The sequence below is a fragment of the Castellaniella sp. genome (genome assembly GCF_041675725.1).
Taxonomy (GTDB): domain Bacteria; phylum Pseudomonadota; class Gammaproteobacteria; order Burkholderiales; family Burkholderiaceae_B; genus Castellaniella.
This window is the reverse complement of the sequence record NZ_JBAYTI010000009.1, coordinates 1-57,671: the sequence shown is the minus strand read 5'-3', so window position 1 is coordinate 57,671 and position 57,671 is coordinate 1. Positions and strand designations below refer to the sequence as shown.

Annotated in this window: 48 protein-coding genes (1 of these 48 running past the window's edge); 21 read left to right on the top strand and 27 right to left on the bottom strand. The window is 65.7% G+C overall.

The features are described 5' to 3' along the window. The 5 genes from leuA to WCZ84_RS03110 form a co-directional block, all read right to left on the bottom strand. On the bottom strand, positions 1-1,628 hold the 5' portion of the coding sequence (gene leuA, locus WCZ84_RS03130) for a 2-isopropylmalate synthase (protein WP_372684801.1). The gene continues 76 nt to the left of window position 1, outside the view; only the first 1,628 of its 1,704 coding nucleotides appear in the window; the start codon lies at positions 1,626-1,628; its stop codon lies off the left edge, out of view. A 326-nt stretch (positions 1,629-1,954) separates the two neighbouring features. Further along, entirely contained in the window at positions 1,955-2,536 is a 582-nt protein-coding gene (locus WCZ84_RS03125) for a hypothetical protein (protein ID WP_372684800.1), read from the bottom strand. A 30-nt stretch (positions 2,537-2,566) separates the two neighbouring features. Further along, on the bottom strand, positions 2,567-3,202 hold the full coding sequence (locus WCZ84_RS03120) for a hypothetical protein (RefSeq protein ID WP_372684799.1): 636 nt from the start codon (positions 3,200-3,202) through the stop codon (positions 2,567-2,569). Positions 3,203-3,275: 73 nt separating this feature from the next. Next, entirely contained in the window at positions 3,276-4,877 is a 1,602-nt protein-coding gene (locus WCZ84_RS03115; protein ID WP_372684798.1) for a peptide chain release factor 3, read from the bottom strand. Continuing rightward, positions 4,874-6,187: a DEAD/DEAH box helicase gene (locus WCZ84_RS03110; RefSeq protein ID WP_372684797.1), complete on the bottom strand. Its 1,314-nt coding sequence runs from the start codon at positions 6,185-6,187 to the stop codon at positions 4,874-4,876. Before WCZ84_RS03110 ends, WCZ84_RS03115 begins: the two co-directional genes overlap by 4 nt. 296 nt (positions 6,188-6,483) lie before the next feature. Between WCZ84_RS03110 and WCZ84_RS03105 the strand changes: the two genes are divergently transcribed. Together WCZ84_RS03105 and WCZ84_RS03100 are read left to right on the top strand one after the other, a co-directional pair. Next, a complete protein-coding gene (locus WCZ84_RS03105) occupies positions 6,484-7,092 on the top strand; it encodes a LemA family protein (protein ID WP_372684796.1) in 609 nt (202 codons plus the stop codon). Then, complete coding sequence (locus tag WCZ84_RS03100) at positions 7,089-7,994, top strand: YgcG family protein (protein ID WP_372684795.1); 906 nt, start codon at positions 7,089-7,091, stop codon at positions 7,992-7,994. Before WCZ84_RS03105 ends, WCZ84_RS03100 begins: the two co-directional genes overlap by 4 nt. Positions 7,995-8,083: 89 nt before the next feature. On the opposite strand, the gene WCZ84_RS03095 is transcribed toward WCZ84_RS03100, so the two are convergent. Next, positions 8,084-9,289, bottom strand: coding sequence for a PLP-dependent aspartate aminotransferase family protein (locus WCZ84_RS03095; protein WP_372684794.1), 1,206 nt, complete (start codon positions 9,287-9,289; stop codon positions 8,084-8,086). A gap of 6 nt (positions 9,290-9,295) precedes the next feature. Next, the gene (locus WCZ84_RS03090) at positions 9,296-10,378 is read right to left on the bottom strand and encodes an MBL fold metallo-hydrolase (protein ID WP_372684793.1); all 1,083 of its coding nucleotides are present in this window, start codon (positions 10,376-10,378) and stop codon (positions 9,296-9,298) included. 89 nt (positions 10,379-10,467) lie between these two features. Between WCZ84_RS03090 and WCZ84_RS03085 the strand changes: the two genes are divergently transcribed. Genes WCZ84_RS03085 through gluQRS form a run of 8 tightly spaced genes read left to right on the top strand, consistent with a single transcriptional unit; the run spans position 10,468 to position 20,192 of the window. Further along, on the top strand, positions 10,468-10,884 hold the full coding sequence (locus WCZ84_RS03085) for a MerR family DNA-binding transcriptional regulator (RefSeq protein ID WP_372684792.1): 417 nt from the start codon (positions 10,468-10,470) through the stop codon (positions 10,882-10,884). Then, entirely contained in the window at positions 10,881-12,059 is a 1,179-nt protein-coding gene (locus WCZ84_RS03080; RefSeq protein WP_372684791.1) for an isovaleryl-CoA dehydrogenase, read from the top strand. Before WCZ84_RS03085 ends, WCZ84_RS03080 begins: the two co-directional genes overlap by 4 nt. A 7-nt stretch (positions 12,060-12,066) precedes the next feature. Beyond that, a complete protein-coding gene (aceK, locus tag WCZ84_RS03075) occupies positions 12,067-13,941 on the top strand; it encodes a bifunctional isocitrate dehydrogenase kinase/phosphatase (protein ID WP_372684790.1) in 1,875 nt (624 codons plus the stop codon). Continuing rightward, on the top strand, positions 13,938-15,119 hold the full coding sequence (locus WCZ84_RS03070) for an acetyl-CoA C-acyltransferase (protein WP_372684789.1): 1,182 nt from the start codon (positions 13,938-13,940) through the stop codon (positions 15,117-15,119). Before aceK ends, WCZ84_RS03070 begins: the two co-directional genes overlap by 4 nt. Positions 15,120-15,134: 15 nt before the next feature. After that, positions 15,135-16,736 carry a carboxyl transferase domain-containing protein gene (locus tag WCZ84_RS03065; RefSeq protein WP_372684788.1) on the top strand — a complete coding sequence of 534 codons (1,602 nt, stop codon included), beginning with the start codon at positions 15,135-15,137 and terminating at the stop codon, positions 16,734-16,736. Positions 16,737-16,748: 12 nt separating this feature from the next. After that, positions 16,749-18,776: a biotin carboxylase N-terminal domain-containing protein gene (locus WCZ84_RS03060; RefSeq protein ID WP_372684787.1), complete on the top strand. Its 2,028-nt coding sequence runs from the start codon at positions 16,749-16,751 to the stop codon at positions 18,774-18,776. Positions 18,777-18,798: 22 nt separating this feature from the next. Then, a complete protein-coding gene (locus tag WCZ84_RS03055; RefSeq protein ID WP_372684786.1) occupies positions 18,799-19,266 on the top strand; it encodes a DUF494 family protein in 468 nt (155 codons plus the stop codon). 41 nt (positions 19,267-19,307) lie between these two features. After that, a complete protein-coding gene (gene gluQRS / locus WCZ84_RS03050) occupies positions 19,308-20,192 on the top strand; it encodes a tRNA glutamyl-Q(34) synthetase GluQRS (RefSeq protein ID WP_372684785.1) in 885 nt (294 codons plus the stop codon). Here gluQRS and WCZ84_RS03045 read toward each other — a convergent pair. Further along, positions 20,167-22,782, bottom strand: coding sequence for a DNA topoisomerase III (locus tag WCZ84_RS03045; RefSeq protein WP_372684784.1), 2,616 nt, complete (start codon positions 22,780-22,782; stop codon positions 20,167-20,169). The genes gluQRS and WCZ84_RS03045 overlap by 26 nt on opposite strands. Before the next feature lie 145 nt (positions 22,783-22,927). Here WCZ84_RS03045 and WCZ84_RS03040 point away from each other — a divergent pair, with 145 nt between their 5' ends. After that, positions 22,928-23,992: a tartrate dehydrogenase gene (locus tag WCZ84_RS03040; protein ID WP_372684783.1), complete on the top strand. Its 1,065-nt coding sequence runs from the start codon at positions 22,928-22,930 to the stop codon at positions 23,990-23,992. Positions 23,993-24,017: 25 nt separating this feature from the next. Here the strand turns inward: WCZ84_RS03040 and WCZ84_RS03035 are convergent, their stop codons facing one another. The 8 genes from WCZ84_RS03035 to WCZ84_RS03000 form a co-directional block, all read right to left on the bottom strand. Then, complete coding sequence (locus tag WCZ84_RS03035; protein ID WP_372684782.1) at positions 24,018-25,244, bottom strand: MFS transporter; 1,227 nt, start codon at positions 25,242-25,244, stop codon at positions 24,018-24,020. 12 nt (positions 25,245-25,256) lie between these two features. Then, a complete protein-coding gene (ilvB, locus tag WCZ84_RS03030; protein WP_372684781.1) occupies positions 25,257-27,005 on the bottom strand; it encodes a biosynthetic-type acetolactate synthase large subunit in 1,749 nt (582 codons plus the stop codon). A gap of 177 nt (positions 27,006-27,182) precedes the next feature. After that, positions 27,183-27,962 carry an SDR family NAD(P)-dependent oxidoreductase gene (locus WCZ84_RS03025; RefSeq protein WP_372684780.1) on the bottom strand — a complete coding sequence of 260 codons (780 nt, stop codon included), beginning with the start codon at positions 27,960-27,962 and terminating at the stop codon, positions 27,183-27,185. Continuing rightward, positions 27,955-28,362, bottom strand: coding sequence for a PPC domain-containing DNA-binding protein (locus WCZ84_RS03020; protein WP_372684779.1), 408 nt, complete (start codon positions 28,360-28,362; stop codon positions 27,955-27,957). Before WCZ84_RS03020 ends, WCZ84_RS03025 begins: the two co-directional genes overlap by 8 nt. After that, the gene (locus WCZ84_RS03015; protein ID WP_372684778.1) at positions 28,349-28,942 is read right to left on the bottom strand and encodes a hypothetical protein; all 594 of its coding nucleotides are present in this window, start codon (positions 28,940-28,942) and stop codon (positions 28,349-28,351) included. Before WCZ84_RS03015 ends, WCZ84_RS03020 begins: the two co-directional genes overlap by 14 nt. 27 nt (positions 28,943-28,969) lie before the next feature. Then, entirely contained in the window at positions 28,970-30,592 is a 1,623-nt protein-coding gene (locus tag WCZ84_RS03010; protein WP_372684777.1) for an acyl-CoA synthetase, read from the bottom strand. Further along, positions 30,592-31,761, bottom strand: a complete 1,170-nt coding sequence (locus WCZ84_RS03005; protein ID WP_372684776.1) for an acetyl-CoA acetyltransferase — start codon at positions 31,759-31,761, stop codon at positions 30,592-30,594. Before WCZ84_RS03005 ends, WCZ84_RS03010 begins: the two co-directional genes overlap by 1 nt. After that, positions 31,706-32,629 carry an IclR family transcriptional regulator gene (locus WCZ84_RS03000; RefSeq protein WP_372684775.1) on the bottom strand — a complete coding sequence of 308 codons (924 nt, stop codon included), beginning with the start codon at positions 32,627-32,629 and terminating at the stop codon, positions 31,706-31,708. Before WCZ84_RS03000 ends, WCZ84_RS03005 begins: the two co-directional genes overlap by 56 nt. Before the next feature lie 197 nt (positions 32,630-32,826). On the opposite strand from WCZ84_RS03000, the gene WCZ84_RS02995 reads away from it, so the two are divergent. From WCZ84_RS02995 to WCZ84_RS02985, 3 genes are all read left to right on the top strand, one after another. After that, complete coding sequence (locus tag WCZ84_RS02995) at positions 32,827-33,837, top strand: DctP family TRAP transporter solute-binding subunit (RefSeq protein WP_372684774.1); 1,011 nt, start codon at positions 32,827-32,829, stop codon at positions 33,835-33,837. Between the two features lie 107 nt (positions 33,838-33,944). Then, positions 33,945-34,427, top strand: a complete 483-nt coding sequence (locus WCZ84_RS02990; RefSeq protein ID WP_372684773.1) for a TRAP transporter small permease — start codon at positions 33,945-33,947, stop codon at positions 34,425-34,427. Beyond that, positions 34,420-35,742, top strand: a complete 1,323-nt coding sequence (locus WCZ84_RS02985; protein ID WP_372684772.1) for a TRAP transporter large permease — start codon at positions 34,420-34,422, stop codon at positions 35,740-35,742. The genes WCZ84_RS02990 and WCZ84_RS02985 overlap by 8 nt, the downstream gene beginning before the upstream one ends. Before the next feature lie 69 nt (positions 35,743-35,811). Here WCZ84_RS02985 and WCZ84_RS02980 read toward each other — a convergent pair whose 3' ends face one another. The 5 genes from WCZ84_RS02980 to xdhA all read right to left on the bottom strand — a co-directional run bounded on the left by WCZ84_RS02980 (position 35,812) and on the right by xdhA (position 43,726). Next, positions 35,812-37,308 carry an AMP nucleosidase gene (locus WCZ84_RS02980; protein WP_372684771.1) on the bottom strand — a complete coding sequence of 499 codons (1,497 nt, stop codon included), beginning with the start codon at positions 37,306-37,308 and terminating at the stop codon, positions 35,812-35,814. Between the two features lie 54 nt (positions 37,309-37,362). After that, on the bottom strand, positions 37,363-38,682 hold the full coding sequence (gene guaD, locus WCZ84_RS02975) for a guanine deaminase (RefSeq protein WP_372684770.1): 1,320 nt from the start codon (positions 38,680-38,682) through the stop codon (positions 37,363-37,365). Positions 38,683-38,767: 85 nt separating this feature from the next. Then, entirely contained in the window at positions 38,768-39,808 is a 1,041-nt protein-coding gene (gene xdhC / locus WCZ84_RS02970) for a xanthine dehydrogenase accessory protein XdhC (protein WP_372684769.1), read from the bottom strand. After that, entirely contained in the window at positions 39,808-42,186 is a 2,379-nt protein-coding gene (gene xdhB, locus WCZ84_RS02965; RefSeq protein WP_372684768.1) for a xanthine dehydrogenase molybdopterin binding subunit, read from the bottom strand. Before xdhB ends, xdhC begins: the two co-directional genes overlap by 1 nt. Before the next feature lie 55 nt (positions 42,187-42,241). Continuing rightward, on the bottom strand, positions 42,242-43,726 hold the full coding sequence (gene xdhA, locus WCZ84_RS02960) for a xanthine dehydrogenase small subunit (protein WP_372684767.1): 1,485 nt from the start codon (positions 43,724-43,726) through the stop codon (positions 42,242-42,244). A gap of 174 nt (positions 43,727-43,900) precedes the next feature. On the opposite strand from xdhA, the gene WCZ84_RS02955 reads away from it, so the two are divergent. Beyond that, positions 43,901-44,911, top strand: coding sequence for a LysR family transcriptional regulator (locus WCZ84_RS02955; protein WP_372684766.1), 1,011 nt, complete (start codon positions 43,901-43,903; stop codon positions 44,909-44,911). On the opposite strand, the gene WCZ84_RS02950 is transcribed toward WCZ84_RS02955, so the two are convergent. Further along, complete coding sequence (locus WCZ84_RS02950) at positions 44,854-45,801, bottom strand: LysR family transcriptional regulator (RefSeq protein WP_372684765.1); 948 nt, start codon at positions 45,799-45,801, stop codon at positions 44,854-44,856. The genes WCZ84_RS02955 and WCZ84_RS02950 overlap by 58 nt on opposite strands. Positions 45,802-45,953: 152 nt before the next feature. Between WCZ84_RS02950 and uraD the strand changes: the two genes are divergently transcribed. Both uraD and WCZ84_RS02940 read left to right on the top strand, forming a co-directional pair. Beyond that, entirely contained in the window at positions 45,954-46,460 is a 507-nt protein-coding gene (gene uraD / locus WCZ84_RS02945) for a 2-oxo-4-hydroxy-4-carboxy-5-ureidoimidazoline decarboxylase (RefSeq protein ID WP_372684764.1), read from the top strand. A 20-nt stretch (positions 46,461-46,480) separates the two neighbouring features. After that, positions 46,481-47,011, top strand: coding sequence for an ureidoglycolate lyase (locus WCZ84_RS02940; protein ID WP_372684763.1), 531 nt, complete (start codon positions 46,481-46,483; stop codon positions 47,009-47,011). Here WCZ84_RS02940 and WCZ84_RS02935 read toward each other — a convergent pair. Next, entirely contained in the window at positions 46,986-47,894 is a 909-nt protein-coding gene (locus WCZ84_RS02935; RefSeq protein WP_372684762.1) for a DMT family transporter, read from the bottom strand. The two genes, WCZ84_RS02940 and WCZ84_RS02935, sit on opposite strands and share 26 nt — an antisense overlap. Positions 47,895-48,158: 264 nt before the next feature. Here WCZ84_RS02935 and hyi point away from each other — a divergent pair, with 264 nt between their 5' ends. The 3 genes from hyi to WCZ84_RS02920 all read left to right on the top strand — a co-directional run bounded on the left by hyi (position 48,159) and on the right by WCZ84_RS02920 (position 52,522). After that, entirely contained in the window at positions 48,159-48,950 is a 792-nt protein-coding gene (hyi, locus tag WCZ84_RS02930) for a hydroxypyruvate isomerase (protein ID WP_372684761.1), read from the top strand. A gap of 5 nt (positions 48,951-48,955) precedes the next feature. Then, positions 48,956-50,218: a glycerate kinase gene (locus WCZ84_RS02925; protein WP_372684760.1), complete on the top strand. Its 1,263-nt coding sequence runs from the start codon at positions 48,956-48,958 to the stop codon at positions 50,216-50,218. A gap of 120 nt (positions 50,219-50,338) precedes the next feature. Continuing rightward, positions 50,339-52,522, top strand: coding sequence for a malate synthase G (locus WCZ84_RS02920; protein ID WP_372684759.1), 2,184 nt, complete (start codon positions 50,339-50,341; stop codon positions 52,520-52,522). 42 nt (positions 52,523-52,564) lie between these two features. On the opposite strand, the gene WCZ84_RS02915 is transcribed toward WCZ84_RS02920, so the two are convergent. The 4 genes from WCZ84_RS02915 to WCZ84_RS02900 all read right to left on the bottom strand — a co-directional run bounded on the left by WCZ84_RS02915 (position 52,565) and on the right by WCZ84_RS02900 (position 56,546). After that, positions 52,565-53,758 (bottom strand): acetylornithine transaminase, encoded by a 1,194-nt coding sequence (locus WCZ84_RS02915; protein WP_372684758.1) that lies wholly within the window; start codon positions 53,756-53,758, stop codon positions 52,565-52,567. 12 nt (positions 53,759-53,770) lie between these two features. Continuing rightward, positions 53,771-54,661, bottom strand: coding sequence for an EamA family transporter (locus WCZ84_RS02910; protein ID WP_372684757.1), 891 nt, complete (start codon positions 54,659-54,661; stop codon positions 53,771-53,773). 81 nt (positions 54,662-54,742) lie between these two features. Then, positions 54,743-56,014: a nitrate/nitrite transporter gene (locus tag WCZ84_RS02905; RefSeq protein WP_372684756.1), complete on the bottom strand. Its 1,272-nt coding sequence runs from the start codon at positions 56,012-56,014 to the stop codon at positions 54,743-54,745. Positions 56,015-56,120: 106 nt separating this feature from the next. Continuing rightward, complete coding sequence (locus WCZ84_RS02900) at positions 56,121-56,546, bottom strand: organic hydroperoxide resistance protein (RefSeq protein WP_372684805.1); 426 nt, start codon at positions 56,544-56,546, stop codon at positions 56,121-56,123. 159 nt (positions 56,547-56,705) lie between these two features. On the opposite strand from WCZ84_RS02900, the gene WCZ84_RS02895 reads away from it, so the two are divergent. After that, positions 56,706-57,647 carry a TRAP transporter permease gene (locus WCZ84_RS02895; protein ID WP_372684755.1) on the top strand — a complete coding sequence of 314 codons (942 nt, stop codon included), beginning with the start codon at positions 56,706-56,708 and terminating at the stop codon, positions 57,645-57,647. Positions 57,648-57,671: the final 24 nt, after the last annotated feature.

The window sequence follows — 57,671 nt, the reverse complement described above, 5'->3', positions numbered from 1 at the left end:
AGGAACGAAGAGGTCACGATGTCTTCGTGCACCCCCACCCCGAAGCCGCTGGGCCCGCCCTGTATACGCATCTCGACATACGACGCAGCGCGTGTGTCGGTGCCTGTGCCTATCGCGTGCTCTTGGTAGTCCATCACCCGCGCATCGATCCCGAGCGCCTGGATGAAGGCGGAGATGGCCCCGTCGCCCTGGCCTGACACATTGCGCACCTGACCATCGACCGCGACTTCGAGTTCGATCATGAACTGCTTTTGCCCAGTGGTCTTGGGGCTGCCCGTAATCCGGTGACGAATCAGCCGGACGGGTTCGTCGATGTCGAGATATTCTCTGGAGAAAATGTCGTAGACATCCTGGGACGTGACCTCGCAACCGGTTTCGTCGGTGACCCGCTGAATGGCGCGGCTGAACTCGATCTGCAGGCGACGCGGCAGGACCAGGCCGTGCTCCTGCTCGAGCAGATAGGACACCCCGCCCTTGCCCGACTGGCTGTTGACGCGTATGACCGCATCGTAGCTGCGGCCCAGATCGGCTGGGTCGATGGGCAGGTAGGGGACTTCCCAGACACCGTCGGTTTGCTGGACGGCAAAACCCTTTTTGATCGCATCCTGGTGCGAGCCGGAAAAGGCCGTGAACACCAGATCGCCGGCATACGGATGGCGGGGGTGCACAGGCAGCTGATTGCAATGCTCTACGCAGCGGCGGACTTCGTCGATGTCGGAGAAATCGAGCCCCGGATGCACCCCCTGGGTATACAGATTCAGCGCCAGTGTGACCAGGTCCACGTTGCCGGTGCGTTCGCCATTGCCGAACAGGCAGCCCTCGATCCGGTCGGCGCCGGCCATGACCGCGAATTCAGCGGCGGCGACCGCTGTGCCGCGGTCGTTGTGCGGATGGACACTGAGCACGATCTTGTCGCGCTCGTTCAGGTGGGTGTGCATCCATTCGATCTGATCGGCGTACAGATTCGGCGTGGTGGCTTCGATGGTGGCCGGGAGGTTGAGGATGATCTTGTCTTCTACCGTGGGTTGCCAGGCCTGGACGACGGCATTGCAGACTTCGAGGGCGAAATCGGGCTCGGTGGTGCTGAACACCTCGGGCGAATATTCGTAGCGCCAGTGCGTTTCGGGATGCTTGGCCATTTCGGCCTTGACGATCTGCGTGCCCTCGACCGCGATGGCGCGCACTTCGTCGCGGCTCATGCGAAAGACGATCTTGCGAAAGGCCGGCGCGCAGGCATTGTACAGGTGGATGATGGCGTGGCGGGCACCCGCGCAGGACTCGACGGTTCGGGCGATCAGGTCGTCGCGGGCCTGGGTGAGCGCGATGATGGTGACGTCATCCGGGATATGGTGCTCGTCGACCAGTTTGCGCACGAAATCGAAATCCGTTTGCGAAGCCGAGGGGAAACCGACCTCGATCTCTTTGAAACCAATCTTGACGAGCTGGCGAAAAAACCGCAGCTTGCGCTCGACGCTCATGGGCTCGATCAGGGCCTGGTTGCCGTCGCGCAAGTCGGTGCTCATCCAGATGGGGGGCGTCGTGATGCGGCGGCTGGGCCAGGTGCGTTCCGAGAAATCGCGCGTGAACGGCGCAAACGGAACATATTTTTTAGCGGGATTCTTGATCATGGCTGTACCTGTCGTTGTCTGCCCGGATCACGGGCGAAAGAAAGAAATGTGGCGAATCAGGTTGCCGAACTGCCACGTGGCGCTAGGCCCGGCAACCGATCGTTAGCAGCAGTAGGCCCGACAGGGGCAGCAGAAGCGTGGCCGCAGGCGCGGCCACGGCACACACGGATCCCGACACGGACGTGCCGGGCATCGCGCTGTGGTGTGTGCTGGAGATATCCATAAGTGAAAGTCGAACACATTTTTGGATGAAAAGCAAGCCCGAAGAGGTGCGCGGCCTTGCCCGCATCGTCTTTTCCTGGCGGCCGTGCGGGCCGCCTGGGCGCTCAGGATGATTCGGTCTGCCGCGACTGCAGGGCGTCCTGCAGCATCTGACGCTGATCGCGGGCCGTCTGCAGGCGACTGGCCCGATGGGACGCCAGTTCGACGGCGGCCTGTTGCACATCGCCCACACGCAGGGGTTCATCTGTGCTGGACCAGGCCCACAGCAGCACGTCGAGCGCAGGCGCGGACAGTTGCGTGGCCAGCTGCCGGAAGGCGTCGGGGTGCACGCTGCGCCGCCGCGCGCGCGCCGCCAGGCTGCGGCCCAGCGCAAACAGCACACGCACCAGGATCAGCGTCAGCAGGCCCACCAGGACCCACCAGAACCAGGGGTTCACGCGTTCGAGCAGCGACAGTGCTTCGGGGCCCGCCACATTGAAGCGCTTGAAATCGAAATGCAGGCCGAATGCCAGCAAGGCCTTTGCAAGCCATACCCAGACCCAGGCGGTGATCAGTACCAGGGCCAGAATAAAGACCCACATGCCCAGCATGTGAGCCAGCACCGTACGGCGCAGCAGGCGGCGGTCGGCGCGCGTGGGGGAAGGGTCGGAGGAGGCGTCGGTATGCATGATAGGGATTTGGGCCATCAGGCCGGATCGTTGGAAGCCGTGGGATCGTCAGAAGTCGGTTTTCTTGGCGGGGCAGCCTTCGACCTTGCCCCAGGCCGCATGGGGCTCGCAATATTGATTGCGTACCGCCCACGCACAGGATGGGCGCGAAAAGAACCCCAGGTTTTCACAGGCCCTGAGATCGGCACGGAATTCGGCTTGCCATTGTGCCCCGCCGGCGGGGCTGGCGCGATCGGGCGCCACAGTGTCATCGGGTGGGGGCGGGGCCGTGATATCGATGGGCTGCACGAACGTGCCCCCGCCCGGCGCCGACGCTTCGGCCGGCGCGCCGCCCATCTGCCTGAGCGCGGCCTGTTCGATGGCCTGATCCATGGTGATGGTCGTGGTGGCCAGCGCGATGGGGCCGGGCTGCGCCATGAGCGAAGTGATCTCGATCGACCAATCGACCGGCGGCATCATGCTGGGCACCCCCTGACGGCCATTGGGCAGCAGCTGAGGGGCTGTGGCGACCAGAGGCCGGCCCTGCGCATCCAGGCTGGCACTGCGGTCGAGCTCGGGATGGTGGGGCGGCATCTGGGTTCGGGTAGGGCCGTGCGCAATCAGCCAATCGCCCAGTTGCAGACCGCCCCAGGCTGAAAAGCCGGCCGCCAGCAACAGGAATGCGATGATCAGACGCCAGGACATGATGAAAGGCTCGCCTCGAGGTCATGTGCAGAGGATGGGGACAATGGACATTGTATCGAAAGCAGCCGGCCTTTCAGCCGGAGAAAAAATGACCCGCATGCTCGCGCATGGCATGGAATTCGATCTCGGGGTTGCGCTCCATCGCGATGCGCAGCTGTGCGGTCGAGGTGGCCAGAAACGCCGGCGCGTCCACGACGTCATGGGCCATGTTGGCGGCATTGGCGGCCATGAATTTCCGCAGCGCGACGGGATCCTTGCTGGTCACCCAGCGCGCCAGGCTGTAGCGCGAGGGGGCCATGCGGGCATCCACCCCATACTCCGTCTTCAGGCGCTGGGCCACCACCTCGAACTGCAGCGCACCCACCGCGCCCAACAGGAGCGCGCCGCCGGCAATGTCGGGGCGAAACACCTGAATGGCGCCTTCTTCCCCCAGCTGAGTCAGGCCCGTGCGCAACTGCTTGGTACGCAGAGGGTCGCGCACCTCGACCGATTGGAAGAGCTCGGGGGCAAAAAACGGCAGGCCGGTGAAGGTCAGCGTCTCGCCTTCGGTCAGCACATCGCCCAGTTGCAGCATGCCGTGGTTGGGGATGCCGATGATGTCGCCGGCCCAGGCTTCATCCACGATCTCCCGCCGCTGGGACAAGAACGACACGACGTTGTTGGGCCGGATTTCCTTGCCGGTCCGCGCCACTTTCAGGCGCATGCCGCGCTCGAACCGCCCCGAACTGACCCGCACGAAGGCCACCCGGTCCCGGTGGGCCGGATCCATGTTGGCCTGCACCTTGAAGACCATCCCCGTGAAACGGGGCTCTTCGGGCCGCACTTCGCGCTGCAGGGCCATGCGCGGCCCCGGCGGCGGCGCCTGCTCGACCAGAGCATCCAGCACCTCGCGCACGCCGAAATTATTGATCGCCGAACCGAAGAAGACAGGCGTCTGGCGACCGGCCAGAAAAGCCTCGCGTTCGAAGGCGGGCACGGCGCCGTTGATCAGCTCGATTTCTTCGTGGGCCTTGCGCCACGCATCGCCAAAGCGTGCCGCCAGGGCAGGATGGTCGAGACCCGCCACGGTCTCCTCGTCATCGCGATGGCGCTCGGCGCCGGGCCGGAAAACCCGCATGTGATCATGACGCAAATCGAATACCCCGCCGAAATGCCGCCCCATGCCGACCGGCCAGGAAAACGGCACCGCATCCATGCCCAAATGGCCCTCGATTTCGGACAGCAGATCCAGCGGTTCGCGGACTTCGCGATCCAGCTTGTTGATGAACGTGATGATGGGCGTGTTGCGCGCCCGGCACACCTGGAGCAGGCGGATCGTCTGCGGCTCCACCCCATTGGCCGCATCGATCACCATGAGCGCGGCATCCACCGCCGTGAGGACACGATAGGTGTCCTCGGAAAAATCCTGGTGGCCCGGCGTATCCAGCAGATTGATCACGCAGTCGCGATAATCCATCTGCATGACCGATGAAGCCACGGAAATGCCCCGCTGCTTTTCTATCTCCATCCAGTCCGACGCGGCATGCCGGCTCGCCTTGCGGGCCTTCACGCTGCCGGCGATCTGGATCGCACCCGCGAACAGCAGCAGTTTCTCGGTCAGCGTCGTCTTGCCGGCGTCCGGGTGGGAAATAATGGCGAAGGTACGCCGACGCGCCACTTCCTGGCGCGGATTCATGGGCGGCGGCCCGCCATGGGAGCCGGCCTGCGGCGCCGGGCGGCGTGGGCCCGACCCGCCCGATCGGTCGGGGTGGCCGGGCTTGCGGAGCGGGTCGAGTGGACCCGCCCCCGGCCGCCCGCGCCCGGCCGCTCGGCATCCTGTGCCGGTTCCGGATGGGCAGGCGGCACCCAGCCCTCGATGGTGATGGGCTCCAGATTCTGCCGGGTGAGCCGTTCGATGGCCCGCAGCAGCTTGATTTCGGAATCATCCACCAGCGACAGGGCCGACCCCGGGCTGCCGGCACGCCCCGTGCGACCGATGCGATGCACATAATCTTCAGGCACGTTGGGCAGTTCGAAATTGACGACCTGTGGCAGTTGCTCGATATCCAGGCCTCGGGCTGCGATGTCGGTCGCCACCAGGACGGCCACCTTGCCATCCTTGAAGCCGCTCAGGGCGCGCGTACGGGCCGACTGGCTCTTGTTGCCATGGATCGCAGCGGCCGACAGGCCGTCCTTGACCAGCTTTTCAGCCAAGCGGTTGGCCCCGTGCTTCGTGCGTGTGAAGACCAGCACCTGGTGCCATCCGCTTTCGCGGATGATGTGGCTGAGAAGGTCGCGTTTGTCGCTTTGCCGGGCCATGATCACTTTCTGGCGCACCAGCCCGCTGGCCGCATTGCGGCGTGCCACGGACACCTCTTCCGGGTGGTCGAGCATGCCGTGGGCCAGGGCACGGATGTCGTCCGAGAACGTGGCCGAGAAAAGCAGGCTCTGGCGCGCCTTGGGCAGCAGCCGCAGGACACGCCGGATGTCGTGAATGAAGCCCATGTCCAGCATGCGGTCGGCTTCGTCCAGCACCAGGATTTCCACACCGGAGAGGTCCAGCGTTTTCTGGCTGGCGTGATCCAGCAGGCGCCCGGGTGTGGCCACCAGGATGTCCTGGGGCTTTTTCAGCGCAGTGATCTGTGGGTTGATGTTCACGCCGCCGAAGATGACCAGCGACTGAATGCGCGTATGGCGGGCGTACAGACGCACGGATTCTTCCACCTGGGCCGCCAGTTCGCGCGTGGGCGTGAGCACCAATACGCGTGGGCGGCCAGGCGAGCGCGTCTTTTGCGGATGGCGCAGCAGGTGATCCAGGATCGGCAAGGTGAAGCCGGCGGTCTTGCCGGTGCCCGTCTGGGCTGCGGCAAGCAGGTCGCCGCCCTGCAGCACGTGCGGGATGGCCTGCGCCTGGATGGGAGTGGGATGTGTATAGCCAGCGTCGTGCACGGCACGCAGCAAAGGTTCGGCCAGGCCGAGATCGGCGAAGGAAAGTTCGGAATTCAAGTTGAGTGGCTCCAGCGACGCCCATCACCCGCAAGGGGCGATGCCAATCGGGGCCGACATGCAGAAATGTTTGCGTGTGGCGCATCAAGACAAACCCGCGCCACCAAAAAGAAAAGCGTGCAATGACTGGCAAACTGCACGAAGTCCGCTAGTATAGCGCGATGCCGTTGTCGATGGAAATATCCGCCGGGCCCAATAGGCGATGAAACCGCATCCAAAGTCGCTTGGGCCCAACGGAATTCAGGGGGGCCGGACTCATCTACACTAATGGAAAAGATACTCTCCGGGGGTGCGGGATGCGACGGCTGTTTTCTCGTGTGCTGGTCATGATGATGGCGCTGCTGCTCTCGGGTTGCGGCTATAACGAACTGCAACGCCTGGACGAACAAGTGGCTGCGAGCTGGTCCCAGGTGCTGAACCAGTACGAACGGCGCGCCGAACTGGTCCCGAAGCTGGTGGCGTCGGTCGATGCCTACAAAGTGCATGAACGCAACGTGCTCGAGCAGGTCACCGCAGCCCGGGCACGGGTTGGGCAGGTCAGCCTGCAGGCCGGCGACCTGGACGATCCGGCCATGCTGCAGCGCTTCGAGCAGGCACAGGATGCGCTCTCCGGCAGCCTGTCGCGGCTGCTGGCCGTCTCGGAGCGCTACCCCGACCTGAAAAGCGACGGCCTGTTCCGGGATCTCATGACCCAGCTCGAAGGCACGGAAAACCGGATCGCCGTGGCCCGGGAACGCTACGTCACCGCGGTACAGGCCTGGAACCAGGCCATTCGGCAATTTCCCGAGCTGATCATGGCGCGCGTGCTGGGCTATCAGCCCAAGCCGCAGTATGGCCTGGACAAGGCCGATCGCGTACAGCAGGATCCCGAAGTCCGCTTCGACCAGCCGGCTACACCGCAATGACGTTCGGCCAGGCCATGGGGTGGATCGACCGGCCCCTGGGCCGCCTGCTGGTCCTGTCGTGCATGCTGTGCGTGTTGATCGGCGCAGGCTGGCCGGGGCGGGCGCCCGCGGCCGGGCCGGTCCCCATCCCCGCTTGGCAGGCACACGCCACCGATCTCACCGGTACGCTTGCGCCGGGGGATCTGGCCGGCTTGAACCAGAGCCTGCAAACGTTGGAACAACAACGCGGCGCGCAGCTTTTCGTGCTAATGATCCCCACGACGGGGCCGGAGAGCATCGAACAATATGCACGCCGCGTATTCGACACCTGGGCCATAGGGCGCCGGAACGTGGACGACGGGATTCTGCTGCTGGTGGCACTGGACGACCGCAGCGTGCGCATCGAAGTCGGCTATGGGCTCGAGGGCGCCATCACGGACGCGCTGGCCGGGCGCATCATCCGCGAGCAGATGACGCCGCGTTTTGCCCAAGGCGATCTGTCCGCCGGCATCCATGCAGGGGTGCAGGCGCTTTCGGCGCTCGTGGCAGGCGAGGATTTGCCGCCGCCCTCATCGACGCAATCCGATCAGAACGATGCCGCGGCCTGGCTCTTCCTGCTCCCGGCGGCATTCTTCGTCCTGGTCATGCCCGTGATCGTGAGCGCCGTTTTTTTCGGCGCCTTGTGCTTTCTGCTGACCGACAGTGTGGCCTGGGGCCTGGCCGGTGCCATGCTGGCGGTGGTCCTGTCATTGATCAGCCGAAACCTGGGCGTAACGCGGCGCCTGCGGCAAGGCTCGGGCCGGAGTGGATCCGGTTCGCGGGGCGGGCCAGGGGGCGGTTTTGGCGGCGGGGGCTCGAGGGGCGGGGGCGGTGGCGGCGGCGGTGGCCGCGGAGGGGGTGGCGGCGCATCCGGCGGCTGGTGAGCGTGCAACGGCCCAGGCCCGATGCCGGGCCCCACGCTTCATGACACCCAGGCCCCGCACTTTATGATGTGCGGCCCGCCACGACGCCGCTACACGGCCGCAAACGCCGACTCGAGATCCTGCAGCAGATCGGCCGCGTCTTCCAGCCCCACATGCAGGCGCAGCACCGAACCCGCCTGCAGGCCACCGGCGCTCAGGCTGCGCCAATACGAATGCTGCGCCAGCGTCTCGGGATCCACCAAAGAAACCAGGCTTTCGTAGCCGCCCCACGAATACCCGATGCCGAACAAACGCAGCGCGTCGACCAGCCGGCGGGCCTGGTGCCGGTCGAAATCCAATGCCACCGCCAGCAGCCCATTGGATCCCGAAGCATCGCGCTGCCACAGGCCGTGGCCCGGATCGTGCGGCCAGGCCGGAAAGAACACGCGCCGTACCGACGGCTGCGCCGACAGCCATTCACAGACCTGCAGCGCATGATCGCCACACGCCTGCATCCGCAGCCCCAGCGTGCGCGCCCCGCGCAGGGCCAGCCAGACGTCGTCGGCGCCGACCGTGCTGCCCAACGCATAGTGCGTGTCGCTGAGCGCCCGCACGTGCTGGGCGTCGCGCACCACCGCAGCGCCCAGCATCAGATCGGAATGCCCGCCCAGATACTTGGTGGCGGCCAGGACCGATATGTCCACGCCCAGGGCCAGCGGACGGTACACATAGCCCGACCCCCACGTGTTGTCGGCCACCACCAGCAGGCCCCGGTCATGCGCCCAGCGTACCAGGGCGGGTACATCCAGCATCTGCATCAGCAGAGAGCCGGGCGATTCCAGGTAGAGCACCCGTGTTTCAGGCCGCAAGGCCGCCTGCAGACTGTCGATGTCCGGTGCCACGAAATCCATCGCCACCCCCATGCGCGCCAGGACGCTCTTGTGGAAGGCGCGCACGGGCCCATAGACAGAATCGGTCACCAGGGCGTGGTCGCCGGCGCTGAGATAGGCCATCAGCGTCATGCTGATGGCGGCCATGCCCGACGGCGCCAGAAAGGCGCGCTGACCGCCTTCGAGCTCGCAGACCAGGGCCTCGAAGGCCTCGTGGGTATCCAGGCCAACCCGGCCATAGGTGGCGACCCGGTGGCCGGCGTGTCGCGCCATCTGAGCCTGATCGTGCGCTTTCATGGACGCAAACCGCACCGTGCTGGTGCGCACGGCCGGCAAAGACACGGGGCCTGTGCCGGTGACCGGATTCAATGGGGCCTGGCCCACGTGCTGAAGGACGGTATCGACACGGTCTGCGGATATTGACATGTTGGCTTAGAGAGTTTGGAAACGGTAGACGCCATCATCCCCCGATTGGCGCTTCAGTTGACCACGATAATACAAAGCATGCAGATGCGCGATAGCCTCGCCCATGGCAAATGTCAATTGGTGCATGTCGAGCTTGCGATTGAAGAGCACCGGCAGCAGGTCATAGGCGCTTTTCGGCTGCGTGCAGGCCGCCAGCACTTCGGCCAGGCGCTCTGCGTGATGCGCCTGCTGCTGCTCGATGCGCGTGTGCAGGCCGCGAAAGGGGCGCCCGTGCGACGGCAGCACCAGTGCGTCCTCGGGCAGGCCATCGTAGCGATCCAGCGAATCCAGATAGAGCTTCAGGGGATCGGCCTCCGGCTCCAGGTCGAAGACGCTGACGTTGGTCGAAATACGCGGCAGGATCATATCGCCCGAGATCAGCACCTGCAGCGCGGGACACCATAAGGAGACGTGTTCCGGCGCATGGCCGTAGCCGACGATGACCTCCCAGGCGTGGCCCCCGATCTGCACCTGCTGCCCGTGGATCAGCCTGTGGAAACGGCGCGGCATGTCGGGCACCAGCTTGGAATAATAATTGTGCCGATCATGCAGCATTTGCTGCGCCGCCGGATCCAGCAGGCCATGCCGGGCGAAATGGCGCGCGGCGGCGTCCCCGGTGGGTCCGCTGCCTTCGGTGACGGCCGCCTGGGCGTCTGGCCCGCTGCCCGACCACAGGCTCGACAGCGCGAAATCGGTGGCCGACATCCACAAGGGCGCCTGCCAGCGGTCGCACAGCCAATGGGACAGGCCAACGTGGTCCGGGTGCATGTGCGTGACGATCACCCGCAGGACGGGCAGCCCCTGCAGTTCGGACTGGAACACGGACTCCCAGGCATCGCGTACCTCGGGCCGATCGATCCCGCAATCCACGATGGTCCAGCCATCGCGGCCATCGAGCCGATCGCGCAGCAGCCACAGATTGATGTGATCCAGGGCAAATGGCAAAGGCATGCGCAGCCAGCGCACACCCGCGGCCATCTCCCGGGTTTCACCCAATGCCGGGTGGCTGTCGCCCCATGGATAATTCAAAGCCTGTTCCTGTGGATTCATGCAGTTCTCCTCTGTACATTCTTTACGTTGACGTAAGCGTCATGCATAATGGGACCTTCCATTGTATGCATGTTTTGGACACGATCATCATGAGCCACGATACATGGTCGATTTCCGAGATGGCCCGTGAGTTCGACGTCACCCCCCGTACCCTGCGCTTTTATGAAGATCAGGGCATTCTCAGCCCGTCCCGGGAAGGCCGTAACCGCGTCTACGCGGCCCGTGACCGCACGCGGCTCAAGCTCGCCCTGCGCGGGCGGCGGCTGGGCCTGCAGCTGTCCGAAATCCTCGATCTCATCAACCTGTATGATCGCAGCAAGGCCAGCACGACCACGCAATTGCAGCACTACGCGCGGATTCTCGCCGACCACCGGCACAAGCTCGAACAACAGCGCCGCGACATCGACCAGACCCTCAAAGAAATACGCCACCAGCAGGCCCAGTGCGACGCCCTCTTGCGCGCGCGCCTGGCCCCTTCATCCGCCCCTCAGGAGACCTCCTCATGAATCAGCCCGGCCTGGACTTCAACCTTGGATCCGATCTGGACATGCTGCGCGAAGCCGTGCGCGACTTTGCCCAGGCAGAAATCACCCCCCGCGCGGCGCAGGCCGATCGCGACGATCAATTTCCCATGGACCTGTGGCGCAAATTCGGTGACCTGGGTCTGCTGGGGATCACGGTCGATGAAACCTACGGTGGCAGCCAGCTCGGCTACCTCGCGCACATGATCGCGATGGAAGAAATCTCGCGAGCCAGCGCATCGGTCGCGCTGTCCTACGGTGCGCACTCGAACCTGTGCGTCAACCAGATCCACCGCAACGGCACCGACGCACAGAAGCGCAAGTATCTGCCTGGCCTGATTTCAGGCGAGCACGTGGGCGCCCTCGCCATGAGCGAAACCGGCGCGGGCTCGGACGTGGTCGGCATGCGCCTGCACGCCCAGAAAAAAGGCGACCGCTACGTGCTCAACGGCAGCAAGATGTGGATCACCAACGGGCCCGACGCCGACACCCTGGTGGTCTACGCCAAGACAGATCCCGAGGCACACCAGCGCGGCATCACGGCATTCATCGTCGAGAAATCCTTTCCGGGCTTTTCGGTGGCCCAGAAGCTCGACAAACTCGGCATGCGCGGCTCGCACACGGGCGAGCTGGTCTTCCAGGACTGCGAGGTGCCGGCCGAGAACGTGCTGGGCGAAGTCAATGGCGGGGTGCGCGTCCTCATGAGCGGTCTCGACTATGAACGCGCCGTTCTGGCGGCCGGTCCGCTGGGCATCATGCAAGCCGTCATGGACGTGGTGGTCCCGTACGTGCACGAACGCCGCCAATTTGGCCAGCCCATCGGCGAATTCCAGCTGATCCAGGGCAAACTGGCCGACCTGTACGTCACCCTGCAGGCGTCGCGCGCGTTTTGCTATACGGTGGGCCGTAATCTGGACAGCGTCGGTGCCCGGCACGTGCGCCAAGTGCGCAAGGATTGCGCCGGCGTCATTCTGTACTGCGCCGAAAAGGCGACCTGGATGGCCGGCGAAGGGATCCAGATCCTGGGCGGCAACGGTTACATCAACGATTACCCCACCGGTCGGCTGTGGCGCGATGCCAAGCTCTACGAGATCGGTGCCGGCACCAGTGAAATCCGGCGCATGCTGATCGGCCGCGAACTCTTCGCTGAAACGGCCTGAAAGCGTCATGCTGCGCCATGGCGAACAAGCCCGTATCGAAGCGCCACCGCCCCGGGGGCATGCCCCGGCGTCGGTGGCGCGCATGATATTGGCGGGCTTCGATCGCCACTATGCGCTGTTCCGCTACAGTGCGCAGCGAGCCAAGTCCCTGTTCGAGTCGGCCCAATGGCAGGGCATCCAGCAGCTGGCCCGCGAACGGATCGAATACTACGACACGCGCGTGCGCGAATGCGCGGCCGCCCTGTCCCAGGCCCTGCGCGACACGGCGCCGGCACAGGCCCACCCGGGCAAGGCGCTCAGTGCCGAGCAGATCGCGTTCTGGCAGGCCGCCAAATCCGCGTACGTCGGGCTGCTGGCAGAACACAGCCAGCCAGAGTGCGCAGAGACGTTCTTCAACTCGGTTTCCTGCCGCATCCTGCACCGCAGCTACTTCAACAACGATTTCCTCTTCGTGCGCCCGGCCGTCGCCACCGACTACATCGGCGGGTCGCCCGCCACCTATCGCAGCTACTATCCGCTCGACACCCGCCTTCAGACAGCCCTGGTGCAGCTGTTTGCCGCCTATGGCCTGGCCACGCCCTGGGCCGACCTGCCAGCCGACGTTCGCCGCCTGGCCCGCATGGGGGTGCGACACCTGCGCCAGAGCCTGCCGCGCGGACGCGGGCGCCGGCTGTCGGCAGACTGCCAGATCCAGGTGCTCGATAAACTGTTTTTCCGCAACAAAGGCGCCTACGTGCTGGGCCGGCTGATCAACCAGGGCGCCATCCACCCTTTTGCCGTGGCCCTGCTGCAGAATCCGGCGGGCGAGGTGCGGCTCGATGCCCTGCTGATCGGCAGCGACGAACTCAGCACCCTGTTCAGCTTCACCCGGGCGTATTTCCTGGTCGACATGCAGGCGCCCGCCGCGTACGTGGATTTTCTGGCCACCCTGTTTCCACGCAAGCCACGCGCCGAGATCTACACGACGATCGGCCTGCAGAAGCAGGGCAAGACGCTGTTCTACCGCGACTTCCTACACCACCTGGCACACTCGCACGATCGCTTCGACTATGCGCCCGGCATCGAAGGCATGGTCATGACCGTGTTCACGCTGCCATCGTACCCCTACGTCTTCAAGATGATCCGCGACCGCATCGCCAAAGAGGGCATGGATGCGCAGACCGTGCTGCGCAAATACCAAATGGTCAAGCGCCACGACCGCGTGGGGCGCATGGCCGACACCTGGGAATATTCCTCGGTGGCCCTGCCGCGCGGGCGCTTCTCTGCGCGTCTGCTCGACGGTCTGCGCCGCGAAGTCCCGGGCCAGCTGGAAGAGCTGGGCGACCAGATCATCCTGCACCATGTCTACATCGAACGGCGCATGACGCCGCTCAACCTGTTTCTCATGCAGGCGGACGACGACGTGCTCGATGCCGCCATCGGCCAATACGGCCAGGCGATCCGCGAGTTGGCCGCGGCAAACATCTTCCCGGGCGACATGCTGTACAAGAATTTCGGCGTCACGCGCCTGGGCCGCGTGGTCTTCTACGATTACGACGAAATCGAGCGCATGACCGACATGAACTTCCGCAACATCCCGCCGGCCCCGAACGAAGAGGCCGAACTCGCCAGCGAACCCTGGTACCCGGTGGGCCGGCACGATGTATTCCCCGAGGAATTCAGCCGGTTCCTTCTGGGCGATGCCCGTGTGCGCGCCGCGTTCCTGCGGCACCATGCCGAGCTTTTGGGTGCACAATGGTGGCAGGATTGCCGTGCCCGCGTCGCACAGGGGCGCCTGGAAGACATTTTCCCCTATCCCGAGGCACGTCGCCTTCAGCCCGTCCATGCCCGGCCTGCCGTGGCACCGGGCAACCCGCAACATTCCAGGAGTACATCATCATGAGTGAATCCATCGTCATCGTATCGGCCGCCCGCACCCCCATGGGGGGCATGATGGGCTGCCTCTCCAGCCCCTCGGCCCATGAACTGGGCGCCATCGTTATCAAGGCCGCCGTCGAGCGCGCCGGCATCCCCGGCGATGCCGTAGGCGAAGTGATCATGGGCAACGTGCTGCAGGCGGGGCAGGGTCAGGCGCCCGCGCGTCAGGCCGCCCTCGGGGCCGGCCTGCCCATCGGGGTGCCCTGCAGCACCCTGCACAAGGTCTGCGGCTCGGGCCTCAAGGCCGTCATGCTGGCACACGACATCATCAAGGCCGGCTCGGTCGACGTGGTCGTGGCCGGTGGCCAGGAAAGCATGAGCAACGCGCCCTACCTGCTGCTGCGCGGCCGCCAGGGTTATCGCTACGGGCATTCCACCGTCTATGACCACATGGCCCTGGATGGTCTCGAAGACGCCTATCAGCGGGGTACGGCCATGGGCGTCTTCGCCGAAGACTGCGCAGCCAAGTACCACTTCACGCGGGAACAACAAGACGCGTTCTCGCTCGAATCCCTGCGCCGCGCCCGCCAGGCCTCCGAGGACGGCAGCTTCAGCTGGGAGATCACCCCCGTCACCATCCAGGGGCGCAAGGGCGAAACGGTCATCGACCGCGACGAGGCCCCCTTCACGGCGAAGCCCGAGAAAATCCCCAGCCTCAAGCCGGCCTTCAAAAAAGACGGCACCGTGACGGCCGCCAATGCCTCTTCCATCTCCGATGGGGCCTCGGCGCTGGTGGTCATGAGCAGCACCCGGGCCGAAGCGCTCGGCGCGACCCCGCTTGCGCGCATCGTCGCCCACACGCAGTTCTCACAAGAACCGGCGTGGTTCACCACGGCGCCCGTGGGCGCCATCCGGAAGCTGTTCGAAAAGACCGGCTGGTCTGCCCAGGATGTGGACCTGTACGAAATCAACGAGGCCTTTGCCGTGGTCACCATGGCCGCCATGACGGACCTGAACCTGCCCCACGACCGCGTCAACGTGCACGGCGGCGCCACGGCCCTGGGCCATCCCATCGGGGCCTCCGGCGCCCGCCTGCTCACCACGCTCATCGGCGCGCTGCGCAAGACGGGCGGCAAGCGGGGCATTGCCTCGCTGTGCATCGGCGGGGGCGAAGCCGTGGCCCTGGCCATCGAAATGCTCTGACCCACAGGAAACGCCATGCCGGTCATCGAATCCCGCATCCAGACCCGTTCACCCGAGTTCCAGGACAATGCCCGGGCCATGCGCGCCCTGGTGGCCGACCTGCGCGAGCAGCTGGCCCGCACGGCCCGGGGCGGCAGCGATGCCGCGCGCGAGCGCCATCTCGCGCGCGGCAAGCTGCTGCCGCGCGAGCGGGTCGAGCGCCTGCTCGATGCCGGCACGCCGTTTCTCGAGCTCTCGCCACTGGCCGCACACGACCTCTACGACAACGCCTCGCCAGGCGCCGGGCTGATCACCGGCATCGGGCGGGTCAGCGGCACCGAGTGCGTCATCGTCTGCAACGATGCCACGGTCAAGGGCGGCACGTACTTCCCGCTGACCGTCAAAAAGCATCTGCGGGCCCAGGAAATCGCGCGGCAGAACCACCTGCCCTGCCTGTATCTGGTGGATTCGGGGGGCGCCAACCTGCCCAACCAGGACGAGGTCTTCCCAGACCGCGATCACTTCGGGCGAATCTTCTTCAACCAGGCCGTGATGTCTTCTCTGGGGATCGCGCAACTGGCCGCGGTCATGGGCTCCTGCACGGCGGGTGGCGCCTACGTGCCCGCCATGAGCGACGAGGCCATCATCGTGCGCAACCAGGGCACCATTTTTCTCGGCGGTCCGCCGCTGGTCAAGGCGGCCACGGGCGAAGAAGTATCCGCCGAAGACCTGGGCGGCGGCGACGTGCATACGCGCCTCTCGGGCGTGGCCGACCACCTGGCCGACAACGACATCCACGCCCTGCGCCTGCTGCGCGACGCCGTCGCCCGCTTGAACCGGCCCCGTCTGCCCGACACGGGCCCCTGGCAGGAGCCGCTGTACGACCCGGCGGAACTCGACGGGATCATCCCCCAGGACACCCGCAAGCCCTACGACGTGCGCGAAGTCATTGCCCGCCTCGTGGACGGCTCGCAGTTCGACGAATTCAAGGCACGCTTCGGCACCACCCTGGTCACCGGCTTTGCCCACCTGTACGGCATGCCGGTGGGCCTGGTGGCCAACAACGGCATCCTGTTCTCCGAAGCCGCCCAAAAAGGGACGCACTTCATCGAACTGTGCTGCCAGCGCAACATCCCGCTGGTGTTCCTGCAGAACATCAGCGGTTTCATGGTGGGGCGCAAATACGAAAACGAAGGCATCGCCCGCCACGGGGCCAAGATGGTCACGGCGGTCTCCACGGCGGCCGTGCCCAAATTCACGGTACTGATCGGCGGCTCGTTCGGGGCCGGCAACTACGGCATGTGCGGGCGGGCCTTCGATCCGCGCCTGCTGTTCCTGTGGCCCAACGCACGCATTTCCGTCATGGGCGGCGAGCAGGCGGCCAGCGTGCTGGCCACGGTGCGCCGCGACAACATCGAGCGCCAGGGCGGCCATTGGTCGGCCGAAGACGAAGAAGCCTTCAAGAACCCCGTGCGCGCCCAATACGAGCACGAAGGCCATCCCTACTATTCCACGGCGCGCCTGTGGGATGACGGCATCATTGCGCCAGCCGATACACGCCGGGTGCTGGGCCTGGGCCTGGCCGCGGCCCGCCATGCCCCGACCGAGCCCACCCGCTTCGGCGTTTTCAGAATGTAAGGAGTTCTTACCGTGTTTCAGACCCTGCTGATCGCCAATCGGGGCGAAATCGCCTGCCGCATCGCCGCCACGGCGCGCCGCCTGGGCATGCGCACCATCGCAGTGTATTCGGATGCCGACGCGCGGGCCCGGCACGTGCAGGCCTGCGATCAGGCCGTGCATATTGGCGGCCCGGCGCCGGCCGACAGCTACCTGCGCACCGACGCCATTCTCGAGGCCGCGCGTCGTACGGGGGCCGAGGCAATCCACCCCGGCTATGGGTTTCTGTCCGAGAACGCCGGCTTCGCCCGGGCTTGTGCCGAGGCAGGGCGGGTCTTCGTGGGCCCGCCGGCGGACGCCATTGCCGCCATGGGCAGCAAGTCGGCCGCCAAGGCCCTCATGGCGCAAGCGTCCGTGCCGCTGGTGCCGGGCTATCATGGCGAGCGCCAAGAGGCCGCCTTCCTGCAGGAACGCGCGCGCGAGATCGGCTATCCGGTGCTCATCAAGGCCAGCGCGGGGGGCGGTGGCAAGGGCATGCGCATCGTGCACGACGATGCGGGGTTCGCAGCGGCGCTGGCGTCCTGCCAGCGCGAGGCCGCCAGCAGTTTTGGCGATGCCCAGGTCCTCGTCGAGCGCTACCTGCTCAAGCCGCGGCACGTCGAGATCCAGATCTTTGCCGACACACACGGCCATTGCGTGCACCTGTTCGAGCGCGATTGCTCCGTCCAGCGGCGCTATCAAAAAGTCATCGAAGAAGCGCCTGCACCCGGCATGACGCCCGAACGGCGCGAAGCCATGGGCGCGGCCGCCATCGCGGCGGCCCGCGCCGTCGGCTATGTCGGCGCCGGCACGGTCGAATTCATCGTCGAGCCCGACGGGCGCTTTTACTTCATGGAAATGAACACGCGCCTGCAGGTAGAGCATCCCGTCACCGAGGCCATCACGGGGCAGGACCTGGTCGAATGGCAGCTGCGCGTCGCGGCGGGCCAGCCGCTGCCGCTGCCACAAGAGCGCCTGAAGATTCACGGCCACGCCATCGAAGCCCGGATTTACGCCGAAAACCCCGACAATGACTTCCTGCCCAGCACAGGCCGCCTCGACGTATTGCGCTGGCCAGAGCACACGGCGTTTCGCATGGGTGCGCTGCGGGTGGATGGTGGGGTGCGCGAGGGCGACGTGATCACCCCCCACTATGATCCCATGGTGGCCAAGCTGATCGTCCATGGTGCCGATCGCCAGCAAGCCTGCGAGCGCCTGCAACGGGCGTTGCAGGCCATTCGCTGCACCGGGGTCCAGACGAACATCGCCTTTCTGGGCCGTCTGATCGGCAACCCCGCCTTTGCCGGCGCGGACCTGGACACCGGCCTCATCGGGCGCGAGCACGAACGCCTCTTTCCGCCGGCCCAGGCCGCGCCCGAGCTCGCCCTGGCCCTGGCAACGGCCTGTGTGCTGCAGCATACCGGCCAGTCTACCGGGCCGGACGCCCAACAGGCGGGCAACCCCTGGACCCTGACCGATGGTTGGCGCGTTCTGGGTTTGCACGACCAAACCCTCACGTTTGCGGATGCCGTAGGCGAGTACGCCGTCCACGTCCGGCACCAGGGCCCGCGCTGGACCTGGCAGGCCGATGGCGGCCCCGAACAGCCGTTCGAATGGCAGGTCGACCCCGCCACCCCGGCCCGTCTGCGCGTGCGCCTGGGCGGCTGCGACAGCCCGGGCGAGGTCTGGTTGCAAGGCGAACGCCTGGACGTATTCTGCGCAGGCGGGCGCCACACCCTGAACTGGGTAGATGCCATTGTCCGGGCCACGGGAACGGCCGATCAGGCCACGGGCGGGCTCACGGCCCCCATGCCCGGCAAGATCCTGTCGGTTTCGGTGGCCACCGGCGACGCGGTGACGCGGGGCGCGGCCCTGATGGTCATGGAGGCGATGAAAATGGAGCACACCATCGAAGCGCCCCACGATGGCATCGTCGGCGAGGTCCTGTTTGCAGTGGGCGAACAGGTCCAGGAAGGCGACACGCTGATCGAACTGCAAAAAACGGAATCCGGTACACTGTAGCGGTTTCAAGTGTGCCGCCGCCATGTACGACATTCTGGTCTATTTGTTTGAAAACTATCAGGCACCCCAGGCCTGCCCGCGCGCCGAGGTCCTGGCCAGCAAACTGGCCGCCGAAGGCTTCGAGCACGAAGACATCGACGATGCCCTGCGCTGGCTGCAAGGCCTGGCCATCACCACCGAGCACTGCCAGTTGTCGTCGCTCGACGGTCGCCCGTCGGCGCACGCGATGCGCATTTACACGCACGAAGAGCACCGTGACCTGGGCGCCGAGGCCATCGGCTTCATCACGTTCCTCGAGCACTCGGGCGCCTTGCCGCCCTCGCTGCGCGAAATCCTCATCGAATGCGCCTGCTCGGCCGACCATGGCCCGCTGTCACTATCCGAAATCAAAATCCTCACCCTGATGGTCCTCTGGAGCCAGCAGGCTGAAGTCGAACATCTCATCTTCGAAGAACTGCTGGCCCACGAAGAGGATCCTCCGCTGCACTGATTCCCCGGGCCCGTCGCCCATGCGCGCCGGCAGGCACTGGCATGTCCCGTTACATAGGTCGATTCGCCCCCAGCCCCAGCGGCCCCCTGCACGCAGGCTCTCTGCGGGCGGCCCTGGCCAGCTACCTGGACGCGCGCGCCCACCGCGGACGATGGTTGCTGCGCATCGAAGACATCGACACGCCACGCACGATCGCCGGCGCCGACCGCGTGATCATGGAGCAGCTGCGGGCCCTGGGCCTGCACTGGGACGGAGAGCCGGTCTGGCAGACCCGGCGCCACGCACTTTACGCACGGGCCTTCGAGCGCCTGCGCCACGCGCATCGGGTCTATCCCTGCCACTGTCATCGCCGGGATCTGCCGCCCGGGCCCTATCCGGGCACCTGCCGCCCAGCGCCACCCGGCCACCCCGCATCGATCGCCACGCCACCGGCCAGACCACCGGCGCACTGCAGCTGGCGCTTTCAGGTCCTGGCTGGGCGCCAGTCTCTGGAAGATCGCTGGTACGGCACCTGGCAGCAAGACGTGGCCGCGGAAACCGGGGATTTCATCATCCGCCGCTCGGACGGCTTATGGGCCTACCAACTGGTCGTCGTGGTCGATGATGGCGCACAGGGCGTGACCGACGTGGTGCGCGGCAGCGATCTGCTCGCCTCCACGGCCCGCCAGCAACAGCTGGCCCAGGCGCTGGGCCTGCCGCTGCCGCGCACCCTTCACGTACCGGTGCTGTGCGATACACACGGCCAGAAGCTGTCGAAACAGAACCACGCCCCGGCACTTCAGGTCGGCCAGCCCCTGGCCTGCCTTCGACAGGCCTGGCAGGGCTTGGGCTTTGCACCGCTGACGGCATGCTCGGTAGACTGCTTCCTGGGCCAGGCCACCACCGCCTGGGCGGCGCGCTTCAAGCCTTGCGCGCCTTCCGGGTAGAGGCCGGGGCCTTGGCGGCCTTGCTGCCAGCGCCCTGGGCCGCGGGTTCGGCCTTGGCGGGCTCGGCCTTGGTCGAGGCCGCCATCTTGGCCGAGGCCGCTGCCTTGCGGGTGGATGAAGCCGCTTTTTTGGGGGCCGTCTTGCGCGCCTCGAACTCGAAACCGATCTTGCCGTCGGGCTGGCGCACCAGATAGGCCTTGAATTTGCGGTGCGTGCGGCTGGAGACGAAGCCGTCGAGCAGGTCTGTCCGGCCTTCGGCCAGAAGCTTGCGCATTTGATCGGCGCTGATCTCCTGCTGCAGGATCACCTTGCCGCTGCGGAAGTCACAGGTCTTGTCCGGGCCGACCGAGCGCTCGCAGACGTAGTTCATGCCGTGCTCGAAAACCCTCGCCTGGCAACGCGGACATGGCCCCAGGGCCGTCTGGCCGGAGAAATCCACCGGCTCGGCGTCATCGTCATCTTTCTGGCCGAAATCGAATTCGAGCTTGTATTCGTCCGTGATGCGCAGGACGGCGGCAAAAGGCCGGCCCATTTTGCTGATGAAACCGGTCAGCGGGCCCAGCACGCGATTTTGCAGCAGTTCCTCGACCTCGGCCACCTCGAAGGTGCGCCCCCCAGGATGCTTGCCGATGGAAAAATCACAGGCCGTGCAGGCGTAGCGCCGATAGTTCTCGCGCACCACCCCGCCACACCGGGGGCACGGTGTCTGCAGCGTCACGTAATCCCCGGGCACCGTGTCGCGCTCGTACTCTTTGGCGCGCTTGACGATGACCTGCGTCATTTGTGCGATCTCGCGCATGAAGCTGTCGCGGTCCAGCTTGCGCTGCTCGATCAGCTTGAGCTGGTGTTCCCACTCGCCCGTGAGCTCGGGCGACGTCAGCTCGCTGACGCCCAGGCCCGCCAGCAGCGTCATGAGCTGGCGCGCCTTGGCGCTGGGCACGAGCTCACGCCCTTCGCGGCGCAGATAGGCCTCGTTGAGCAGGCCCTCGATGATGGCAGCGCGGGTCGCCGGCGTGCCCAGACCGCGCTCGGACATGGCTTCGCGCAGGGCCTCGTCGTCGACCCGTTTGCCTGCGCTCTCCATGGCCGACAACAGCGTTGCTTCGGTATAGCGGGCCGGTGGGCGCGTGGCCAGGCCGCGCGCCTCGACCGCTTCGGTGCGCACCCGCTCGCCCTCGGCCACAGCCACCAGCGCACCCTCTTCGCCCTGCGCTTCGCGCCCGTATATGGCCAGCCAGCCCGGGGCCACCAGCACCTTGCCTTCGGTCTTGAAGTGATGGCCCGATACCTGCGTGACACGCGTGGTGACACGGAACTCGGCCGCCGGAAAGAACACGGCCAGAAAACGGCGCGTGATCAGCTCGTAGATCTTGAATTCGGCGTCGGACAGCTCGCGCGGGATCTGCAGCGTGGGGATGATCGCGAAGTGATCGGATACCTTGGCATCATCGAAAATGCGCCGGTTTGGCTTGACCCACTGCTGCGCCACCACCTGGGCTGCAAAAGGCTGCACCGAGCGCGCTGGAGCGGCTTCGCTGCCGGCCAGGCCCGCCATGGTCTGGCGCACGGTCGCCAGGTAGTCTTGTGGCAGGTAGCGTGAATCCGTACGCGGGTAGGTAAGCGCCTTATGGCGTTCATACAGGGTCTGGGCCAGGGACAGCGTGGTCTTGGCGGAGAAGCCGAAACGGGCGTTGGCCTCGCGCTGCAAGGTCGTGAGATCGAACAGGGCGGGCGACAGCTGGGTGCTCGGCTTGGACTCTTCTTGCACGGTGCCGGGCTGGTCGCGGCAGGCCGCCACCACGCTCTGCGCGGCGGATGCGGACCAGAGCCGCGAATCGCGGGCGTCGGGGTCGTGCTCGTTTTTCTTGAAGGCCGGATCGAACCAGCGCCCTTCATAGAGGCCGGCCGCTGCAACGAATGTGGCGTGGACTTCCCAGTAGTCGCGCGGGACGAAACGGCGGATTTGTTCTTCGCGCTCGTTTACGATGGCCAGCGTGGGCGTCTGCACGCGCCCCACCGGCGTCTTGAAAAACCCGCCATCCTTGCTATTGAAGGCCGTCATGGCCCGGGTACCGTTGATGCCCACCAGCCAGTCCGCCTCGGCGCGCGAGCGCGCGGCTGCTTCGAGGGGTTTCATGGTGTCGTCGTCGCGCAGGTTCTCGAAGGCTTCGCGGATCGCGGCCTGGGTCATGGAGCGCAGCCACAACCGCCATACCGGTTTCTTGACCCCGGAATACTGCATGATGTAGCGGAAAATCAGCTCGCCCTCGCGCCCCGCGTCACAGGCATTGATGACCGCCGTGACGTCCTTGCGCTTGAGCAGCTTGACCAGCAGCTTGAGCCGTTCGGTAGAGCGCTTGTCGACGGGCCCCAGTTCGAACTGTTCGGGAATCACCGGCAGATGGGCAAAGCTCCATTTGCCGCGCACCGGATCATTCGGGGCCACCAGGCCAAGCAGATGCCCGACACTGGAAGAGAGCACGTAGTGCTCGCTTTCGAAATAGTCGCCCGTACGCGTAAAGCCGCCCAGGGCCCGGGAAATATCCAGGGCAACCGAAGGTTTTTCTGCAATGATGAGTGTTTTGGTCATGAAGTTCCACAGGCGGCACAAGGACGGCCACATTGGCACGGATCATACGAGCCAGCCGGGCCACATGCAAGTTCAGGCGCCTGCACGCCCTGCGCAAAGCACAAAAAAACTGCTAGAGTTGGAGCCTGTTTAAATCAGGCCCTTTATGATGACACATAACATAGCCGTGATTCCGGGCGACGGAATCGGAACCGAAGTCATGCCCGAAGGCTTGCGGGTGCTGGAAGCCGCCGCCACCCGCTTTGGCTTCGACCTGCACTTCGACGTCTTCGACTGGGGCTGCGATCACTACGTACGCCACGGCAGCATGATGCCGCCCGATTGGAAACACCAGGTCGGCCGGCACGACGCCATCTTCTTCGGCGCCGTGGGCGACCCCGCCCGGGTGCCTGATCATGTCGCGGTCTGGCAGTCCATCCTGACCATCCGCCGTGAATTCGACCAATACATCAATTTGCGCCCGGCCCGCCTCATGCCGGGGGTGCCATGCCCCCTGGCCCACCGGGCGCCGGGCGACATCGACTTCCTGGTGGTGCGCGAAAACACCGAGGGCGAATACTCCAATGCCGGTGGGCGCCTGTTTGTCGGGACCGAGCGCGAGATGGCCATCCAGGAATCCGTGTTCACGCGCACCGGCACCGACCGGGTGCTGCGCTACGCCTTCCAGCTGGCATCACAACGGCCCCGCAAGCACCTGACTGCGGCCACCAAGTCCAACGGCATTTCCATCACCATGCCATTCTGGGATGAGCGCGTCGAAGCCATCGCGGCCGAGTTCCCCGATGTCACCTGGGACAAATTCCACATCGACATTCTGTGCGCTCACATGGTGCGCCATCCGGATCGCTTCGACGTCGTGGTCGCGTCCAACCTGTTCGGCGATATCCTGTCCGACCTGGGCCCGGCCTGTACCGGCACCATCGGCATCGCCCCATCCGCCAATCTGGACCCCGAACGGCGTCATCCCTCGCTGTTCGAGCCTGTGCATGGCTCAGCCCCGGACATCGCCGGCCGGGGCATCGCCAACCCCGTGGGCCAGATCTGGTCGGCGGCCCTCATGCTCGACCATCTCGGGCATCCGCAAGCCGCGACAGCCGTGGTCCAGGCCATAGAAGCCGTTCTGGCCCACGGACCCCGCACCCGCGACATGGGGGGCGAGGCCAGCACCAAAGAAGTCGGGCAGGCCATCGTCCAGGCCGTGTCGGCCTAGGCGGCCTGAGCGGCCGACAACCCGATCAGCCCACGGCCGGCCGAAACGCACGCCGACCCTGCCACAGCAACCAGAGGCTGATCGTGGCCGGGATCAGCAGCACCCCATACGCCAGCACATAGCTGTGCAGGCCGGCGGCCACCAGCCCGAACGCCGGTGGCCCCAGCACGTTGCCCAGAAAAGTGATGGACAGGGTGCCCCCCGTGGCGACGCTGGCCTTGCCGGCGGGGGCCTGGCGCGCCACTTCAGCCAGGTACACGCCATTCCATCCAATGGCACAGAAGCCGAACACCATCAGCAGCAGGCCCAGCAGCCACAATGGATAGGCGGGGCTGATCGGCATCAGGACCGCGCACAGGGCAGCGAGCAGGGCGATGGCGCCCAGTGCCCGCAAAGGCCCCATGAAACGATCCGAGGCGTAGCCCCACAGGATGCGGCCCGCGACGCCAGCCATTTGCGAGAGCGCCGACAGCAGGCCCGCCGTGACCAGGTCGATGCTCATATCTTCGTGCAGGCAGGTGACCAGATAGGTGACCAGGGAGAGCTGGGTCACCGAAAACAGGAACGACACCGCCGCCAGCACCCTGAGACTGCGCAGCCCGAAGACCAGACGCAGGGGGGCCACCAGATTGCTGCGCAACGAAACCGGATGGGCCGGGTCGCGGTCACGGTCCAGCGTGCGACTCAAGGGCTGGATCACGACGGCGCACACCAGGCTGCAGACGGCCACCACGGCGAACGCCGCCTGCCAGGAACTCCACTCGGCCAGGCCCGGTACCAGCGCCCCGGCCAGCACCCCGCCCAGCGGCACGCCCGTCTGCTTGATCGAGAACACGAAAGACAGGCGATGAGCCGGGGTGCTGCGAATCAGCAAATGTGAACTGGCCGGAGTGATGGGCCCGTAGCCCGCCCCGAGGATCAAGGCCCCCAGCGCCGTGACCGCGACATGGGGCACCATGCTGATCAAGAGGCCCAGCGCGCACAGCAACAGGCCTGCCTGGCTGGCCCGTATGGCACCATAACGCCGCACCAGCCCGCCCGACACCAGGCTGGACGCCATGGCGGCCGCATACGCCAGCGCGACGTACACGCCCACGTGCACCGGCGAGACCCCCAGTGCAACCGCGACCATCGGGGCCACCACCGGCAAGGTGAGCAGGGACATGGCCACGAGCGACTGCACGGCCAGCGTGGCAGCCAGCACCACCAGCCCGGAACCCGTCGATGCTTCCTGAACCTGGGTATCCTGCAAGGGCGCTCCTGATCAGTCTTCGACGTACCAGGTGTCTTCGGAGAGCATGACCTGCTGGTGCCCATAGCCGGCCGGCATCATGGGAAAGCAGTTTTGCAGCGGCACCACCGCGACATCCAGAAAATAGGGACCGTCATGCGCCAGACAGGCGTCCAGTGCGGCGTCGAGGTCGCGCGGGTGTTCGACGCGCGCGGCGCCCCAGCCAAAAGCGCCGGCCAGCGCCACGAAATCCGGGATGGACGCATTGTAGCTATGGCTGTAGCGCCCGCCGTGTATGAGTTCCTGCCACTGCCGCACCATGCCCATGTGGCCGTTGTTGCAGACGATGACCTTGACCGGCGCCCTGTGCTGCATGGCGGTCGCGAGTTCCTGGATGTTCATCAGCACCGAAGCGTCGCCGCTGATGCACACCACGGTCTTGTCGGGGTGTGCAACCTGGGCGCCGATGGCGGCCGGCAGGCCGTAGCCCATGGTGCCGGCACCGCCGGACGTCAGCCAGCGGTTGGGCCGGGAGATCGCCAGGTACTGGGCCGCCCACATCTGATGCTGACCGACGTCGGTGGACACGATGGCATCCTGCCCACGCAGCCGCCGGTCGATGCGCTGCATCAGGTCTTGAGGCAGGATGACCTCGGGCGATGGCGTGACCTGCAGGCACTGGCGCGCTTGCCACACGGCGATGCGCTGCCACCATTCGGCCAGCCGATCCGCGTCGCCCGGCAGTGCACCCAGTTCTTTATGCAGGGCCCGCAGCAGGGGATAGCAATCTCCGACCAGCGCCACATCCGCCCGCACGACCTTGTCGATGGAGGCCGGATCGATATCGAGATGGATTTTTTCGGCGTGCGGGCAGAAATCGGACAGGCGCCCGGTGATGCGGTCATCGAACCGGGCCCCCACGCAGATGATGAGATCGGCGTGATGCATGGCCAGATTGGCCTGCAGGGTGCCGTGCATGCCCAGCATGCCCAGAAACTGCGGATCGTCGGCCGGATAGGCCCCCAAGCCCATGAGCGTGAGCGTACAGGGCGCGCCGGTCGCCTGCACCAGGCTGCGAAACGCATGGCTGGCATCCGGCCCCGAGTTGATCAACCCGCCGCCGCCATAGAACACCGGGCGGCGTGCCCGGGCAATGAGGGCGGCAGCCCGCTTGAGAGCGGCTTCGGTTCCCGGCGTGAACGGCTGGGGCGCATCGGGTTCGGCCTGCGCGACGGCGTATTCGGGCTCGACCGCCGCCATTTGCAAGTCTTTCGGGAAATCGAGCAACACGGGCCCAGGCCGGCCGCCGCGCGTCAGGCGCAGGGCCTTGGCCGCCAGATCGGCCACGTCGTGGGCGCGTTTGATTTGCGCGTTCCATTTGGTGACCGGGCGCGATATGCCCACGGCGTCGCATTCCTGGAACGCATCGGTGCCGATGGCGCCCGTGGCCACCTGGCCGCTGATGCACAGTACGGGGATCGAGTCGCACAGCGCATCGAGCAGACCCGTGGTGGTGTTGGACATGCCCGGACCCGATGTGACGAACACCACCCCGGTGCGCCCCGTGCTGCGCGCATAGCCTTCGGCGGCATGCACGGCGGCCTGTTCGTGGCGCACCAGCACATGGCGCAGGCGCGGTTCGGCGTACAAAGCGTCGTAGAGCGGCAGCACGGCCCCCCCCGGATAGCCGAACACCGTATCCACGCCATGGGCGATCAGGGTGTCGAGCAGGACTTCGGCGCCGTTGCGTTGCGGCGCCGGACAAGGGGCAGGGGATGGCACGGAGGCGGGCTGGAGAACTTTCACGGAACGACCTGAATCGGGTGGGCGCCCAGTACGGCCGCATGCCGGCTTGTGGCCCGACAGTGCCATGACGGACACGAGGGGTGTGGACGACGATAGTGAATGATAGAGAAATGACAGCGGCAGACGATGCCAACGGCTTCAGTGTATCGCTTTTCAGGCGTCCGGTACCGGCAAACCCATGGCGGTGAAACCGCCATCCACGGCAATCACCTGCCCTGTCACGTAAGAAGAACCGTCGGGATCGAGCAGCCAGCAAACCGGGCCGACCAGTTCATGATCCGCGCCGTAGCGCCCCATGGCCACGACACGATTCCAGTTGGCCCGCGTCGCCGGCGTATGGATCTTCTTGGTGAGCGGGGTATCGATGGGGCCCGGCGCCACCGTATTGACCCGCAGCCCACTGCGGGCCCACTCGACCGCCATGATCCGCGTCATGTTCAGCAACGCGGATTTGGACGACCCATACGCCACGCGGCCATAATTGCCGCGCATGCCGGACACCGAGGAAATCAGCACGATCGAGCCTGTGCCACGCGGCTGCATGACCCGCGCGGCGGCACGCGCCGTGATGAAAGAGCCCGTCACGTTGACATCCATGATGCGCCGGAACATGGCCACGTCGGTTTCCATCGCCGGGATCTCGGCGGCAATCCCTGCCGAATGGACCAGCCCGTGCAAAGGGCCAAAATCGGCTTCGCAGTCGGCCACGACCTGCTCGATCCGGGTTTCATCGGTGACGTCGGCCTGGGCAAACCGCAACTGGCCGCCGAATGCGTCACCGAATGCCTGCCGGGCGGCCTCGATCTGCCCGGCCTGCACGTCGACCGCCAACACCTGCCAGCCCTTGGCCAACAGGCCGCGCACCAGGGCCAGGCCAATGCCCGAGACCCCACCCGTCACCAGGACGACCTTGCCTTCATTCGTATTATTCATCGACCGAGAACTCCATCTGTTGTTCGATACACCATTCTTCCAGCACGACCTCGATGGTCATGCACGCCGGATTGCGGCCGCGCACGAACCGACCGGCATGAAACTGCCCCTGCAAGTCCATGACCACACCCGCCAACCGGGCTTCGGGCAGCCCATGGGGCGTCGCCCTGACCTCGCCTTGCAGCGTCATGATTTCGAGCGCGGGGCCTGGCCGTTCCAATAGCCGGCCAGCCGCCACTTCGAGGCAGGCATGCGCCAAACTGCCCACGCTGCTGCGGACCAGGGCCGCTCCGAGGCCGGCCTCGCGTGCGGTGTGCTCGATGCTGCGCACCAAGTCTTCATTGGGGTGGATGCGCACGTAGAAAATGCGCCCCGGTGCACCGCGCTCAATGATTGCCATGCGGATCGGCCTCGGACAGAATTGGATGAAAAACAGGGGTGCAGATTTCGGCATCATCGCCAATGACCAGGCGCATGTGATCCAGCGCCCACAGCCAGGCCACGCCGGCTTCGGCCAGCACGCAGGCATCCGGCAGCAGATGGCCGCCGACGAAATGGCCGTCGGCATCGACCGTCAGCGCATGACAATGGATCGCGTGCTGCCCCTGGGCGGTCTGCCCCACCGTGGCGCCGGCGCAGACCAGGTCCAGCGGACCGGTGCGATCCAGCGGCGTGGTGTAGTGCGCGACCGGTAGGGCGTCGGGGCTGGTGGCGATTTCGAAATAGCGCAAATGGGAAAACACGGCCTGCTGCAAACCCAACGCCGCCGTCTGCACCCCAAGCCGCCGCAGGGCGGCCAGCACCGAGGCCTGCAAGGTCTGGCCCGCCCACAGCGGAATGCGCCAGGTCGGCTGCCCATGCCCAGCCAGCACATCGCGGCGCACCGCCGCGACGGGCCCCGGGTGCCGCAGCACGGGCACCCCCGGATCCGGGCGGGTATCGCTGTCGGGCCAGCCCGTCCAAGCGCGCGCTGGGTGCATGATGTTGTCCATATCGCCCAACCCGGCTCAGGGTGCGGGAAACACGCCGCGTTCCACCAGCGCCTCGCGCACGATCTTCTTGGTGATCTTGCCATAGCCCGACTTGGGCAGTTCGGGCCAGATCACGAAGTGGCGCGGTTGCTTGTAGCGCGCGATGTGCCCATCCAGCCATTGCTGGAAAGCGTCTGGATCCCAGGCGGCACCTTCTTCGAGCACGGCGACCATCACGCCGACCTCGCCCCAGACGGGATCGGGCACCCCCAGCACGCAGACTTCCTTCACCCACCCGGCCGCCAGGATCTTTTCTTCGATCTCGCGCGGGTAGATATTGGAGCCCCCGGAGATATACATGTCGGACTCGCGCCCGGTGATGGTCAGGTAGCCCTGGGCATCCAGGAAACCCACGTCGCCCGTGCGAAACCAGCCATCCCGGAACGATTTGCGGTTGGCGTCCGGGTTGTTGTAGTAGCCGGCGAACACGGCGGGCCCGCAGACGCAGATCTCGCCCTGCTCGCCCGCCGGCAGCGGGTGGCCATCGGCGTCCTGGATGCTGATCTCCATGCCGGTGCGTGGCCGCCCACAGGACCCTGCGTGCGGCATCAGGGCATCATCGACGGCGTGCTCTTCGGGCGGCAGCACGGTGATGTTGCCCGTGACCTCACCCAGGCCGAAATACTGCACCAGCACCGGGCCCAGTTTTTCCAGTGCCCGCTTCTGATCGGCCCGATACATGGGCGCGCCCGCATAAATGACGTAGCGCAGCGAGGCGTGGTCGTAGTGATCCACGCTGTCGTGCTCGACCATCATCTTGAGGATCGTGGGGACCGTGAAGAAATTGGTGATCCGGTGGCGTTCGACGGTTTCCCAGGCGGCCTCGGGCGAAAAGCGCGACTGGGTGCTGAAGACCGTGGCGGCGCCGCGCGCCACCTGCGTCAGGTAGTGAATGCCCGCGCCGTGCGACAGGGGGGCCACCACCAGGCTGCGGTCACGGTGCGTCGTGCCGGGCATGAGATCGGCCAGGTGATTGGTAAGGACGAAGGCCATCTGGCCATGCGTCAGTACGGCCGCCTTGGGCTTGCCCGTCGTACCCGAGGTAAAGAAGAACCAGCACGGATCATCGTATTCCACCGCCTCGGGCGCCCGGCTGCGGCCCGCCGCCAGCGCGGCGTCGATGCGGGCGGCAATGCCGTCGGCACCCGCATCGGGCCCGAGCCCGGCCACCAGCTTGAGGCCATCGAGCGCCTCGGCCAGGGCGGCGTGCCGTGGATAAGCGGCATGGCAGATGAATGCCGACACCCCGGCGCTGCGCGCCAGGTAATCGGCCTCGTCTGGCGCGATGCGAAAATTGGTGGGCACCCAGACGGCGCCCAGGCGAAACGTGGCCAGCATGACCTCGATTTGATCCACGCCATTGGGAGAATGGGTCAGGATGCGATCGCCCTTGCCCAGGCCGGCGTCGGCAAACACGGCGGCCAGCGCCGCCACCCGCGACTCGAGCGTGCGCCAGCTGGTCACCTGCCCGTCGACCACCAGGGCGGGCTCATCGGGCAGACGCGCCGCCGCCTGGCTGACGAACGTGGCCAGGTTCATCACCCGGCGCGACACCGGCACCAGGCCACCCGGCGGCGTGTTCGAATCATGCCCGGCCATTATTTGACCCGCTCGAGAATGCTCACGTAATTGGCCACGGCCGCCCCGCCCATGTTGAACACCCCGGCCAGCCGGGCATCGGGAATCTGCATGTCGCCGGCCGCCCCGACCAGCTGCATGCAGGCCAGGGCATGCATGGATACACCAGTGGCACCGACTGGATGCCCCTTGGCCTTCAGGCCGCCGGAAGGGTTGACGGGCAGGCGGCCATCTTTTTGCGTCAAGCCCTCGCGCACCACTTTCCAGCCCTCGCCACGGGCCGCCAGACCCATGGCTTCGTATTCGATCATTTCGGCGATCGTGAAGCAATCGTGGGTTTCGACGAAGCTCAGGTCATCGAGCGTGATGCCCGCCTGCTGCAGCGCCTGGCGCCAGGCCCGGGCGGCCCCCTCGAAGGCGAGCGGATCGCGCCGGCTGAGCGGCAGGATATCGTTGACCTGCTGGCGCGCCTTGAAGCCGATGGCGCGTGGAAACTGATCCATCATCGAATCGGCCACCAGTACCAGGGCGGCGGCCCCATCGGACACCAGGGAGCAATCGGTCCGGCGCAGAGGCGGTGCGACATATGGGTTTTTTTCGGACACCGTATCGCAGAAGTCGACCCCCAGATCCTTGCGGATCTGGGCATAGGGGTTGTCGACCCCATTCTTGTGATTCTTGGCGGCAATCATGGCCAGTTCGCGGCTGTAGTCACCGTAGCGCTCGAAATACTGACCCGCGATCTGGCCAAAAATACCGGCAAAGCCGCCCAGGATGTCGGCTTCTTCCTTGCGGTAGCTGGCATTGAGCAGCAGATCGCCCACTTCAGGCGTGGAGCGCGCCGTCATTTTCTCGGCCCCCACCACCAGGGCGATGCGCCCGCGGCCGGACTCGATGAAATCCATCGCGGCGTGGATGGCCGCGCTGCCCGTCGCGCAGGCATTTTCGAGACGGTTGGCCGGCACGTGGGTGAGATCGGGGTCGGCCAGCGCCACCAGGGCGCCCTGGAAGTCTTGCTTCTGGAAGCCGTTGTTCATGACCCCGACATAGATGCCATCGACCTCTTTGCCGCTGATGCCAGCGTGCTCGAGGGCCGGCCCGGTGACCTGGGCCATCAGGGATTCAGTGTCCGGATCAGACCGTTTCCCGAAGGGAATGTGTGACCATCCGGCAATGACTGCTTGCGTCATGGTGGTGCCTCTTGGATTGGGTGGCCGCCGTGGCGGCCGATGAGAGAAAAACGGGCGCCAGACTGGACGCACCCGCCCGCGCACAGAGGATCTGTTCTAGCGACTGGGCTTCCTGCGCGAGCAGATCGCCCAGGATCTGCTCGCGTTCGGGTGTCATGCGGCTTTCTACGGTGGCGATGCTGAAGGCGCCGATCACCTGGCCTTCGGGGTTGCGCACCGGCATCCCGAAGCCCCAGGAGCCCTTGAGCACACGCCCGCGATTGACGGCAAAGCCGCGTGCCCGGGTGGCCGCGACTTCGGCCCGCAGGCATTCGCGCGTATAGCCGGGAAACGCCAGGCGGGTTTCGTCCATGACGGCATCGAGCATGGGCTCGATCTCGGCATCCGGCAGCGCCGCCAGCATGGCCAGGCTGCCGCCCCCGACCCCCAGCGGGTGTCGGTCGCCGGCCTGCAGCACATGCGACTTGAGCGGATACTGGCCTTCATGGCGTAGCAGGCACAATGACCAGGCACCCTGGCGCGCTGAAAAGAAGGCGGCATCGCCGGTGTGCTGGGCCAACCGGCGCACCGGTGCGTCCACATCGTGATGCAGGCCAAAGCGCGAAGCGGCCACCAGGCCCAGCGCATGGCATTCGGCCCCCAGGAAATACTGCCGCGTGCGGGCATCCTGCTCGACCATGCCGGCCGCCACCAGAGCCGAGGCCAGGCGGTGTGCGGTGGACTTGTTGAGCCCCGCCTGCCGGCAGATGGACGACAGCCCCACGCCCTGATCGCGACCGCGCGCAATCACGTGCAGCACGCTGAGCGCACGATGCACGGCCTGTGTGCCCGCGGCACGGGTGGGGTCGGATTCTGACCTTCGTTTCACGATATGAACCATCTATATTCTTCAAAGTGATTATTTATCATAGGAGCACAAAAATCAAACTCATTATTCCACGCGTAGGTATAAATCCCAATAAGGACAAGCGTTCCACAAGGTAAAACTAATGGTTAGAATCGATCATGTCCAACTCGGTCATGTCCCTGTTGGCCGGAAACGGCACTCAAAACGAAGGAGATCCCATGAAACTATCCCGCTTGCGCCTGATCGCCCTGGCTTCGGCCGTGGCCTGTCTGGGCATGGTCGGCTCGGTCTCGGCCGAAACGCTGCGCCTGTCGCACAACACCTCGGATACCACCACCTGGCAGAAAGGTTCCGAAAAATTCGCCGAACTGCTCGACCAGGCCACCGACGGCAAATACAAGGTGCGCATATTTCCCAATGCCACCCTGGCCGGTGGCGACCAAATGAAACAAGCCGAAATGACCAGCCGCGGCGCCATCGATTTCGTGGTCACCTCGGCCATCAACGTCACGCCCATGGTGCCTGAAATGGCCGTGTTCTCGCTGCCCTACCTGTATGCGGACTACGCCGAGGTCGATGCCACCACCCAGGGCGAAGCCGGCAAGAAAATGGCCGACATCATGGCCGATCACGACATCATCGTGCTGGCCTGGGGCGAAAATGGCTTTCGCGAAGTCACCAACAACGTGCATCCCATCAAGACGCCGGCCGATCTCAAGGGCCTGAAAATGCGGGTCGCCGGGCCCATGTACATCGACGTCATGAAAGACCTGGGCGCCAATCCGCAACAAATGCAATGGACCGAAACCTTCTCGGCCCTGCAGCAGGGCGTGGTCGATGGGCAAGAAAACCCCATCGGCGCGGTCATCATCCCGCAGCGCGTCAACGAGGTACAGAAATACCTCAGCACCTGGCACTATTCGTATGATCCGATCTTCATCGGCATCAGCAAGAAGCGCTGGGATTCCCTCGATGCCGACACCCAGCAAAAGATGCGCAAGGCGGCCGAAGATGCCATGACCTACCAGGTGGACATCACCCGCAAGGCCACGGATGACGGCATCACCTACCTGCGCGAAAAAGGCATGGAAATCCATGAATCCACGCCCGAAGAACTGCAGCAGTTCCGCGAAGCCACCCAGGGCGCATTCGATACCTGGGCCGCCAAGGTCGGCGCCGATCTGGTCAAGACCTTCCAGGACAGCATCAAGGCCGCCAAAGGCTCCTGAGCCAGTCCTGACGGGCCCCTGGCCTGGCGCCTGCGCCGAGCCAACGCGGCCCACCACCACGGGCCAGTCCAACCGGGCCGGCCCGTGTCATGCCCCGGGAGATCCCCATGCACCTGCTGTTGCGTGACGCCGAGAAGATCATCTGCGCCGTCATCTTTTCCCTCATGACCATTCTGGGCTTCGTGAACGTGGTCGTGCGCTACGTCACCAACTACTCGTTCGCCTCCACCGAAGAAATCCTCATCAACGGCTTTCTGCTCCTGACGGTCTTCGGCGCAGCCATCGCCGCGCGCGCCGGCGAGCATCTGGCGGTCACGCTGGTCTACGACCTGTTGCCGGCCCGGCCCCGCAAAATCGTGCTGGCCCTCTCGATCATCCTGTCCTGCCTCCTGCTGCTACTTTCGGCCTGGTTCAGCTGGGAACTCGTGCTCAACCAGATGTCCAGCGGCATCCGTTCATACGCCCTGCAGATTCCCGCCTGGTACTACAGCATCGGCGTGCCGTTCGCGTTCCTGTTCGTACTGCTGCGCTTTCTTCAGCACAGCGTCGAAATGTGGCGCGCGCTGAACCAGGAGATCCGCCATGTTTGACATGGGTGCCGGCACGCAGATGATCATCCTGTTTTTCATCTTTCTCGCGCTGCGCGTGCCGGTCGCCTTTGCACTGGGCCTGTCGGCCATGTACGCCATGTGGGACCTGGGCTTCGGCCTGGATCTGGTCGGCGACCTGATCGCCACCGGCGTGTCCAAATTTTCCCTGCTGGCCATCCCCTTCTTCATCCTGGCCGGCGCCCTCATGGGCTCACTGGGTATCGCCGAGCGCATGATCCGTTTCTTCAGGGTCCTGATCGGCCGCCTGCCCGGCGGCATGGGCGTGGTCGGCACCGTGGTCTGCCTGTTCTGGGGCGCCGTCAGCGGCTCGGGCCCGGCCTCGGTGGCCGCCATCGGCCCGCTGATCATCAAGAGCATGGAAGAAGACGGCTATACGCGCGCCTTCGCCGCCGGTCTGGTCTGCACCGGGGCGGCCCTGTCCATCGTGATCCCGCCCTCCATCGGCCTGATCATTTACGGCGTGATCGCCGAAACCTCTATCGCCAAGCTGTTCATCGCGGCCATCATCCCGGGCCTGTTCATGGGGGCGCTCATGCTGCTCACCCTGCCCCTGGCCAAGAAAGACCGCGCCATCCACGGCACCCCCTCGCTCGACCGGCTCAGCCCCGACCCCTATCCAGGCCACGCCTATCTCAAACGGCTGTGGTATGCATTCCGCGACTCGTTCTGGGGGCTGATGACGCCGGTGGTCATCCTGGGCGGCATCTACTCGGGCATGTTCACCCCCACCGAGGCCGCGCTGGTGGCCACGGTCTACGCGCTGTTTGTTGGCGGCCCCATCTATCGCACCATGGACTTCAAGGGGCTGTACCAGGCGCTGGTCGAAGCCTCGTCCTCATCGGCGTTCGTCATGTTCGTGGTGGCCTACGCCAGCCTGTTCGGCTGGGTGGTCAACGTCGATGACCTCATCGGCCAGTATTCCGCACTGCTGCTGGGCGTCAGCAGCAACGAATGGGTGGTGCTGCTGGTCATCATGGTGATCCTGCTGATCGCCGGCATGTTCATGGATGCCATCACCATCATGTTCATCAGCCTGCCGATCTTCCTGCCAGTGGCCCACCAATTGGGCTGGGATCCAATCTGGTTCGGCGTGGTGGTGACCATCAACCTGGCCATCGGGCTGATCACGCCGCCGGTGGGCATCAACCTGTACGTGGCGGCCAACATCACCAAATTGCCCATCGAGACCGTGGCCCGCGGGGCGCTGCCCTTCCTGTTCACGGCCCTGCTGGGCCTGGCTGCGGCGGCGGCCTGGCCCGATCTGTCGCTGTTCCTGGTTGGCCTGCTCGACTGAACCCGCACCCGGCCCGGCCGGGTGCCAGTGCCGGGCCGCGCCGGCCTGAAGTGCAGCGGGCCGGCCCGCCTACTTGAAGGCCGTTTCGATGAAGCTGCGCAGCTTGCGCGAATGCAGCCGCTCGGGCGGCATTTCGCGCAAGTGCTCGAGCGCCCGGATGCCGATGTGCAGGTGCTGGTTGACCTGCGTGCGGTAAAAGGCGCTGGCCATGCCGGGCAGCTTGAGTTCGCCATGCAGGGGCTTGTCGGATACGCACAGCAAGGTGCCATACGGGACACGGAAGCGGAACCCATTGGCCGCGATGGTGGCGGATTCCATGTCCAGCGCGATGGCCCGCGATTGCGACAGGCGCTGCACGGGCTCCTGCTGGTCGCGCAGCTCCCAGTTGCGGTTGTCGATCGTCGCCACCGTGCCGGTGCGCATGATGCGCTTGAGCTCCCAGCCCGACAGCCCGGCGACCTCGGCCACGGCCTGTTCGAGCGCGACCTGCACCTCGGCCAGCGGCGGCACCGGCACCCACAGTGGCAGGTCGTCATCCAGCACATGGTCTTCGCGCACATAACCGTGCGCGAGCACGTAGTCGCCCAGGCGCTGGGTGGTGCGCAGGCCCGCGCAATGCCCCAGCATCAGCCAGGCCGACGGCCGCAACACGGCCACGTGATCGGTGATCGTCTTTGCATTCGAAGGGCCCACGCCAATGTTGATGAGCGTGATGCCCGAGTGCCCCGGGCGCTTCAGGTGATAGGAAGGCATTTGGGGCAGGGCCGCCGCCGCGGCCGGCGCCGCATGCGCCTGTTCGGGCGTGATCACGACGTTGCCGGGCTCGATGAGTTCGGTGTATCCCCCCGTGCCCTGGGCCAGCGACTGCCGTGCCCAACGCACGAACTCGTCTACATAGAAGGGATAGTTGGTGAACAGCACGAAATCCTGGAAGTGCGCCGGCGAGGTGGCCGTATAGTGCTGCAGCCGGTGCAGCGAATAATCGATGCGGGGCGCCGTGAACGGCGCCAGCGGCCGGGGCTGGTTGGTGCGCCCGCGCCAGGTGCCGTTGACGATGGCGTCATCGGTGACCACCAGGTCGGGCACGTCGAAGTGATCGCGCAACGTATGCCCCGGCACTTCGGAGACTTCGCCCTCGACGTACTCGCCCTCGGGAAACGCGAAGTGCAATGGGATAGGCAGGTCGGACTCGCCGATCTCGACCGGCACGCGGTGATTGCGCAGCAGCAGCCGCACCTGTTCGCGCAGGTAGTCGCGAAACAGGTGCGGCTGGGTGATCGTGGTCATGTAGATGCCGGGCTCGACCAGGTGCCCATACGAAAGGCGGCTATCGACTTCCTGGTATGTGTGGATGCGGATGCGCAAAGCCGGGTAACAGGCCCGCACGCGCTGCCCGGTTTCGAGGCCCCGGGTGCAGTATTCACGGAAGGCATCGCGTATGAAGGCCGTGTTGCGCTGGTAGATTTCGATGAGGCGCGCCACCGCCTGGTCGGCATCATCGACGCTGGAAAAAGGAATCAGCGGCGGCAGCCGGGTAGGGCGGTTGAGTTCGAGCTGCGGGTCCATGTCAAGGATTATGGCACGGAGCGGGGGCGGGCAGGCGGGGCGGCGCCCGGGGGCTCAGTCACGCCGGTGAACCTCGCGCCCGGCGGCGTAGGTCGCGGCCACGGCCCGATCATCCCCCAGCATCGCCAGCGCAAACAATAGCTCTTCCAGAGCGTCGGCCTGTTCGCTGCGCCGGGCCAGCAAAGGCGTGGCGCGCGGGTCCAGGACCACGAAATCGGCCTCGGCGCCGGGCGCGAGCGTGCCGATGCGCCCCGACAGCCCCAGGTGCCGGGCGGCCCCCTGCGTCGCCAGCCAGAACATGCGCTGCGCGGTCAGGTGATGCCCTGTCAGCCGGGCCACCTTGTGCGCTTCATTCATGGTCGACAGCATCGAAAACGAGGTCCCGCCGCCCACGTCTGTACCCAGCGCCACCGGGACACGCTGTGCACGGGCGGTGGCGTGATCGAACAGACCGCTGCCCAGGAACAGATTGGAGGTCGGACAGTGGGCCGCCACGGCCCCGCTGTCGCGCAGACGGCAACGGTCGTCGTCATCGAGCCAGATGCAGTGGCCATAGACCGCTCCGGGGCGCAACAGGCCATGGCGGTCGTAAATGTCCAGATAGCTGCGATGGCCCGGAAACAGCGCCATGGCCCAGTCGACCTCGGCCCGGCTCTCGGCCACGTGCGACTGGATGTAGGCATCCGGGTAGGCCCGTGCCAGCTCGCCGCAGCGGCCCAGCTGCCCGGCGCTCGACGTAGGCGCAAAGCGCGGCGTCAGCGCATACAGCTGGCGCCCCGTGCCATGCCAGCGCCGCAGCAGCGCCTCGCTGTCGCGCGCACCCTGTTCGGCCGTGTCCTGCAGATAATCCGGGCAGTTCCGGTCCATCATCACTTTGCCGGCAATCATGCGCAGGCCGCGGGCGTGACTGGCCTCGAAGAAAGCCTCTGCCGACCCCGGGTGCACGCTGCAGTACACCAGTGCCGTGGTCGTGCCGCAGCGTACGAGCTCATCCAGAAAGAAGCCGGCCACCTCGCGCGCGTACCCGGGATCCTCGAAGCGCCGCTCGGTGGGATACGTCCAGGTTTCCAGCCAGGGCAACAGACTTTCGGCCGGCGATGCGATCATGTCGGTCTGGGGGTAATGAATGTGGGCATCGACAAAGCCAGGCACGATCAGGTGTTCATGCCAGTCGTGCACCACGACCCCGGGCGCCAGCGTGCGCGCCAGCTGCGCGTGTTCGCCGCAGGCCAGCACCTCGCCATCCTGCACGATCAGCAGACCGTCCCGGATCCACACCACGGCCTCCTCATCCCGCTGCGGATCATCGCGAAAATAAAGCAGCTGGGCGCGATAGGCGGCCTGCGCCGGATCCGGGGAATACTGCTGAGGCATGAAAAGTCTCCTGTGGGATCGAATACGGATTGAACAGGCGGTCCGGCTCGAGGTCCTGCAAAACGCATGCCTTGCAGGGCCGTGGTCAGGACTGCAGAAGGGTTTCCGGGGACTGGGTGGATGCAGCCGCCTGCCTGGCATGCAGGCGCAACAGCTGCGCCGCCACGGCCACCGCGATGACTTCGGGCTGCTTGCCGGTGATGCCGGGTTCGCCCACTGGGCAGGTAATGCGTTGCTGGCGCTCGATCGGGATCCCCTTGGCGTTGAACCGTTGCTGGAATCGGTGCCATTTTGTGGCCGAACCGATCAGGCCGCAATAGGCAAAATCATGATGTCGCATCAGATACTCGCACAGCCGCTGGTCCAGCGCGTGGTCATGCGTCATGATCAGGAAATAACTGCCCGCCGGCGCTTCATCGATGACCGCCTCGGGCACGTCGGTGGCCTCGATGGTGACCTGGCGGCCGACTTGATCGGGAAACTGATCCTCGCGCGCATCCACCCAGGTCACCCGGCAGGGCAGCGTCTGCAGGATCCGTACAAGGGCGCGGCCCACGTGGCCGGCGCCAAATACCACGACGTTCTGCCCATCTGGCGACACCGGCTCGGTAAAGACGGGACAGCCGCGGGCATCGTGCCAATCCAGCAGGCGCGCTGCGCGAAACCGGTCTGCAGGCCGTGACGCGGCGCCCGGCGGCTGCAGGCGCACCCAGGGCGGCCGCCCGCTGCCGCCCAGCCCGACTTCGCGCTCGAACGCGGCCAGGCTCGCCAGGCGGGCCCGCGCGTCTTCGAGCCAGGCGCGATCGGCCTCGCGCAGGCGCTCGAAGAGCAGGTGCACCAGGCCGCCGCAGCATTGCCCCAAAGACGCCGCCAGGGGCACTTCGAACACGTGCCGATCCATGGCCAGGTCCGTGCCCGCAGCCGCCTGGAGCATGGCGCGCGCGCGCGCCATGGCGACCCATTCGAGGGGGCCACCGCCAATCGTCAGCCATTGATGGCCGGCCGACACCAGCATCTTGGCCCCCGCCTCGCGAGGCGCGGAACCCCGGACTGCGGCCACGCTGACCAGCACCGCGGCCTGCCGCCTGTCGAGGCACCACAAGGCCTGGTCGATCCAGGCAGCCATTATGCCGCGCCGTGCTGGCGCACGCCCTCGATGGCCCGCAAGATGGCTTCCGGCGTGGCCGGGGCGCAGAGGTCGGGAGACTGCCGGCCATCGCCCACCGCAGCCACCGCATCGGTGATGGCGTTGAAGACGCTGATGCCGTGCAGCAGGGGCGGCTCGCCCACGGCCTTGGAGTGGTGCACGCTGTCCTTGTGGTTGCGCGCCGTGTAGAGGCGTACGCGGAAGTCGCGTGGGCAGTCGCTGATCGCCGGGATCTTGTAGGTGGACGGCGCGTGGGTCATCAGCCGGCCATCCGCGCGCCAGACCAGCTCTTCGGTGGTCAGCCAGCCCATGCCCTGGATGTAGCCGCCCTCGATCTGGCCGATGTCGATGGCCGGATTGATGGACGCGCCCGCATCGTGCAGGATGTCGGCGCGCAGCAGCTTCCATTCGCCCGTGAGCGTGTCCACGACGACTTCGGATACCGCCGCACCAAAGGCGAAGTAATAGAACGGGCTGCCATGACTGGTCGCCTTGTCCCAGTGGATGCCGGGCGTGGCATAGAAGCCGTCGGACCACAATTGGACCCGATCCCAATAGGCTTCGTCCACCAGCTGCGCAAACGGGATCGTACGGCCCTGGACGCTCACCTGGCGCCAGGCGAATACCACGTCTTCGGGCTGACCCCCGTACTGGCGCGCCGCAAAGCCCGCGAGACGCGCCCGCAGCGTCAGGGCCGCGTCTTCGGCCGCCTTGCCGTTCAGGTCCGTACCCGTGGATGCCGCGGTCGCCGACGTATTGACGACTTTGTAGGTATCCGTGGCCGTGATGCGTACGCAGTCCAGATCCAGACCCAGCGTGTTCGCCACGATCTGGGCCACCTTCGTATTCAGGCCCTGGCCCATTTCGGTGCCGCCGTGATTGACCAGCACGGAGCCATCCCGATAGATATGCACCAGCGCCCCCGCCTGGTTGAAGGCCGGCACATTGAACGAGATGCCGAATTTCACCGGTGTGAGTGCCAGACCCTTTTTGAGGATCGGGTTGCAGGCATTGAACTCGGCGACCGCCCGGCGCCGTTCGCGGTAGTCGGAACTGCGCTCGAGCTCATCGACCAGGGGGCCGATCAGGTTGCCTTCCACCACCTGGCCATAGGGGGTGACGTTGCGCGTGTCTGTGCCATAGAAATTGAGCCGGCGCACATCCAGCGCGTCCTTGCCCAGAAACCGGGCGATCCGCTCGATGACCACCTCGGTCACCAGCGCCCCCTGCGGCCCGCCAAACCCGCGAAAAGCGGTATTCGACTGGGTGTGGGTCTTGCCGCACAAGGTATGGATGTCGGCCGCCGGAATGTAATAGGCATTGTCGAAATGGCACAGGGCCCGGCTGGCCACCGCTTCGGACAGATCCGCCGAAAACCCCGAACGCAGGGTCATGTCGAGGCGCACGCCCAGGATGCGGCCATCGTCATCGAAGCCGTAGTCGAATTCATACCAGAACCCGTGCCGCTTGCCGGTGATCATGAAATCGTCGTCCCGATCGACGCGCAGCTTGACCGGCCGCCCCAGCCGGTGGGCGGCGACGGAAGCCAGACAGGCAAACAGGGCGGATTGGGACTCCTTGCCGCCAAAGCCACCGCCTATGCGCCGGCACTCTACTCGCACCTGGTGCGCCTGCCAACCCAGCGCGTGACCGACCACCGCCTGCATTTCGCTTGGGTGCTGGGTCGAGCACAGGACCAGCATGCCATCCTTTTCCTGCGGGATGGCATAGGAAATCTGCCCCTCGAGGTAGAACTGTTCCTGATCGCCGCACTGGAATGTGCCACGCGCATGGTGCGGCGCAGCATCGAGCGCCGCCTGTACGTCGCCCTGCTGCAGCCGCAAGTCGCCCAGCGTGGTGCGGGCATTGGCCGCACGGGCTTCTTGCGGGGTGAGCCGATGCGGCAGGCTGTCGTACTGCAAGACGCCCAGCCGGGCCGCCCGCCGGGCCGCATCCACGCTCTCGGCCACGACCATGAAGACCGGCTGGCCCAGATACTGGACCCGGCCATCGGCCAGCAAGGGGTCATCGTGCAGCACCGGGCCGCAATTGTTCTCCCCCGGGATGTCACCGGCCACCAGCACGTCGATGACGCCCGGCGCCTGGCGCACGGCCTCGAGGTCCATCTCCGTGATCCGCGCATGCGCCCGCTGGGACAGCCCCAGCGCCGCATACAGGGTGCCGCGCAGTTCCGGAATGTCGTCGGTGTACAGCGCTTCGCCACTGACGTGCAGGCTGGCGGACTCATGCGGACTGGCGGCACCGGCCGCCGGCTCGCCCACCACCGGATGCGGGATGTGGTCATTGCTGACGGCCAGGCGTTCGAGCTCAGCCGGTCCGTTGACTTGAATGTCCATGTCGGTCTCCTCGGGGCGGGGCGCCGCCCGTGGCCGGGCAGGGCGCCACGGCGCCCTACAGTGTTTCAGCCAATGCCGCCACGTGCACCTGCCGGGATGCCAGCGCGCCGCCTGGCGCAGTCTCGAGATAAAAGCGATACAGCAGGTTGCGCGCGGCCGTCAAACGGTATTGGCTGCTGGCGCGCATGTCGCTCAGGGGTTCGAAATCATCGGCCAGGCGCCGCATGGCCGCCCGTACCGTTGCCTCGGTCCAGGCTTGCCCCAGCAAGGCGGCCTCGGTGGCCCGGGCTCGCGCGGGCGTGGCGGCGACCCCGCCAAAGCCCGTGCGCACCGCCTGCACCCGGCCTGCGTCATCGAGCGTGACGGCAAAGGCGGCGCACACGGCAGAGATGTCCTGGTCGAAGCGCTTGGACAGCTTGTACGTGCGGAAATGCCGGCCGGGCACGCCGATCGGCACCCGCAGCCCCTGTACGAATTCGCCTGCCTCGGCCGCGGTCTTCTGGTAGGCCAGGTAAAAATCTTCTAATGGCATTTCGCGCACACGCGCGCCCTGGCGCAGGATGATCCGCGTGCCCAGGGCGATCAGGCCCGGCATCGAATCGCCAATGGGCGACCCATTGGCGACGTTGCCACCCAGCGTGCCGGCATTGCGAATGGGAAAGGACGCGAACCGCTGGCGCATCTCGGCCAGTTCGGGCAGGCGCGCCACCAGGGCATCGAATGCGTCATTGAGCAGAGCGCCGGCGCCGATGACCAGATCGGCGCCTTCCGGACGGATGGCGCGCAGTTCGGCCACCTGGCCGATATAAATCAGTTCGGGCAGGTCGCGGTATTGTTTCGTGACCCACAGCCCCACGTCGGTGCTGCCGGCCAGAAGGCGGGCATCCGGAAGCGCCTGATACAACCGGGCCAGCTGTTCGAGCGTGCGCGGCGCATGAAACCGATGGCCGGCGTATTCATACACGAACACCTGGTCATCCTGCAGCGTATCCAGCACCCGGGCCAAGGCGGCCCGGTCGAAGGGCACGGCCGGATAGGTGAACATTTCGGTTGCGGCACGAATGATGGGCCGATAGCCCGTGCAGCGACACAGATTGCCCGACAGCGTGTCGTCGATCTGCGCGCGCTCGGGCACGGGCCCGCCCGGCGGGTGCGCCAGGTACATGCCCCACAGCGACATCACGAAACCGGGCGTACAAAACCCGCATTGCGACCCGTGATGATCCACCAATGCCTGCTGCACAGGATGCAGGGCGCCATCGGGCTGGCGCAGGTCTTCGACCGTATACAGCGCTTTGCCGTCGAGCGTGGGCAGAAACTGGATGCATGAATTGACTGCCCGCAAGGCGACGCCCCCCCGCCCGTCGGGCTCGGCCACAAGCACGGTACAGGCCCCGCAATCGCCTTCTGCACAGCCTTCTTTGGTGCCCGTGCAGCCCAGGTCTTCGCGCAGGTACTGCAGCACCGTGCGTGTGATGGGCTGGTCGGCCACCACCTGCGTTCTGCCGCGGAAATGAAAACGGATGGGTCGTGTCTCCATGGCCATGCCTTGCTTGGAATTCGCCTACTGTCGAAGATAGCACCAATACAGGGCAAAGCCATTCAAATGCAATGATGGTGCTTATCAGGGATGCGCGCCAGCGCGCCACCAGCCCGCCCGCTGGCGCGCGCTAGGCCCTTGCGGACACTGCCAATAGACGCACAAGACACAAACATGAATAATGCCTCCATGCCCCGACCACGCAACTTCATGGACACCCATCTGCTGCACATCCTGCGGACCCTGCTGACCGAACAAAGCGTGTCGCGCGCTGCCGTGCGGCTGGGGCTGTCGCAGCCCGCGCTCAGCAATGCGCTGCGCAAATTGCGCGATATCTCCGGCGATCCGATCCTGGTCCGCAGCAAGAACGGCATGGTGCCCACCGAACGGGGGCTCGAGCTGCTGGCCCACGCCAACGACGCCCTGGCCGCCATCGATCGCATCACCAGCCCGCCGCAAATCTTCGACCCAGGCACCACACGGCGCGTATTCCACCTGGGGGCACCCGATTACCTGGACGCCATGTTCCTGCCCAATATTGCGGCCATCCTGCGTCACGAAGCCCCTTGTTCGCGCTTCATCATCCATACCATCCATGCAGAGCACGACTACACCAGCGCGCTGGAAAACGGCACCCTGGACGTGGTGATCGGCAATTGGCTGCAGCCACCGCCGCAAATGCACCTGTCGCGGCTGTTCGACGACGAGGTGGTGTGCATGGTCGGCAGCCAGAATCCGATTGCCCATCGCCCCCTGACGCTGCAGCAGTATCTCCAGCTTCCCCACCTGGCGCCCTATCCGTATGTCTCCGAGCGCCAGAGCTTCATCGACGGCTGCCTGGCCGCTCGCGGCCTGCAGCGCAATATCCAGATGACGATCCCGTATTTCGGCCAGGTGGCCGGCATGCTGCTGCGCACCGACCTGATTTTCACCACCGGCCGGCAATTCGCGCGGCACTATGCCCGCTACCTGCCCATCACCTTGCTGCCATCGCCGTTCGAATTTCCACCCATGCGGTTCTACCTGCTCTGGCACCGGCGCTCGCATGGCTCGCCCGAAGCCGCCTGGCTGCGCCAGTGCATCAACCGGGTGGCGGCCATGCTGCAGGCCAGCCAGGCAGACGCCCGTCAGGGCACAGAGCCGTCAGGCACCTGCATCGCCCGGCCGCACGCCCCCAGCAAATGACGCAGCCATTGGTGGGCGGGCGCATGGTGATGCCGAGCGTGCCATAACTGATAAAACCGCATGGGTGGGAACCCGATGGGCGAAGCCAGCATCACCAGCGGCAACAGGCGGCAATAGTACTGCGCAAAATGCCGTGTCGTGGTGAACACCAGGTCCGTGCCCGGCAGCAGATAAGGCGCCAACATGAACGATTGCGCCTCGACGCACTCGAGCCGCTGCACACGCAAAGACGTCAGCACCGTATCGATCATGCCGCGCTGGGTCATCGAGTACGGCGTGGGCACCACGTGCGGCATGCGGCGGTAGTCCTCCAGCGTGATTCCGCGTCGCGCCAATGGATGGTCGGCGGCCACCAGGCACACGATGCGGTCTTCGAGCAACATCGACAAGTGCATGCGATCGGGCGGTTCGGGCCAGTTGCCGATCACCACGTCCAGGGCGCCCTCAGCCAGGGATCGCTCGAAGTCGAATTCGGGCCCCAGCGCATGCAATACCAGGCGCGCCTGCGGCGCCTCGCGCCTGAAACGGGTCACCACGGATGCCGCAAAGGCCGGGGCCAGATAATCCGGCGATCCGATGCGAAACACCTGACGCGAATGGGCGGCCTCGAAATGGACCCCCGATTCGAACATCGCATCGATGGCGTCGAGCGCGGACCGGGCATGCGCCAGGATGGCGAGGGCGCGCTCGGTCGGTACCATGCCGCCTTTTTCGCGAACCAGCAGGGGATCGCCCAGGATATTGCGCAGGTTCTTGAGCGCCACGCTGATGGCCGGCTGCGATTGATTCAGCTTGAGCGCAGTGCGCGAGACGCTGCGTTCGGCCATGAGTATGCTGAACACCTTGAGCAGGTAGGTATTCAGATGCTCATGATTGCGTCGAGTACTCATGGCGACCCCTCATCCTGGCGACCCCTCCGTTCGGCGACGGCCCGAAACGACGGATACGTCATGCCGTATAGTCCTTATACCGTATCGCGCCCTTCATTTGATCCACGCCAGACCGTAGACTGACGTTCCGCTTTGTTTTCATCGATACCGCCATGACCCTGAAAGAACTGTCCGAACTGCCCCAGGACGCTTTCACCCGCCAGCTCGACGCAATCTTCGAGCATTCCCCCTGGATACCGCAGCGCGCCTGGCAAGCGCGGCCCTTCGCAGACCTGCCGGCCCTGCACGGGGCCATGATGGACGTCGTCCTGCAAGCCAGCCCGGAAGAACAGCGGGCGCTGATTTGCGCCCACCCCGAACTGGCCGGGCGCGAAGCCGATGCCGGCATGCTGACCCAGGCCTCCGCGGGCGAGCAGCGTGGCGCCGGGCTGGATCAGTGCAGTGCCGAAGAGCTGCAACGGCTGCGCACCCTGAACGCGCGCTACCGGGCGCGCTTCGGGTTTCCGTTCGTGATCGCCGTCAGGGGGCGCGATCGCGGCCAGATCCTGGCCGCCATGGAAGCCCGCCTGAACCACGACCCGGCGACCGAACACGCCGCCTGCCTCGAACAGATCGGGCAGATTGCCCTCTTTCGGTTGCAGGCCCTGCTGAACGCCTGAGACCCGCCCCGAGATCCAATATGCCCACGCCCCGCATTCTTGCCGTCGAACCCCTCAGCCGCAGCGCCTTCGCCCCGTTTGGCGACGTCATACAGGCCGATGAAGCGTCGGTCCATTACAGCATCAACGAAGGCAACACCGTGCGTTTTCACGACCTGGCCAAGATCGACCCCGGCCCGGAAGGCCGGGCGATCGTCTCGATTTTCCGCGGACAGGCCCGCCGCCTGCCCTTCGCCATCCACATGATGGAGCGCCACCCCAAAGCCAGCCAGGCCTTCATTGCGCTGTCGGGGCGCCCGTGGCTGGCCGTGGTCGCGCCGCGCGAAGCCGCACCGCGCGCAGAAGACCTACGCGTGTTTCTGTGCCAGCCGCACCAGGGGGTCAACTACGCGCCCGGCGTCTGGCACCACCCCCTGCTGGCGCTGCAGGACACCAGTGACTTCCTGATCATCGACCGGGCCGGACCCGGCGAAAACTGCGACATCGTCACATTGGCCCCGTATGCGCTGATCCCCGATGGATCCCTCAATGGTTCAGGGAGCGCAGGCTGAGCACCACCAGCGCCAGCACAATGAGCACCATGCCCGCCAGTTCCATGCCGGCCGGCTGCTCGCCCAGCTGCAACCAGGCCGACAAGGTTCCGACCACCGGCACGCCCAGTGCCGACAGGCCGACCACCCCCGCTGACAGGTGTTGCAGGGCAAAGACCCACAGCGTCCAGGCCAGGGCCGTGGAAATGAACACGTTATAGAGGATGGCGCCCCAGAAATACGGGGTGGGGTCGACGGGCCGCTCGGGCACCAGCCAGGCGACGACACACAGCGCAAGGGCGCCGAACAGCATTTGCCACGCGGTCAGGGGCAGCACGTCCATGGGGCAGTCGCGCTTGATCCATTTGGTCGTGATCATGGCCAGTGCCCAGCACAGTCCTGCCAGCAGGGCCATGACCTCGCTGACGATGGACGCCTGGCCGTGCCAGGGCTCCAGGATCAGTACCAGACCCGCTGCGGCGATGGCCAGCGCCAGCCATTGCAGGCCCCGGATACGCTCGCCAAAGCTGATCCAGGCCATCGGGATCACCCAAAATGGCATGGTGTACGTCAGCATGGATGATTTGCCCACGCCCCCATACACCAGGGCCAGCTGCACGAAGATACAGAACCCCGTCGTTTGCAGCAGGCCAAACAGCAGCACCCGGCGCCAGGACGTCATGCGCAGCGGCATGCGCCGCACCAGCATGATGGCGAGCAGCACCAGGGCGCCAAACAAGTTGCGCATGGCCTGGAAATCCATGGGGCCCACGTAGAGCAGCACCTTTTTCATGATGACCCAGTTGTAGCCCCACGTCACCGCCATGGCCGCCAGCGCCAGCAAGGCCAGGCGCTGGTTGTGCCGGGCCGCGGCAGCGGGCCGGGATGGTGGCGTACCGGGCACCGGGGCGGATGGCGAAGTGCGGGGAGCTGGATCCGGGGGAGGGGGTGTGGGAGCGCCGGCGATGTGCTTCAAGATATCTGCGTGCGGCGGCCGGGCTGCCGGCCGGATTCGGCCCGTGCCAGGCTTGCCTTCTGGTAAGAGAACTTTCAGTGTATCAATGAATCCGCCAGACGCCGCGTGAAGCGCACACCGGTCTCGTGCGTCCGATCTGCCGTATATTGTCGTCATGCAGCCGGTGCGCTGCCCGTCCGAAGGAGACCCCCAATGCCCCGTTTCGCCGCCAATCTGTCCTTGTTGTTCACCGAGGTCGGCTTCCTCGACCGCTTCGAAGCGGCGGCCCAGGCCGGATTCACGGGGGTCGAATATCTGTTTCCTTATGAATGGGACAAGGCGGACCTGGCAGATCGCCTGAAGGCGCACGGGCTGACCCAGGTTCTGCACAACTTGCCGGCCGGGCACTGGGAAGCGGGCGAAAGAGGCATTGCCTGCCTGCCCGGGCGTGAAGCCGAGTTTCGGGACCTCCTGGCCCTGGGGATCGAATACGCTCAGGCGCTGGGCTGTCCGCGCGTCAATTGCCTGGCGGGCATCGTGCCGCAAGGGCTGGACCGGGCCGAGGCGCGCCGCACGTTGGTGGCCAACCTGCGCCATGCGGCTGGCGAGCTGCAGAAAGCCGGCATCGTGCTGCTCATGGAGGCCATCAACCAGTACGACATGCCGGGATTCTTCGTTTCACGCACGGCCGATGCCCTGGGCATCCTCGCCGAGGTGGGCTCGGACAACCTGAAACTGCAGTACGACATTTACCACGCCCAACGCACCGAAGGCGAACTGGCCAATACCCTGAGCCAGCACCTGGCCCATATCGGCCACATCCAGATGGCCGACAATCCAGGGCGTCACGAGCCGGGCACGGGTGAAATCAACTTCCCGTGGCTGTTCCGCCATCTGGATGCCATTGGCTATCCAGGCTGGGTCGGTTGCGAATACCGTCCGATGGGCACGACCACGGAAGGCCTGGGCTGGCTGCGGGCCGCCACCCGCTCTCCCGGCGTCTGAAGACCATGCGCCCAGATCCCCGCAGCCTGCTTCGCCAGCTGTTTGCAGCCGCCGTGCAGTCGGCGCAGCCCGCGCACGGGCTGGCCGCACACCTGCCCGCCCCCCCACGGGGCCGCACAGTGGTCATTGGCGCCGGCAAAGCATCGGCCGCCATGGCCCAGGCACTCGAAGCCGCCTGGCCCGGCCCACTGAAAGGCACCGTGGTCACCCGCTATGGCCATGCCGTACCCTGCCGCCAGATCCGCATCCTCGAGGCGGCCCACCCCGTCCCCGATGCAGCCGGCGAGCAGGCGGCGCGGCAGCTGTTCGACCAGGTGCGGGGCCTGGGCCCGGATGACCTGGTGATCAGCCTCATCTCCGGCGGCGGTTCCGCCCTGCTGCCGCTGCCGGCGCCCGGCATCACGCTGGCCGACAAGCAGGCCGTCAGCACGGCCCTGCTGCGCTCCGGCGCCAACATTCGCGAGATGAACTGCGTGCGCCGCCACCTGTCGGCCATCAAGGGGGGGCGGCTGGCGGCCGCCTGCGCACCCGCCCGGGTCGTCAACCTGCTCATTTCAGATGTCCCCGGAGACCGGCCCGAGGACATCGCCTCGGGCCCGACCGTGGCCGACCCCAGCACCTGCGCCGACGCCCTCGAAATCGTGCGGCGCTACGGCATTCATTTGCCGTCCGCCGCCATCGGGCGGCTCGAGTCCGGCGCGGGGGAGACGATCAAGCCCGGCGACCCGCGCCTGGCCAATGTCCAAACCCATCTGATCGCCACCCCCCAGCAGGCCCTCCAGGCTGCCGCCCGCGTAGCCCGCTCGGCGGGCATCACCCCCGTGCTGCTCGGGGATCGCATCGAAGGCGAAGCCCGCGAGGTGGGCAAGGTGCTGGCCGGCATCGCCCTGCAGGTCCGCCACCATGCGCAACCCGAGGCGCCGCCCTGCGTACTGCTCTCAGGAGGGGAAACCACCGTGACGGTGCGCGGCCGCGGCCGGGGTGGGCGCAACGTCGAATGTCTGCTGTCGATGGCCCTGGCACTCGACGGCTGCCCGGGCATTTATGCCCTGATGGGCGATACCGACGGGGTCGATGGCCAGGAAGCCATCGCCGGGGCGCTGCTCGCCCCCGACTCCCTGGCGCGCGCGTGGCAGGCCGGCGGGTCGCCCCGCGCGTTTCTGGACGACAACGACGCGCACACCTTTTTCGAGCGCTTGGACGACGCGCTGGTTACCGGCCCGACGCTGACCAACGTAAATGACTTCCGTGCCATCCTGATCTTGTAAAATCCGGCGCGACAGGCACTGGCCACTGCGTTGCAAAGGCTTTACCCTTCTGTTGGACTCCCTATAATCAAACGCAAGACCATTTTCCGGTCTTCCCGGAACATTCGAGCAAGGACCCCCATGACTGATCGCATATCCTGCCACGGGCTGCAAGTGGCGACCGTACTTCATCGATTCATCGAACAAGAGGCCCTGCCAGGCACCGGCATCCAGGCGGATGCTTTCTGGGCCGGCCTCGCAGCCCTGATACGCGATCTGACCCCAGCCAACCGCGCCCTGCTGGCCGAACGCGACCGCCTGCAGAGCGCACTGGATGCCTGGCACACCGAACATCCCGGTGCCGTGGCCGATCCAGCCGCCTATCGCCAATTCCTGACGGAAATCGGCTATCTGCGGCCTGTCCCCGAACACGTGACCGTACACTCGGCGGGGGTGGACACCGAAATCACCCAACAGGCAGGCCCCCAGCTCGTGGTGCCGGTCACCAATGCGCGTTACGCGCTCAATGCCGCCAACGCCCGCTGGGGCAGCCTGTACGATGCCCTGTACGGCACAGACGCCATCCCCGACACGGGCGGCGCCGAGCGCGGCGATACCTACAACCCGGTACGCGGCGCCCGGGTAATCGCCTTCGCACGCAACTTCCTCGACAGCCATTTCCCCTTGCAGCAGGGCACCCATGCCCGGGCAACCGGCTACCGGATGGCCGACGGGCAGCTCATTGTCACGCAAGACGGCGGCGGCCAGACCGGGCTGGCGGACGACACTGCCCTGATCGGCCACCGGGGCCCCGCAGACGCCCCCCAGGCCATCCTGTTGCGCCACCACGGCTTGCACGTGGAAATCCAGTTCGATGCCACGCACCCCATTGGCCGCACGGACGCCGCCCATATCAAGGATGTGGTCCTCGAAGCGGCAGTGACCACCATCATGGACTGCGAAGACTCCATCACCGCGGTAGACGCCGAAGACAAGGTGCAGGCCTATCGAAACTGGCTGGGCCTGATGCAGGGCACGCTCAGCGCCGAGCTCGAGAAGAACGGCAAGACCGTCACACGCACGCTGAACGCCGATCGGCCCTATACGGCCCGCGACGGCAGCGCGGCCCGCCTGCACGGCCGCTCGCTCATGTTCGTGCGCAACGTCGGCCACCTGATGACCAGCCCCGCCATCCTCGACGCCAACGGCGACGAGGTCTTCGAAGGCATCCTGGATGCCGCCTTCACGGTGCTGATCGCCCTGCACGACCTCGAGGCACGCCAGAACACGCGCACGGGTTCCATCTACATCGTCAAGCCCAAAATGCACGGCCCCGACGAAGTCGCATTCGCAGATACGCTGTTTGGCCGGGTAGAACAGCTGCTGGGCCTGCCCGACCACACCATCAAGATGGGCATCATGGACGAGGAACGCCGCACCAGCGTCAATCTCAAGGCCTGCATCGGCGCGGCCGCCAACCGCGTAGTGTTCATCAACACCGGCTTCCTGGACCGCACCGGCGATGAAATGCACACCGCCATGCGCGCCGGCCCCATGGTGCGCAAGGGCGACATGAAAACCCAGGAATGGATCCGCGCCTACGAGCTGAACAATGTGCAGACCGGCCTGGAATGCGGCCTGCGGGGCCACGCCCAGATCGGCAAGGGCATGTGGGCCATGCCCGATCTCATGCACGCCATGCTCGAGCAGAAGATCGACCACGTCAAGGCGGGCGGCAACACGGCCTGGGTTCCGTCACCCACTGCCGCGACCCTGCACGCGCTGCACTACCACCAGGTAGACGTGGTCAAAGTGCAAAAAGCACTCGAGGGCCGGCACGAAGACTACACGGATCGCATCCTCACCATACCGGTCGCCACGCGCCCGGACTGGTCCGCCGCCGAGCGCCAGCAGGAACTCGACAACAACTGTCAGGGCATTCTGGGCTACGTGGTGCGCTGGGTGGATCAGGGGGTAGGGTGCTCCAAAGTGCCCGACATCCACGACGTGGGCCTCATGGAAGACCGGGCCACCCTGCGCATCTCGAGCCAGCACATCGCCAACTGGCTGCTGCATGGCGTGGTTTCGCGCGAACAGGTCGAAGCCACCCTGCGTCGCATGGCGACGGTCGTCGATCATCAGAACGCGGGCGATCCGCTCTATGAACCCATGGACGGCCACTTCGATACGTCATGCGCATTCCGCGCAGCCAGCGACCTGATCTTCAAGGGGCTGGCGCAGCCCAACGGCTACACAGAGCCGCTGCTGCACCACTGGCGCCAGGTCAAGAAGGCCGAACAGGCCGAGCTGGCCGCCCATCGCTGACCGCGGCCCGCCACCCGGGGCAGGCCCGCCGGCACGACGACACTACCGCGTGCACACCTGCCCAATCAGCCGGTCCAGCCAGATCAGCAGGGTGTCCACTTCTTCGGCCGTGACATTCAGGGCCGGCATGAACCGCAACAGCCCGCTGCGCGGGCTGTTCAACAGCAGGCCCTCGGGGCTGCGTTCGCGAGCCGCCTCGACCAGCGCGGGGCCGTGGTCGCCATCCAGCTCGAGTACGCGCAACAGGCCCTGGCCCCGTTCGCCCGGCAGGCCCCACTTTTCGCACAACGACAGCAGCCCGGTGGACAATTGCTGGGCGCGCGCGTTGACGTCGTCCAGGAATCCTGGCGCCGTCAAGGCATCGAATACGGCCACACCGACCGCCGTCATCAGGGGGTTGCCGTTATAGGTGCCGCCCTGGTCGCCGTGTTCGAAACAGCTGACCGATTCGCGCGCGCACAGGGCCGCCAGCGGTACGCCGCCGCCGATCCCCTTGCCCAGGGTCATGATGTCGGGCTCGATGTCGGCATGCTGGTAGGCAAACAGCCGGCCGGTGCGGCCCATGCCCGTCTGCACTTCATCGACGATGAGCAGCAGGCCGTGCTCACGCGTGAGCACGCGCAGGCCTTGCATGAACGCAGCCGTGGCCGGTATGACCCCGCCTTCGCCCTGCACCGGTTCGAGCATCACGGCCACGGTCTGCGCATCGATCAGCGCGCGCACGGAATCCAGATCGTTGAGCCTGGCCTTGGGAAAGCCTTCGACTTGAGGCGGAAACTTGCGATCCCAGCCTTCCTTCCCGGACGCCGACATGGTGGCCAGCGTGCGTCCATGAAAGGCGTGCTCGAAGGTGATGATCTTGTACGCGCCATCGCGATGCTTCTGCCCCCATTTGCGCGCCAGTTTGATGGCGCCTTCGTTGGCTTCGGCGCCACTGTTGGCAAAGAATATCCGATCGAAGCACGATGCCTGTACCAGGCGCAGTGCCAGATCGATGGAAGGCTGATTGTAGAATGCCGCCGACGGATGGATGAGCAAGTGCGCCTGCCGCTCGAGCGCCGCGATGATTTCCGGCGCGCCGTGCCCCAGGCTGTTCACGGCCCAGCCCTGAACGAAGTCCAGGTAGCGCTTGCCGGTGTGGTCTTCGAGCCAGGACCCGTGCCCCCGCACGAATATCTGCTCCGGGCGGGCAGTGATTTCCATCAGGGCGTCGAGCCCTGTACGATTGATCGGCATGGCAACCTCATATCAGTGTTTTGTAAAAAATCCCAGCTTCAGCCAGCGCCAGCCAAACAAGTTGACGGCCAGCCCCAACAGGACCACGAGCCCGCCCAGCCACTGCAACAGCACCAGGCGTTCACCCAGGAACCAGTTGGCACACAGCAGCCCGACGATGGGGATCAGCAAACTGAGCGGTGCCACACGGGCCACCGGATGGCGCGCCAGCAGCTGCCCCCACAGCACATAACCCACCAGGGTGGCCAGGACCGACAGGTAGGCGACCACCAGCACCCCTTGCAGGCTCACGTGCGTGAGACTGACCATGATCTGTTCCCGGCCCTCGAACAACAGCGACAGCAGGCCGAAGGGCACCGGCGCGACCAAGGCCCCCCACACCACCAGCGACAGCATGCTCACCGGGCCCGCGCACTTGAGCGCCACATTGCCCACGGCCCAGCTGAATGCGCCCATGAGCGTCAGCAGAAATCCGACCAGAGGCACGGGTGCCGCCCCTTCGCCCCAAGGATACAAAAAGACGAGGCCCGCGATGGCCAGCAGCATGCCCAGCACATGCTGGGGCAACAGGGCTTCGCGCAGCACGACCGCCGCAATGCCCACCGTCATGAAGGCCTGCATCTGCATGACGATCGACGCCAGCCCGGCCGGCATGCCCAGCCAAAGGCCCAGAAACAGCAGCATGAACTGGCCCACGCAGATGGTGGCGCCATACAGCAGCACGTGACGCCATGCGAGCACCGGGCGCGGCACGAACAACACCGCCGGGAATGCCACGAACAGAAAGCGCAACCCCCCCAGCAATAGCGGAGGGAATTCTTCCAACCCCAGTTTCATGACGACGAAGTTGGCGCCCCAGACCACGATCAGGATCAGGGCCGCCAAGATATCTCTGAGGGGCATCCACACTCCAGCCGCCTGCGGGCGGTAAAACCTGCATCATACGCTTTTGGCGCCCGGACACCCCCTGCTGGCGTGGTCTCTTCAGATTTCGCCCACCAGTTCGGTGCCCGCCCTCGGGCTGCGGCGATACGAGTAATGCATGAACACCAGCGACACGCAAACCGTGCCATAAAGCAACATGAAGGCGCTGGAATACACCCCGGTCAGGTCCAGCAGAATGCCGAACAGGATCGGCAGGATGAAGCCCCCCAGCCCGCCAGCCAGGCCCACGACCCCCGAGACGGCCCCGATGTTGTCGACGTAGTCGTCGCTGATGAATTTGAACACCGACGCCTTGCCGATCGCCATGGCCACGCCGACGATGAACAACAGCACGGTGAACAGGCCCGCATTGAGCCCAATATTGAGGGACAGGGGGCCATGAAGCGTCTCTACCGTCATCCGGGTCTGCGGGTAGGACAGGATGAAAAAGCAGACCCAGCACACCCACATGACCCACCAGGTCACGGGATACGCCCCATAGCGGTCTGAGAACCAGCCGCCCAGGGCCCTCAGGACCCCGCCAGGCAGCGAGAACACCATGGCCAGGAAGGCCGCCAGCGTGAGGTCGAAGCCATATTCAGACACATAATATTTGGTGATCCACAGCGCCAAGGCGACATAACCGCCGAAGACCACCGAATAATACTGGCAATAGCGCCATACGCGGGGATCCTTGAGCACCTTGAGCTGCTCCAGCATGGTGACCCCGCCCGGCGAGCGATGGGCGGGATCCGAATGGCTGAACAGCCAGAACAACAGGGCCGTGCCCAGCATCAGGCCGGCATAGACTTTGGGCAGCATGGTCCAGCCAAACGCGGCAATGATCAAGGGGGCCACGAACAGGTTCAGGGCGGAGCCCGAATTGCCTGCCCCGAACACGCCCATGGCAAAGCCGCGCTGCCCGGGTGCAAACCAGCGTGCCACGTAGGGTGTGCCCACGGAGAACGTGCCGCCAGCCAGGCCGACGAACAGCGCCAGCACCAGGAACTGCAGGTAGCTGTCTGCATAGGCCATCAGATACAGCGGCGGCACGCACACCAGCAGCACCAGAAAGAACACGATGCGACCGCCATAGCGATCTGTGAGTATGCCCAGCGGCACGCGCACCAGCGAACCCGTCAGGACGGGGGTGGCGATCAGCAGCCCGAACTGCGTCTCGTTCAGATCGAGATCCGTTTTCAGGGGAACCCCGAGCACCGAGAACATCGTCCAGATGGCGAAGCAGACCGTGAAGGCGAAGGTACTGGAAAAAAGGACGGACAGTGCCTGACGCGAGGCAGGCGCGAGCGATGCGGCAAGGTTGGATGGCATGGTGGCCTCATGGATAAGGAGACGTCCCGATCCATGATAACCACACTGCGAGCGCCGTTATTTGACCTGCATCAGACACCCGGCAGGAAACCGGCGCGGGCGCCCGCTATTGCACGACGAGGGTGACCCGGATGTTGTTCTGGGTCGCATTCGAGTATGGGCACACGACATTGGCTTTTTGCACCAGGCTTTCCAATACAGCCTTGTCTACGCCCGCTGCGGCAATCGTCAGCTCGACCGCCAGGCCAAAGCCAGTCGCATTCGGGCCGATCCCCACGGCCGCGCTGACGGTCGCACTATCGGGCAGGCTGACCTTTTCCTGGCCGGCCACCAACTTGAGCGCCCCCAGAAAACACGCCGAATAGCCGCAGGCAAACAGCTGTTCGGGGTTGGTGCCCGGACCACCGCTCCCGCCGATCTCGGTCGGCGTGGACAAGGTGACCGACAGGCGCCCGTCATCGGTCTTTGCGCTGCCCTCGCGCCCGCCGGTGGCGGTCGCATGGGCGGTATACAGTACTTTGTCGGGTGACATCATCAGACTCCTGCAAACAAGTTCATGAGAACAATACTCATTCTATTCCTTCCTGAGCGGCCGGCCCGCCATCTCCCGCCCGCCGCAAAGGACATTTCGGCCCCGTGAAGCGCACAGGACCCATGCCATAATGCAAGGAAAATGGAGGAGGACCCGATCATGGCCGAGCCTGGAGTCACCGATGCCGAAAAAATTCTCAAGGCCGAATCCGGTGGGCGCGAACCCGACAAAGCCTGGCAGCGCTGGCTCATCGTGCTCATCGCAGTGGCCTGGTCCCTGTTCCAGGTATATGCCAGCGACACCGGATCGCTGGACCCCCAGAAAGTGGGTTCCATCCACCTGGCCTTCGGTTTCGCGCTGGCCTTCCTGGCCTATCCCGGCAAGTCCGGGCCGCTGAACCGCATCCCCTGGACGGACTGGCTGCTGGCCATTGGGGGCATCGTTACATCGCTGTACATTTTTGTCGATTACTACAACCTGATCGCCGTCCAGGGCGGGGTGCCCATCGAGCGCGACGTCTGGATGGGCACGGCGCTGCTCATCATCCTGTGCATCGCGGCCGCCCGTATCGTGGGCTACGCGCTGCCAACCATCGCCGGGCTCATCATCCTCTATGGCGCCATGGGCCCGGCAGGCATCATCCCGATGACGCCACCGGACGTGCTGTACCTGCACAATGGCTACAGCTGGAACGAAATCATCCAGCAGCTGTACATCACGGCCGAAGGCATCTGGGGCACCCCCATTCAGGTATCGGCCACCTTCGTCTTCCTGTTCGTGCTCTTCGGGGCTCTGCTCGACAAGGCCGGTGCAGGCCAATATTTCGTCGACCTCGCCTACAGCGCACTGGGCACGTATCGCGGCGGGCCCGCCAAGGCGGCGGTGGTCGCCAGTCTGCTGACCGGGGTGATCTCGGGTTCCTCCACGGCCAATGTGGTCACCACCGGGACATTCACCATCCCGCTCATGAAACGGGTCGGCTATCCGGCGGTGAAAGCGGGCGCCACCGAATGCGCCGCGTCGGTCAATGGCCAGCTCATGCCCCCCGTCATGGGGGCGGCGGCCTTCATCATGGCCTCGTTCCTGAACATTCCCTATTAGCAACTCATCATCTACGCCTTCGTG

Bases quoted from the DNA above. Each gene is read 5' to 3' on its own strand.
- WCZ84_RS03125 (WP_372684800.1), bottom strand. From the start codon at position 2,536: ATGGCCCAAATCCCTATCATGCATACCGACGCCTCCTCCGACCCTTCC.
- WCZ84_RS03120 (WP_372684799.1), bottom strand. From the start codon at position 3,202: ATGTCCTGGCGTCTGATCATCGCATTCCTGTTGCTGGCGGCCGGCTTT.
- WCZ84_RS03115 (WP_372684798.1), bottom strand. From the start codon at position 4,877: ATGAATCCGCGCCAGGAAGTGGCGCGTCGGCGTACCTTCGCCATTATT.
- WCZ84_RS03105 (WP_372684796.1), top strand. From the start codon at position 6,484: ATGCGACGGCTGTTTTCTCGTGTGCTGGTCATGATGATGGCGCTGCTG.
- WCZ84_RS03100 (WP_372684795.1), top strand. From the start codon at position 7,089: ATGACGTTCGGCCAGGCCATGGGGTGGATCGACCGGCCCCTGGGCCGC.
- WCZ84_RS03095 (WP_372684794.1), bottom strand. From the start codon at position 9,289: ATGTCAATATCCGCAGACCGTGTCGATACCGTCCTTCAGCACGTGGGC.
- WCZ84_RS03090 (WP_372684793.1), bottom strand. From the start codon at position 10,378: ATGAATCCACAGGAACAGGCTTTGAATTATCCATGGGGCGACAGCCAC.
- WCZ84_RS03085 (WP_372684792.1), top strand. From the start codon at position 10,468: ATGAGCCACGATACATGGTCGATTTCCGAGATGGCCCGTGAGTTCGAC.
- WCZ84_RS03080 (WP_372684791.1), top strand. From the start codon at position 10,881: ATGAATCAGCCCGGCCTGGACTTCAACCTTGGATCCGATCTGGACATG.
- aceK (WP_372684790.1), top strand. From the start codon at position 12,067: ATGCTGCGCCATGGCGAACAAGCCCGTATCGAAGCGCCACCGCCCCGG.
- WCZ84_RS03070 (WP_372684789.1), top strand. From the start codon at position 13,938: ATGAGTGAATCCATCGTCATCGTATCGGCCGCCCGCACCCCCATGGGG.
- WCZ84_RS03065 (WP_372684788.1), top strand. From the start codon at position 15,135: ATGCCGGTCATCGAATCCCGCATCCAGACCCGTTCACCCGAGTTCCAG.
- WCZ84_RS03055 (WP_372684786.1), top strand. From the start codon at position 18,799: ATGTACGACATTCTGGTCTATTTGTTTGAAAACTATCAGGCACCCCAG.
- gluQRS (WP_372684785.1), top strand. From the start codon at position 19,308: ATGTCCCGTTACATAGGTCGATTCGCCCCCAGCCCCAGCGGCCCCCTG.
- WCZ84_RS03045 (WP_372684784.1), bottom strand. From the start codon at position 22,782: ATGACCAAAACACTCATCATTGCAGAAAAACCTTCGGTTGCCCTGGAT.
- WCZ84_RS03040 (WP_372684783.1), top strand. From the start codon at position 22,928: ATGATGACACATAACATAGCCGTGATTCCGGGCGACGGAATCGGAACC.
- WCZ84_RS03025 (WP_372684780.1), bottom strand. From the start codon at position 27,962: ATGAATAATACGAATGAAGGCAAGGTCGTCCTGGTGACGGGTGGGGTC.
- WCZ84_RS03020 (WP_372684779.1), bottom strand. From the start codon at position 28,362: ATGGCAATCATTGAGCGCGGTGCACCGGGGCGCATTTTCTACGTGCGC.
- WCZ84_RS03015 (WP_372684778.1), bottom strand. From the start codon at position 28,942: ATGCACCCAGCGCGCGCTTGGACGGGCTGGCCCGACAGCGATACCCGC.
- WCZ84_RS03010 (WP_372684777.1), bottom strand. From the start codon at position 30,592: ATGGCCGGGCATGATTCGAACACGCCGCCGGGTGGCCTGGTGCCGGTG.
- WCZ84_RS03005 (WP_372684776.1), bottom strand. From the start codon at position 31,761: ATGACGCAAGCAGTCATTGCCGGATGGTCACACATTCCCTTCGGGAAA.
- WCZ84_RS02995 (WP_372684774.1), top strand. From the start codon at position 32,827: ATGAAACTATCCCGCTTGCGCCTGATCGCCCTGGCTTCGGCCGTGGCC.
- WCZ84_RS02990 (WP_372684773.1), top strand. From the start codon at position 33,945: ATGCACCTGCTGTTGCGTGACGCCGAGAAGATCATCTGCGCCGTCATC.
- WCZ84_RS02985 (WP_372684772.1), top strand. From the start codon at position 34,420: ATGTTTGACATGGGTGCCGGCACGCAGATGATCATCCTGTTTTTCATC.
- WCZ84_RS02980 (WP_372684771.1), bottom strand. From the start codon at position 37,308: ATGGACCCGCAGCTCGAACTCAACCGCCCTACCCGGCTGCCGCCGCTG.
- guaD (WP_372684770.1), bottom strand. From the start codon at position 38,682: ATGCCTCAGCAGTATTCCCCGGATCCGGCGCAGGCCGCCTATCGCGCC.
- xdhC (WP_372684769.1), bottom strand. From the start codon at position 39,808: ATGGCTGCCTGGATCGACCAGGCCTTGTGGTGCCTCGACAGGCGGCAG.
- xdhB (WP_372684768.1), bottom strand. From the start codon at position 42,186: ATGGACATTCAAGTCAACGGACCGGCTGAGCTCGAACGCCTGGCCGTC.
- xdhA (WP_372684767.1), bottom strand. From the start codon at position 43,726: ATGGAGACACGACCCATCCGTTTTCATTTCCGCGGCAGAACGCAGGTG.
- WCZ84_RS02955 (WP_372684766.1), top strand. From the start codon at position 43,901: ATGAATAATGCCTCCATGCCCCGACCACGCAACTTCATGGACACCCAT.
- WCZ84_RS02950 (WP_372684765.1), bottom strand. From the start codon at position 45,801: ATGAGTACTCGACGCAATCATGAGCATCTGAATACCTACCTGCTCAAG.
- uraD (WP_372684764.1), top strand. From the start codon at position 45,954: ATGACCCTGAAAGAACTGTCCGAACTGCCCCAGGACGCTTTCACCCGC.
- WCZ84_RS02940 (WP_372684763.1), top strand. From the start codon at position 46,481: ATGCCCACGCCCCGCATTCTTGCCGTCGAACCCCTCAGCCGCAGCGCC.
- hyi (WP_372684761.1), top strand. From the start codon at position 48,159: ATGCCCCGTTTCGCCGCCAATCTGTCCTTGTTGTTCACCGAGGTCGGC.
- WCZ84_RS02925 (WP_372684760.1), top strand. From the start codon at position 48,956: ATGCGCCCAGATCCCCGCAGCCTGCTTCGCCAGCTGTTTGCAGCCGCC.
- WCZ84_RS02920 (WP_372684759.1), top strand. From the start codon at position 50,339: ATGACTGATCGCATATCCTGCCACGGGCTGCAAGTGGCGACCGTACTT.
- WCZ84_RS02915 (WP_372684758.1), bottom strand. From the start codon at position 53,758: ATGCCGATCAATCGTACAGGGCTCGACGCCCTGATGGAAATCACTGCC.
- WCZ84_RS02910 (WP_372684757.1), bottom strand. From the start codon at position 54,661: ATGCCCCTCAGAGATATCTTGGCGGCCCTGATCCTGATCGTGGTCTGG.
- WCZ84_RS02905 (WP_372684756.1), bottom strand. From the start codon at position 56,014: ATGCCATCCAACCTTGCCGCATCGCTCGCGCCTGCCTCGCGTCAGGCA.
- WCZ84_RS02900 (WP_372684805.1), bottom strand. From the start codon at position 56,546: ATGTCACCCGACAAAGTACTGTATACCGCCCATGCGACCGCCACCGGC.
- WCZ84_RS02895 (WP_372684755.1), top strand. From the start codon at position 56,706: ATGGCCGAGCCTGGAGTCACCGATGCCGAAAAAATTCTCAAGGCCGAA.